Below are 53,340 nucleotides of genomic sequence, written 5' to 3' on the forward strand. Positions count from 1 at the left end.
GATGCACCCGTTCGCGTGACCGACGGTACGGACCGCGCGGCACATGCGCTAACCTGCCCTGCCCTTCTTCCGCTGCAGCCAGCCCATGCCTTCTTTCGATATCGTTTCCGAAGTCGACACCCACGAGCTCACCAACGCCGTCGACCAGGCCAACCGCGAACTGACCACCCGCTTCGACTTCAAGGGTGTGGACGCCAGCTTCGAGCGCAACGACAACGTCATCAGCCAGTCGGCGCCGAGCGAATTCCAGCTGCAGCAGATGACCGACATCCTGCGCGCACGGCTTGCGGCGCGGAAGATCGATGCGCGCTGCCTGGAATTCGGCGACGTCGAGACCAACCTGGCCGGCGCGCGCCAGAAGGTCACCGTGCGCCAGGGCATCGAGCGTGAGCTGGCGAAGAAAATCCAGGGCGCGCTCAAGGACGCCAAGCTCAAGGTCGACAGCCAGATCAACGGCGACAAGCTGCGCCTCACCGGCAAGAAGCGCGACGACCTGCAGGCGGCGATGGCGCTGCTGCGCGGCCAGGAATTCGAGCTGCCGCTGCAGTTCGACAATTTCCGCGACTGACCCCCCCTGGTAGGAGCGGCGGAAGCCGCGAGCTTCTGGGCTCCGGTGAGGAAAAGCTCGCGGCTTCCGCCGCTCCTACAAACGGATGTGAGACACCCCATTGCACGATCCCATCGAAGACACCCGCCGCTGGATCGAACGCGCCGTCATCGGCCTGAACCTGTGTCCCTTCGCCAAGGCGGTCGTCGCCAAGGCGCAGGTGCGCTACGTACTCAGCGACGCCGTCAGCCCTGAAGCGCTGCTGGAAACGCTCGGTGAGGAGCTGCTGCGCCTGCGCGACGCGCCGGCGGAGGAAATCGACACCACGCTGATCGTGCATCCGCAGGTCCTGGGCGATTTCCTCGACTACAACGATTTCCTCGAGGACGCCGACGCGCTGGTCGAGCAACTCGGGCTCGACGGCGAACTGCAGGTGGCCAGCTTCCATCCGCAGTACCAGTTCGCCGGCAGCGCACCCGACGACATCGCCAATGCCACCAATCGCTCACCCTGGCCCACCCTGCACCTGCTGCGCGAGGACAGCGTGGCGCGCGCGGTGGCGGCATTCCCGGATCCGGACGCGATCATCGATCGCAACATCGCCACGCTGGAGAAGCTGGGGCGCGAGGGTTGGGAAAACCTGATGTCGTGACCCGCGGTTGATCCCGTGGGAGCGGCTTCAGCCGCGAGCTCTCGGTTCTTCTTCATGTCGCCAGAAAAGCTCGCGGCTGAAGCCGCTCCCACATGTGCGGTGCTGGCGCGGCCTGCAGGGGCGCAGGCCGGCCTACGAGAACAATCGCTCCCGGTCTTCCGGCCCAAGCGCGCGCCACGCGCCCTCGGCCAGGCCGTCCAGCGCCAAACCGCCGATGCGGCTGCGGTGCAGCGTGTCGACGTGGTTCCCCACCGCGGCGAACATCCGTCGCACCTGGTGGTAGCGGCCCTCGTGCAGCGTGAGCCGTGCGCGCACCGGCGACAGCACTTCCAGTTCCGCCGGCAGCAACGGGGTCTTCTCGGACTCGAGCATCAGCGTGCCGCTGGCGAAGATCGCGCCTTCGTCGCCGCACAGCGGCTGCGCGAGCGTGGCCTCGTAGACTTTCGGCAGCCTGGATTTCGGCGAAATGATCCGGTGCAGCAGCGCGCCGTCGTCGGTCATCAGCAACAGGCCGCTCGTGTCGCGGTCCAGGCGCCCGATCGTGGACAGCTGCGGCGAGCGCCGCGCGAAACGCGGCGGCAACAAGTCGTGGACCAGGCGCCCGCGGTCCTTGGTCGAACACGTGGTGCCGACCGGCTTGTGCAGCATCAGCAGCAGGCCGGCGGGAGGATCCAGCGGCTCGCCATCGACACGCACGTCATCGTGGCGCGGCTCGTCGTCCGCGTACAGGATGTCGCCCTGCGCGTCGGTGACGCGGCCTTCGCGGATCAGGGCGGTGACGTCGCGGCGGCTGCCGTAGCCCAGGTTGGCGATGGTGCGGAGCAGCTTCATCGCGGCGCGCGCGCGGAAGCGCCCCCGGCCTTCACCGCTTCGACCACCTTGAACCCGTCGCGCTGCGCGACCAGGCGAGTGCCGCCGAAACTGGCGTCCAGCACTGCTTCGTACGGCAGGTGCCGGTTGGCGACCAGCCACAGGCGCCCGCCCGGCTTGAGCGCCTCGGCGGCCACGGCGATGAAGCGCCGGCCGATGTCCGGGCGCGCGGCGTTGCCCTGGGCGTGGAACGGGGGATTGCTGACGATCGCGTCGAAGCGCTGCGGCAGGCCGGTGGTCACGTCGTGCCAGTGGAATCCCAGCGCGGCGCGCTGCGCGAACGGCGCGAGGTTGACCCGCGCCAGTTCCAGCGCGCGCGCCTCGGCCTCGTACAGGTCGAGGGCGGTGATGCCGGGGCAGCGCTGCAGCAGTTCCGCCGCCAGGTAGCCCCAGCCGGCGCCGAGGTCGGCGGCATGGCCGCGCAGGTCGTCCGGCAAGTGTTCGGCCAGCAGCGCGGAGGCGGGATCGATGCGGTCCCAGGCGAAGACCCCGGGACGGCTGCGGAAACGACCGCCCGCGATGGGCCGCGGCGCATCCAGCGCGCGCCACTGCGCGGCGAGCGCAGCATCGCCGCCGGCCGCGCCCGGCCGGGTCCAGAACACCCGGCACTTGTGCTTGGATCGCGACACCAGCGGTCCGGCGATGCGCGCGAGATCGGCCTCGTGCGATTTCGCGCCGGCATCGTTGGCGGCACTGGCGATGATGGTCCCGCCCGGCTGCCGGCGCGCGAGCGCGGCGGCGAACAGCGCGCGCGCCTCGTCACGCTGGCGCGGCGGCAGCAGCAGCACCAGCGGGTACCTGGCGTCGTCGGGCGCGCGCGGTTCGAATCCGGAGCGCTGCAGCGCCTCGGCGTCGGGCCGGAAACCCTGTTCGCAGACCAGGCCGGGGAGCGCATGTTCGTGCAGCGGCCATCCGTCGCGGGCGCGCAGGAACAATGCCCCGCCGCCAGGCCAGGCCAGCGTGCCGTCGGCGAAGGGCAGCATCAGCGCCTGCAGGGCGGGATCGGCTTGCGTTGCGGTCATGGGGCGCGCACGGGCGGGAGCATGGGCGGAAGCGGGGACGCAATTCTAGTGCCTGCCGCCGGCGCGCACGGCGATGGCTGAATCCGAATGCCGGCTTCATCGACAACGAACGCGGCCGGCGGCACGATGGCCGCATCATCCCAAGGCACCGGAGACAGCGATGCGTGCACTTTTCGTCGGCGGCACCGTGGACAACAGCGAACTGGACATCGATGGCGACGAGGCGCCGCTGAACTATCCGCCCAGCACCGGCAGCGGCCAGTCGCGCTACCGCCTCCACCACGTCGGCAAGCACGGCGACCGGGCGGTGTACGCGGTCTACGGCGCGCCGGACCTGGCCGACGCGGAAGTTCGCCGCATCAGCGAAGAGCGCGACTACGCGCGCCGCTTCGATGCCGGGAGCGTCGATAACGTGACGTAACGCTCAATCGGCGATCAGGCCGGTCGCCTGTGGCGAGAGTCGTGGCCCGCAAGGGCCCGCAGCCGACCAAGCGACCAGGACAGGCCGAGGCATCCTGCCAGCAGCGCCACCCATTGCACGCCCTGCGCGCCAATGGCGGCCTGCAGTTGCGTGAACACGCGCGCGCCGTACACGAATCCCACCACCACCGCGCCGAGCACGAACGCGGCCACGAGAGCGCGCAGCAGTACGCGCTCGAGCAAGGGATCGGCTGCCGCGGCGGGGACTGCGGTCGGCGCTGGCGCCTGGGCCAGCGTCTCGGCCATGCGCGCCATGCGCACGGCGAAGTCGGGCGGCAGGTCCACGGGCGGCGGGCGGCGCAGCGCCTGCGCGATGCGCCGGTACGCATCGGCCGCAACGGCGTCCGCAGCGATCGATGGAGACGCCGCGGCGTCGATCCCGCTGGAAGCACCGCGGACGATCCCGGTGACCGCAGGCGCATTCCACGCGGCATCGGCATCGGCTGCCTGCCGTCGTCCGCGCTCCTGCACTTCCCATTCGTGCGCTTCCCGTTCGCCCCTGTCATGGTCCGGTCCGGGCATGCTCATGCGGTGACTCCGATGCTTGACTCCAGCAGCGCGCGCAGTCGCTTGCGGCTGCGGAACAGATGGCTCTTGATGGTGCCTTCGGCGATCCCGGTGATGCGTGAAATCTCGGGGATCGGGACTTCTTCGAGGTGATGCAGCGTCAGCAGCGTGCGCTGCAGCGGTGGCAGCGCTTCGATTGCCGCGTGCAGGTGGCGATTGACGTCGTCATCGGCGATCGCCGCCGCAAGATCGTGGTCGTCGCCCAACGTCTCGGCCAGCGCCAGGCCGTCGCCATCGATCGATTCGGCCAGCGGAATGCGCCTTCGTTCGAGGTGCCGCTTGGCGACGGAGTAAGCCACCTGCGCGATCCATGATTTCAGCGGTGCGTCGAAACGGTACTGGTGCAGGTAGCGATGCACCCGAAGAAACGTCTCCTGGCACAGCTCGCGGGTGTCTTCGGGGTGGCGAACCATGCGCTGCACAACGTGCCAGCACAGGCCCTGGTGCTCGCGCACCAGCTGTTCGAACGCGCCCGGGGCGCCGGCAAGCACGCCTTCGACCAGCGCGCGGGCTTCCGCCGCCGCTTCCGCGGCCGGGTCGATGGAGAGGGCTGCCTGCATGCCGATGGAGATACGCCGACCGTCACGATGGTTGCAAGCCCGGGTTCCGGCCGCCGAACTCCCGGCCAGGTGCAACCGCCTCCGGAATCGCCGTATCCAAGGTCCTCGCAAGCCCCGACCACAAACCTGGAACCCGACCCGCCATGAACCTCGAAATCCTCATCCCGATCACCCTGTTCGTCTGCGTCGCATACGCGATCAAGGCCGTCGTCGATGCCCGCGTGCGCCGGCAGATGGTCGAATCCAACGGCTCCGAGGCGCTGGTGCAGTCGATCCTCGAGGGCGACGAGTTGCGGCGCCGCCATGGCTCGCTGCGCTGGGGCATCGTGCTGCTGGCGCTGGCCGCCGGCTTCGGCATCGTCCAGGGCAGCGGCTGGACCGAGCCCAACGCGGGCGTGTTCGCGGTGCTGCTCGGAGCGGTGGGACTGGGCAACCTGGCTTATTACCTCGCCAGCCGCCGACTGAAGTAGCGGTCGGCGCGACGATCGCATGCCGGAGGCCGGTGAACCTCGCTGCAAGCGGCGCCGCGCCGCGCTGCAGCGGGGCTGGCGATCCGCGATGCCGATGCGCGAGGTTCCGCGCTGTGCGCGGAATGGCGGTCCGTTCGAGTGACCGCGCCGTGGGGTGACGGCGCTACCTGCCCGGAGGCGTCAGCCCTCAATCCCGCGCAGATTCTCCGACGGCGGCGCGTTGACGACGCGGCGCGTGGCGAACAGGCCTGCCGCAAGCGCCGCCGCGGTGCCCAGCGCGCCGCCGGCCGCGGCCATCACCCAGTTCGGCTTCCATGGCAGGTCGAACACCTCGCGCGCCACCACGCCCGACAGCACCGAGGCCGCGATCGCCGCGACCAGCCCGGCCAGCAGGCCGATCGCCGCGAACTCCGAGGCCTGCGCCAGCCGCAGCTGCAGGCGACTGGCGCCGAGCACGCGCATCACCCCGCCCTCCTGCAGGCGCTCGTCCTGGCTGGCGCCGATCGCGGCCAGCAGGACCAGCACGCCGGCGGCAAACGCGAACCAGAACACCACCTGCACCACGGTCGAAACCTGGTCGCCGATGCTGCGCACCTGCTTGAGCACCGCGTCGATGTCGATCACCGACAGGTTCGGGAAGCGCTGCACCAAGCCGGCGGTGAAGCGCGGCCTTGATGCCGGCACGCTGACCGCGGTGATGTAGCTCGCTGGATAGCCGTCCAGCGCACCGGGCGAGGCGAGCACGAAGAAGTTGGGCCGGAAGCTCTCCCAGTCGATGCTGCGCAGGCTGGTGATGCGACCTTCGAAGCGTTGGCCGGCGATGTCGAACGCAATGCGGTCGCCGAGCTTCCAGCCCAGCGACTGCGCGAAATTCTCCTCGACCGACAGTTCCGGCTGCGCCGGCGTCGCCTTGCCCCAGAACCTACCGGAGACGACCTTGTTGTCGTGGCCCAGCGCATCGGCGAACGACAGGTTGAATTCGCGCTCGGCGCGGCGCCTGGCCTGCTGCCCATCGCCACCCTCGTCCTCGACGCGATCGGCCACGGTCTCGCCGCGCACCGGCTTGCCGTTGCGTTCGAGCAGGCGCGCACGAACCATCGGTACGAGCGTCGGCGCGGCCAGCCCCTGCGCGGCGATGAACTCGCGCACCGGCTGCACCTGGTCGGACTGCACGTTGATGATGAAGCGGTTGGGCGCGTCCTGCGCCAGCGACAGCTGCCAGCGGTCGAGCAGGTCGGTGCGCACGAAGGTCAGCAGCAGCAATGCCATCAGCCCAAGGCCGAGCGCGGTGACCTGCGCGATGGAGGTGCCGGCGCGGCGGCTGACGTTCGCCAGCCCGTAACGCAGCGCGCCGCGCAGGCGCGAGCGCATCCGCCGCACCAGCGCGATCATCACCCAGGCCAGCAGCGCAAGCGCGGCGAACGCGGCGGCGATGCCGCCCAGCATCGCGCCGCCGAGCGTGGCCGAGCCGGCCTTCCACCACACCAGCGCGGCCAGCCCGATGAAGCCCGACAGCAGCACCGCCCACGCCGCGGGTTCGGCGCGGTCGAGGTCGCGTCGCAGCACGCGCAGCGCCGACACCCGGCGCAGCGCCAGGACCGGCGGCGCGGCGAACGCCAGCAGCACGGTCATGCCCACCGCCACTCCTTCCAGCGCCGGCAGCCATCCGGCGGGCGGGATCGACAGGCCGAGCGCCTGCTCAAGCCATGCGCCCACCGCCCACTGCAGCGCGAACGCGATCGCAACGCCCAGCGCGGAGGCCAGCAGGCCGAGCAGCGCCATCTCGCCGACGTGGATGCCCACCAGCGTGCGCTGGCTGGCGCCCAGGCAACGCATCACCGCCGCGCCGGAAAGATGGCGCTCGCCGTGGCGGCGCGCGGCCATCGCCACGGCGACGGCGGCCAGCACCACCGACACCAGCGCGGCCAGGCCGAGGAAGCGGCCGGCGCGGTCGAGTGCGGAGCGGATTTCGGGGCGCGCGTCGGCGATGGTTTCCAGCCGCTGCCCACGATCGAGCCCGGCCTTCGCGGTAGTGGTGAAGCGTTCGACCGCGGCCGCGTCGCCAGCCACCACCAGCCGGTAGCGCACGCGGCTGCCTTCCTGCACCAGGCCGGTCGCCGGCAGGTCGGCGAGATTGAGGAACACCTTCGGCGCGACGTTGAAATAGTCCATCGCCGCGTCGGGTTCCTGCACCACCAGCGCGGCGAGCGTCAGTCGCGACTGCCCGATCGATACCGCGTCGCCGATGTGCGCGCCGAGCAGGTCGGCGCCGGCGCGGCTCATCCACAGGGTGCCGGGCGCAGGAATGCCGTCGGCTTCGTGCTCGCCGCGCGGATCGTCGACCACGAAGCGGCCGCGCAGCGGGAAGCCCTCGCCCAGCGCACGCAGGTCGCCGAGACGCAGGTTGGCGTCGTCGCCTTCGCCGACGCGGACCATGCTGCTGAACTCCACCGTTTCGGCGTTCGCCAGCCCTAGCGCGTCCGCGGCCTCGCGCAGCGTCCGGGAGATCGGCTGGTCGCCGCGCACCACGGCGTCGCCGCCGAGCAGGCGATTGGCCTCGATCGCCAGCGCGCGCTCGGCGCGATCGGTGACGAAGCCGATCGCGGTCACCGCGACCACCGCCAGGGTCAGCGCGGCGATCAGGATGCGGATGTCGCCCGACGCCAGGTCACGGCGCAGCTGCCGCCACGCCAGCCGCAGCAGCTTCACGCGTCCACCAGCCGGCCGCCGTCGAGCCGCAGCACGCGGCTGCAGCGCGCGGCGAGGTGTTCGTCGTGCGTCACCAGCACCAGCGTGGTCCCGGCGTCGGTGTTCATCGCGAACAGCAGCTCGATCACCGCCTCGCCGGTGTGCGTGTCGAGGTTGCCGGTGGGCTCGTCGGCCAGCAGCAGCGAGGGGCCGGTGACGAAGGCGCGCGCCAGTGCCACGCGCTGCTGCTCGCCGCCGGAAAGCTGGCGCGGGTAGTGCGTCAGTCGTTCGGCCAGGCCGACCTTCGCCAGGGTCGCGCGCGCGGGGCCTTCGGCGTCGGCGTCGCCACGCAGTTCCAGCGGCAGCATCACGTTTTCCAGCGCGGTCAATGACGGCAGCAGCTGGAAGCTCTGGAACACGAAGCCGACTTTGTCCGCGCGCACCTTCGCGCGGCCGTCCTCGTCGAGCGCGGACATCGCCGCGCCGTCCAGCCGCACCTCGCCACTGCTGGGCACGTCCAGCCCGGCCATCAGCGACAGCAGCGTGCTCTTGCCCGAGCCCGACGCGCCGACGATGGCGACGCTGTCGCCAGCAGCGATGGCAAAGCCGATGTCGTCGAGGATGGTCAGCTCGCCCGAGGGCAGCGGCACGCGCTTGCCCAGGGCGGTGACTTCAAGGGCCGGGCGGGCGTTCGTATCGAGGGAAGCGGCGTCGGGCATTGGGAATCCAGTGGGAGAAAGTCGTACCGGCATCCTTGCCGCACCGCATTGTCGCCCGCCCGATCTTGAAACTGCGGCCATCCGGCGCCATCGATATCCTGCACGCGGTGTCCATGCCGCGCGTCGAGGCGCATGGAACTGCATCGTTGCCGAACCATGGATCCACATGGATCCAGCCACCAGGAATCGATCGATGAAGCATTCTTATGCAGGCCGCGGGCCGCGCTTTCAATGGGCCATTGGTTTGCTGGCCCTGCTCGCCGCGCTGCCCGTCCTTGCGCAGGACGCGCCCCGGCCAACGCCCGGCACGCCGCCGACGGTACTGGTGATGGGCGATTCGCTGTCCGCCGGCTACGGACTCTCCGCCGAACAGGGGTGGGTTGCGCTGCTTGCACGCAGGGTCGACTCCGACAAGCCCGGCTGGCGGGTGGTCAACGCCAGCATCAGCGGCGAGACCACCGCTGGCGGATCGTCGCGGATCGTGCGCGAGGTGCTGCGGGTGAAGCCCGCCGTGGTGGTCATCGAACTGGGCGCCAACGACGGCCTGCGGGGCCTGCCGCTGCGCGAGATGCGCCATAACCTGGCGCGCATGATCGGCGCCTCGCAGTACGTGGGCGCTAAGGTCCTGCTGGTCGGCATGCGCATCCCGCCCAACTATGGCGCCGACTATGCCAACGGCTTCGAACGGGTCTACCGCGACCTCGCCGCGCACTTCGACATCACGCTGCTGCCGTTCCTGCTCGAACCGATCGCCGCCGACCGCGGCAACTTCCAGGACGACAACCTGCATCCGGTCGCAGGCGCGCAGCCGGCGCTGCGCGACCACGTGTGGAAATCGCTGTCCCCGCTGCTGCAGAAGCCGCAATAAGATCCTACGCCACGCCGTGTGCGCGGCGAAGCCGCTAGCTCGGTCCAGCGCGCAGCGGCGAATCGCTCCGTTCGGCGATTCCGTACTGCCCCACTGGGAGCGGCTGCAGCCGCAGGCTCCCTCGGTTGCTCCTCGTGAGACGACAGGTTGGCTGCGAGGGACTTGCCGGCCTACCGGTGATTCGGCCGTCACCCTCCACACGCCGGGCAGCGTATCCGGTCCTCCAGCGCTGCTGCCTTGCGTTCCTCGGCGCACGATGGACGCGAGAACGCGCAGATGCGGGACAGAACGCGCGGCTGGACCGCTCCTGCAGACTCCCGAGTTCGGAAGGTTCGCTGTCTCAGCGTGCGCTTGCGCGCAGCAGCGGATACGGATTGATGGCGGTCCCCTCCCACCACCGCTTCTCCGGGCCCAGCAGGAAGATTGCGAAGTGCAGGTGCGGCGCGGAGGCATTCGCATTGCCGGTGCTGCCGACGTAGCCGATCACCTCGCCCCGCCGGATCCGCTGCGTCTCGTGCAATCCCGGGGCGTAGGACTGCAGGTGCGCGTAGTAGTACGCATAGCGGCCGCTGGGCTCGAACTGGTAGACCGTCAGGCCGCCACGGTCGCTGGTGAACAGCTTCTCGACCTGGCCGTCGGCGACCGCGAGCACCGGCGTCCCCGCCGGCGCCATGATGTCGATCGCATCGTGGCTGCGGCCCTCGCTGCGGGCGTCCGTGTAGGTGTCGACGAGCGCGTCCGCGGCGACGCCTCGGACCGGCATGATCAATCCAGCCGAATTCGAGGCGGCGGCGCCCACGGCGCCGACGGGCGCCGGCGACGAGTCAGGACGCGTGGACCGCGGCGTCTGCGCGCCCGATCCATGTTCGTGCGTCGGATTTGCCGCCACGCTTGCAGCGTCGCCGGGATCGACCCTGTCGCCCTTCGCCACGCGCTCCGCCGGCTCCGCGCGGGCGTCTCGCTGCATGCCGGCGTCCCGCGCCGAGCGGGTCATCGCGAAGTACACGACGTTCGCACCCACCAGCACGCCGATCAGCAGGATCAGCAGCGCGCGCAGCACGCAGCTACTCCTGCAACACGGCCGGCGTTCCCGGCGCCACCGAATCCGACAGCAGCTTCGCCGACCAGTTGGTCAGCCGGATGCAGCCGTGCGATTCGGTCTTGCCGATCTTCGACGGCTCGGGCGTGCCATGGATGCCGTAGTGCGGCTTGGACAGGTCGATCCAGACCACGCCGACCGGATTGTTCGGCCCCGCGGCCAGGGTGGCCTTCTCGTCCTTGGCTTCGGCGTCCCAGAACAGCTCCGGGTTGTAGTGGAACTTCGGGTCGCGCGCAACGCCCTGGATCTTCCACTCGCCGACCGGCAGCGGGTCGTGCTCGCTGCCGGTCGAAGCCGGGAACAGCGCCATCACCTTGCCCGCGGCGTCGAGCATCGCCACGCTGGAATCCGACTTGTCGACCACCACCTTGGCGGCCTTCCCCGGCGCCGCGACGCCGGCGACGTTCGGCACCACGATGGTCGTGCCCGCCTTGGCGAAGTCCGCGTCGGGATTGAGCCGCTGCAGGAGCTTCGGACTGGCGTGGAATTTCTCCCCGAGCAGTTCCAGCGCCGACTCGAAGCCCAGCGCCGGGAGGCCAGCCTTGGCGGCCGTGTCTTCGGGCAGCTTCGCGAACGGACCGGCGACGTCTTCGGCCGCGATCGTGTAGTCGATCAGCACGTCGGGCGCGCCTGCGTTGAGCGCCTGCCAGGTCGGCGCATCGAGCTCGCCGCTTGCATCGAGGTCGCGGCTGCGCTGGAAGGCGCGGATCGCGCGCGTGGTGTTGGAGCCGGCGCCGCCGTCGATTTCACCCGGCGAGAACAGCGCGCGATCCAGCAGCACCTGCGCGCGCAGGATGGCCGTGTCGCCCGCCGTGGCCTCCGCGGAGTTGACCGCCGCAGGCGTCAGCGCGTCGGCAGCGACGGACAGGCCGGGCAGCGCGCACAGCGCGACGACCAGGGGGGCGATGCGAAACATGTGTCGGCTCATCGAAGCGGTCCTGCATGACGGTGGACCGATGCTGCCCAGTCGGGCCGCACACGATGCGTGAAGGCGTCCTAGTGCGCGCCGCCGCGTTCAGGCTTGTCGCAATGCAGGTAACGCGAACCATTCAGCCACGCGGCGTCTTCGGCGTAGGCGAAGACCAGCTGCCCCTGCTTGAGGCTGTCGATCACGCCCTGCGCCACCGACTTGCGCACCGCCGGGCATCCCCAGCTGCGACCGAGCCGGCCCTGCCTGCGTGCCTGCGCCGGATCGACGTAGTCCGCCCCGTGCATCACCAGCAGGCGCTCGCGCGCGTTGTCGTTGATGCCTGGCTCCAGCCCGTCCAGCCGCAGCGAGTAGCCGTTTTCGCCCTGGTAGGTCTCGGCGGCGACGAACAGCCCGATGCTCGACTGGTAGCTGCCTTCGATGTTGGAAAAGCGCGTGGCCATGTTGCCGCCGCTGCCGCGTCCATGGGCCACGTGCTCCTCGTACAGCAGCGTGGCCTTGCGCAGATCGAAGATCCACAACCGCTTGTCCGTCGACGGCAGGGTGTAGTCGATGACCGCCAGTCGCTGGGGACGGTCCACCGCTGCGTCCGACATCGCGCAGTCGCGCGCTTCCAGCGCCAGCGCCAGCACTTTCGGATCGATGTCCGGCGCCGCCGCCAGCAGGCGCGGCAACAGGTCCTGCGCCAACGCCGGTGCGAACACGGACGGCAGCAGCAGGCAGGCGGTGATCAGGGCCAGGCGCATCGCACGAGCATATCGCGCGCGCGACGGTCGCAGGCGGCGCATCCGGTTCGCGCTCAGGCCCCGGCCGCGACCTGCCGCAGCGCGCGTTCGAAGACGTCGACCGGCTGGCCGCCCTGTACCAGATGGCGGTTGTTTAAGATCACAGAGGGCACCGCGCTGATGCCGCTGTCGGTGTAGTGGCGCTCGCGCTCGCGCACCGCGTCGGCGTATTTGTCCGAAGCAAGGATCGCCCGCGCACGCGCGCCGTCGAGCCCGGACGATTCGGCCAGCCGCGCCAGCGTGTCGTGGTCGGAGACGTTCTCGCCGTCGCCGAAGTAGGCGACCAGCAGCGCATGCTTGAGCGCACGCTGCTGCGCCTGCCCTTCCAGCCCGGCCCAGTGCAGCAGGCGGTGGGCATCGAAAGTGTTCCAGACGTGCCGTCGGCGATCCATATCAAAGCGGAAGCCGAGCTCGGCCCCGCGGGCGCGGATCGCCTCGCCATTCTGCCTGGCCTGCGCTTCGCTCATGCCGTACTTGGCGGTGAGGTGCCCGATCGCGTCCTCGCCCTCGGCGGGCATGTCCGGGTTGAGCTCGAAGGGTTGGAAGTGCAGTTCGACCGGGACGTCGCCGACGCGCGCGATCGCCTGTTCCAGCGCCTGCAGCCCGATCGCGCACCACGGACAGGACACGTCGGACACGAAATCGATGCGGATCGGGGGAGTGGCGGCGTCAGCCATGGCGGAATCCTCGGTCATCGGCTTCAGGAAATGCGCCTGAAGTGGCAGTAATCAAGCCATATCCGGATCCTAGGGTCGGCCCGCGCTGGGGCCGGCCCCGGGTTGTCGGGGCTCCATACGGCCGGGTATCTGTTCGCCTGTCATCTTCATGCCAGGGGAATGCCATGAACTTCCGCGTCGATGTCCCGACCAGCGACCTGTCCGCCCGCTATGGCGAAATGGGCACGCAGGAGCCTGCGCAGTCGGCAGCAGACGACCGTGGCAGGTCCGTCGAGACCCAGGCTGCTGCGTCGCCGACCCTCGATGGCGCGGCGCCCCGCCCGTTGCCAACGGCCGACAGCGCGATCGCCCGCCAGCAGTTCACCCATCGCCTGCAGGCGGACATTGCCGCCGGCACACAAACCCACGCGCAGGCCGCCTCCGCCCAGCCGCGGGTCGAGGTCGCCACCTCCGGCAGCACGACGCCGATGGTGTGGAATGACTACTCGGTCTTCGTCACCCATCAAGCGGCGCTGCGCCACGGCTCGCTGGACGTCGCGCAGTCGCAGCTGCACGGCGAGATCTCCACCCTGCTGATGCGCGCCGCGCCGGCGCCTGCATGCGGGCTGCTGACGTTCTCGCCGGCCGCTCTGGGCACGCTGGCCTCGGTGGCCGGCAACGTGGCCACGCTTCCGGCACCGCTGCTGGCCGGCGCCACCCGCTTCGTCAACACCGCGGTCGACGCCATCCAGCAGCAACATCGCCTCGCGCAGTCGCTGGACACGCTGCAGGCGATGTCCAGGCCGGAGCCGCCGCCGCTGACCGTGCAGGAGATGAAGGACCAGCTGTGGATGGAGCTGAAGATCCCGGAAAAGGCCTTCAAGAAGATGAGCGAGGCCGAGGTCCGCGCCAAGTACGACGAACTGATGGGCGCGATGGCAGGCCCGGCCGGCAGCCACAAGACCAAGGTGGGCAAGTACAAGGTCGAGTTCAGCGTCGATGGCAACGGCAACGTCACCGACTGCAAGGTCAAGAAGAAGGGGTTCTTCGGCAGCCTGTTTTCCGGCATCGGCAGCTTCTTCGGCAAGTTCGGCAAGACGCTGCTGGCGGTCTGCAGCTTCATCCCGATCCCGTGGATCGCGATCCCGGCGCGCATCATCAGCGGCGTGATCGCGGTGGTCGATGGGGTCAAGAACAAGAACTTCCTGCAGGCCGTGATCGGCGTGGCGGGCGCGGTCGCCGGCGGCGCCGGTGCGATCGCCGGCAAGGCGGTGTCCGGCGTCGCCGCGGGCGTGGCCAAGGTCGCCGGCATGGTCGGCAAGGCCGCGCAGGGGGTGCAGGCCGGGGTGCAGGCGATCAAGTCCGGCAACGTGATGGGCGTGGTCTCCGCGACCGCTTCGCTGGTGGGCTCGGCCGCAGGCGTCATCGGCGACGCCGCCGACGCGGTGGCCGACGTCGCCACCAGGGTCGGCCAGTGGTCGAACCGCGTGCTGGTCGGCGAGCAGGTCTACGTCAGCATCAAGAACGGCGAGTTGGTCAGCGCCGTGGACAAGGCCGCCGGCCTGGTCGCGGACGTGGCCGGCGACATCAAGGGCGGCGACAGGGTTGCCGACATCGCGCGTCGGGTACAGGCCAACGCCGGCCAGTTGGACCAGGTGGTGGACGTGGTCGACGACATCCGCCACGGCGACATCGCCGGCGCGCTGGCCGGCGGCGCGCGCGTCTACACCGCGCTCGACACTGCCTTCGGTACCGGTTCGGCCGAGGGGAAAACACCGGACGTGGCGCGCTACCTGCAGTACGCAGGCACGGCGGTGGAAGTCGGCACGCACGTGGCCCGCGGCCAGTACCAGGCAGCGTTCGAACAGGCCTCTGCCCTGGCTGGCACCGTCGCCACGCAAGAATTCGACGGCAGCGGCTTCGACCCCAACACCGGCTGGCCGGCCACCGTGCAGCAGTGGCTCGACAACGGCGCGAAGGTGGTGGGCATCGTCGAGGACATCCGCGCCGGCCGCATCGAGCAGGTGTTCGACGTCGCGCCGGGCGTGGTCAACGACATCGCCTGGGACTTCGCGAACTCCGGCCTGGTGCGCGCGCCCGCAGCGGGTTCGACCCACGATGACTGGGAAATCGGCCGCCAGATCGAGACCTGGAGCCGCCGTGGCGAGAACGCCTGGGAGATCGTCGGCCAGGTCCGCAACGGTGAGTATGTCGACGCCGCACGCCAGGCCGTGGCGCTGGGCGCGGACATCGCCGGCAATGCGGACGCCGGCTGGGCCACGACGGCGCAACGCGTCATCGACTACGCGGGCGAGGCGATGCAGGTCGGCCGCGACGTGGCCGGTGGCCGCATCGACACCGCGCTCGACGGCACCGCCGTGCTGGCCGCGCAGATCGCGTCCGAACTGGCGCCGCCGGATTCGAAGGCCGCGCGAGTGCTGCAGGACATCAGCGTGTGGAGCGGCCGCGGCGCCGACGCCTGGCGCATCAGCCGCGAAGTTGCCGCCGGCGACTACGAAGGCGCGGCGCTGGGCGGGCTGGAACTCGGGATCGACCTCGGCGGCGGCATCGGTGCCGGCTGGGGCGACGACGCGCGGCTGCACGGCGGCCGCCTGATCGAAACCGGCTTCGACTTCGGCCGCGCGCTCGACGGCCGCGACGTGCTTCGCATCCTGTCCAGCGCCGGAGAGTTCGGTGATGCGCTGCACGACGCGGTGCAGCGCCTGCAGCCGGACGACGACGCCCTGCCACGCGCGGCCTGATCCACCTGCCCCAAGGGCGGTAGCCGCCCGTGGGCAGCGCGCATGCGCCGACCCACCGGGTGACGGCTGCATGCAGTCGTGACCAGGTACGAGCAGCGTGACCACGCCGCCGATGCAGGGAGCCGAGCAGCGGGCTCACCACCGCGCAGGCATCGCGGCAGGCAAGGGGATTCCAGGCGGTCGGTTAAGATCGCGCCACGCCGCAACTCCATTGCGGGCTCGAATCCACGCCGCGATGAAACTGCAGTTTCCGTTCATGCAATTGCCGATCCAGCTCGACGCCGACGCGCTGGCGAGCGAGGTGCTGGCGCTCGATGCCTCGTGCTGGCGCGCCCGCATGGGGGGCGTCGCCGGGAACAGCGCGCTGCCGCTGATCACCACCGGGGGCGCGGTCGAGAGCGACGAACTCGGCGGCGACATGCGCCCGACGCCCTGGCTCCAGCGCTGCCCCTACATCATGCAGGTCATGGAGGCGCTCGGCGCGACCTGGGGACGCTCGCGCCTGATGCGCCTGTCCGGCCGTTCCCAGCTCGCTGCGCACGTCGACACGAATTACTACTGGCAGGAGCGCATGCGCGTCCACGTGCCGATCGTCACCACGCCCGCGGTGCGGTTCCACTGCGGCGATGCCGATGTGAACATGGGCGCCGGCGAGTGCTGGATCTTCGACACCTGGCGGCGCCATGGAGTGGTCAACACCGGCGACGTCGACCGCATCCACCTGGTGATGGACACCGTGGGCGGCGAAGGCTTCTGGAAGCAGGTCGCCGAGGGCGCGCGGCCGGTGGGCGTTGCCGGCCTGCCCGAACACCCGTGGAATCCGCGCTTCGTCGCCTACGACCGCAGCGCCGCGACGCCAGCGCTGGATTTCGAATCGTGCAACGTGCCGGTGGTGATGACGCCGTGGGAGGTGCGCGAGCACGTGTCCTTCCTGCTGCGCGAAGCCGTGCCCGATCCGCGCCTGGCGGCGATCCAGCGTGCGTTGTCGACATTCACCCGCCACTGGCAGGCGGCGTGGGCGTGCCATGGCGAGGATCACTCGGGTTGGCCGCGCTACCGCGCGCTGCTGCAATCGCTGCAGGCCGAACTGGTGGCGCTGGGCGTCGGCCAGATCGGGTTGCGCAACGAAACCGGCCTGCTGCACGCGCTGTCGGCCTGCCTGTTCGACGTAGCCCTGGCCGACGGCGCCAACGGCGAGGCGCGTCGCGACCACCATGGCGCGGCGAGCCAGGCGAATCCCACGCCGGCCACGCCGCGTGGAGAAGGCACGGAGCAGCCCGACTTCGCGCTCGACCGCCCGGTGTTCATCATCAGTCCGCCGCGCTCGGGTTCGACCCTGCTGTTTGAAACCCTGGCATCGGCGCCGGACGTATTCACCATCGGCGACGAAAGCCACGGCCTGTTCGAAGGCATCGCCGCGCTCGATCCCGCGCAGCGCGGCTTCGACTCCAACCGCCTGCTGGCAAGCGACGCCGACGACGGTGTGATCACGCAGCTGCGCCAGGGCTTCCGGGCCGCGCTGCGCGACCGCGAACGCCGCCGGCCGGCGTCGGACCCGGTCCGAATGCTGGAGAAGACGCCGAAGAACGCGCTGCGCATCCCGCTGTTGCGCCGGGTCTTCCCCGACGCTCGTTTCATCTACCTGCACCGCGACCCGCGCCAGACGCTGGGCAGCATGCTCGACGGCTGGCAGTCCGGCGGGTTCCGCACCTATCCGGCGCTGCCAGGCTGGCAGGGACCGCCCTGGTCGTTCCTGTTGGTGCCCGGCTGGCGCGAGCTGTCGGGCAAGCCGCTCGAAGCGATCGTCGCCGCGCAGTGGGCGCGGACCAGCCAGATCCTCCTCGACGACCTGGATGCTCTGCCGGCCGAGGACTGGATCGGCGTGGACTACGAGCGCTTCGTCAGCGATCCGCAGGCCGAAACCACCCGCCTCTGCCGGTGGGCCGGCTTCGGCTGGGACGTCACGCTGGGCGAACGCCTGCCGTTGTCGCGCTACACCCTGACGCCGCCGGACGCCGGCAAGTGGCGCCGCCACGCCGCCCTCATCGAACCCGCGCTCGCGGGCCTGCAGCCGCTGGTCGCGCGCGCGCGCGAGGCCTCGCGCCACCAGGCCGGCACGTCGGTGCCTTCGTAGCACGGCGCCGCTGCGATCGCGGCGGTTTGCATCGGCCGCGCGACGGGACGAAGATCGACTTTCGTTCCAGGAGGGACATCGCATGAACGCCACCATCCCGACCGCCTGGCTGCTCGCGAGCCTGCTCGCCGCCGGCAGCGCCGCGGCCAAGCTTTCCGACGTCACCGATCCCCAGGCGCCGCGCAGCCTGCCTGCCGATGGCCAGGTCGACGTGCAATGGACGGATCCGGCGCAGTTCTCCGAAATCCTCCACAGCGGCAACCGCTGGGAGGCGCGTCGCGGCGACTGGGTACAGGACCTGGCGCAATACCTGCGCGAGCGCGCCGCCAGGCAGTTGCCGGCCGGCCAAAGGCTCGATGTCACGATCACCGACATCGAGCGCGCCGGCGATTTCGAACCCGGGCGCGGCGCCCGCGCCGACTCGATCCGCTACATGCGCGACATCTACCCGCCGCGCATCGCGCTGGACTTCAGGCTGCTCGGCGCCGGCGGCGACGTGCTCGCGCAGGGCTCGCGCAAGCTGTCGGACCTGGGCTACCTGCAGCGCGGCCTGCGATCGACCGACACCGATCCGCTGCGCTACGAGAAGCAGCTGATCGACGACTGGCTGCGCGAGGAGTTCGGCAAGCCGCGAACCGCGGCCACCCCGGCTCCCTGAAGTCCTCTCCTTCGAGAAAACGGCTGGGTGGAAAGGCTTTGTGCTGCAGCCGACAAATCCGCGGTTGCCGCACCAATGACTGCCGCCGAAACCTGAGCGGCCGCGATTCGCTGCGCGCGACGCCATGTCGCCAGCGCGCGCAACGCGGTTTCGCTAGAGTATCGCCGTCCCTCTTCCCGCCATGGCGATGACCCGCGGCTCCGATCCCGCTTCCTCCCAGTCTCCCGCGCACTCGACGATCTACCGGCTCGCGCTGGGCAGCATCGGCATCGGCCTGCTGGTGCTGGGGCTCAAGTTCCTGGCCTGGAAGCTGACCGGCAGCGTGGCGCTGTATTCCGACGCGCTGGAAAGCATCATCAACGTCGCCACCGCCATTGCCGCGTTCATCGCGATCCGGGTGAGCGCGATGCCGGCCGACGACAACCATCCCTACGGCCACACCAAGGCGGAATATTTCTCCGCCGTGCTCGAGGGCGTGCTGATCATCCTAGCCGCGCTGGCGATCCTGCGCGAGGCGTGGCGCGGCTTCATCGCACCCGAGCCGATCGACGCTCCGCTGCTCGGCCTGGCGATCAGCAGCCTGGCGACGCTGATCAACCTGGGGTGGGGAATGCTGCTGATCCGACGCGGCCAGCGGCTGCGTTCGCCGGCGCTGGCGGCCGACGGCAAGCACCTGATGACCGACGTGTGGACTTCGGCGGGCGTGATCGTCGGCGTCGCCCTGGTCGCGGTGACAGGCTGGGCCCGGCTCGACCCGGCGATCGCCGCACTGGTGGCGCTCAACATCCTGTGGGCCGGGTGGAAGATCATGCAGGACAGCGTCGCCGGGCTGATGGATGCCGCGCTGCCGCCGGAGGCCGTCGCCCGCATCGAGGCGATCATCGCCGCCACCCGCGGGCCGACCAACGACGTCCACGACCTGCGCACGCGCCACGCCGGGCGCCTGACGTTCATCGACTTCAGCCTGCGCGTCCCCGGTACGATGAGCGTCGACGACTCGCACGCGGTGTGCGACGACCTCGAGGACGCGCTTCGTCGCGAGTTCCCGGAATCGTCGATCACCATCCACGTCGAGCCGCGCGGGCGCGCGCATTGAACGTCGTCCACGGCAGCGGCGGCCGCGCCGGCGCGCAGCGGCGATGACGGTCTACGTCGACGACGCGGTGACGCTATGGCGCGGGCAGCGCTGGGCGCACCTGATGGCCGACACGCTGGAGGAGTTGCACGCCTTCGCCGCGCGCCTGGGCATCCCGCGGCGCGCATTCCAGGACAAGACCAGCGGCGCGCACTACGACGTCACCGCGCCGCTGCGCGAACAGGCGATCGCGCTGGGCGCGATGGCGATCTCGCGCCACCGCGACCGGGCATTGATGCGCGAGGTGATCGCCCGGGCACGCGCGCAGGGGCGGCGCGAAGCGCACTGACCGCGGAAGCTCCGCACGCATCCGGAGCGGGATTGCGGACGCGGCCATGGCCGCGATTGCCCTGCAGCACGACATCGCAGCCGTTGCCGCTCCAGCATGGCAACCTTCCGGTCAGGCGCAGCGGAAGATCGGATCGACGTGGCCGTCGACGTAATGCAGTTCGCTGCCGTAGCCGCTGCTGTTGCCGTAGCCGATGCCGAAATCGCGCTCACGGTGCAAGTGGCGCGGCGGTTGCCCGGTCGGCTCGCGCGGGGATTCGGGGCGTGTCGTACGGTCTTGGGGGACGGGGTTTTCGGAAATCGGAATGCGGGCGTTCATGGTGGGGGAACTCCATGGAGGAGGAGCGTGTCCAGCCTGCGCCAACCTCGCCGATCCGGCGCGTGCCAGGCGTCATGTCACGATCGTCATGGGTCCGGCGAGCGCGCACATCGCAGATCGCATGCGCGCTCGCGGCGATCCTTCCGCACACGTGTTCAGGCAACGCAGCCAGCGAACTTGGTGGCGGCGCAGGCCGCGACGGATCGGTGGCCGCCATCGCCGCTCGCTGGGAGGAAGCAGGAGCTGCGTTTATCCTTCCCGCATCGCGGCGCACCCGCCGCACGGAGACCCCGCCATGAGCGACACCCCGCCCGACCGCCTGTCCAGCGACCCGCGCAGCCGCTTCCACGACGCCGCCGCGCTCGAACGCGGCATCGGGGTGCGCTTCAACGGCGAGGAAAAGACCAACGTCGAGGAATACTGCGTCAGCGAGGGCTGGGTGCGGCTGCCGTTCGGCAAGACGCTGGACCGTCGAGGCAATCCGATGACGGTCAAGGTCAAGGGCGTTGTCGAGCCCTGGTTCAAGGACGCCGGCTAAGACGCAGCCACCGCCGCGATCGTCACTGACGCTCGAGCAGCACCCGCAACACCGTGAGCGTCGTCACCGCGTCGATGCTCCGGAACCCGACGATGCGCTCGCGCAGGTCGGCCAGCTGCGACGCGGTCTGCGTGCGTACCAGCACCATCAGGTCGGTTTCGCCCGCCACGCTGTAGCAGCTCTGCACCTGCGGAAGGCCGGCCAGCAGCGGCATCACGTCGTCGCAGCTGAAGCCCTCGGCGTGGCGCAGCAGCAGCCAGGCCTGCAGGGCTTCCTCCCTGCCCAGGCGCACGGTGTATTGGGCGATCGCGCCGGAGGACTCCAGGCGGTGCAGCCGCTCCTGCACCGTGCTGCGCGAAAGCCCGACCGCCTTGGCCAGCGCCACCACCGGCAGGCGCGCGTTGTCCTGGAGCATGGCGATCAGCCGATGGTCGATGTCGTCGAGTTGCTTCATGCGATCACCATGCCGGCCCGGTCCGGCATTCTGCCGGGTTGAGACCGGCACGAGCCAGCGCGACAGTGGCCGCCCGCCAGATGAGGCCCCCGCGATGACGCCCGATCTCCGCTCCCTGCGCCTGGACGCCACGACCGTGTTGCTGCCGATCGATATCCAGCGCGGCTTCGACTACCCGCCGTGGGGTCCGCGCGACAACCCCGACATGGACGACAATGGTCGCCGCCTGCTCGCTGCCTGGCGCGCCAGCGGTCGTCCGCTGATCCATGTCCGCCACGATTCGGTGCACGCAGGTTTGTCGCTGCACCCCGCGCATCCGGGCAATGCGTTCCGCGACGGCTTCGATCCGCTGCCGGGCGAAGCGGTGCTGCCCAAGTCGGTCAATGCCGCCTTCATCGGCACCGACCTCGACCTGCGCCTGCGCCGGCTCGAGGTGCGCAGCGTGGTCCTGTTCGGCATCAGCACCGACATGTGCGTCTCGACCACGGCGCGCGTCGCCGCGAACCTGGGCTACCGCACGATCGTGGTCGGTGACGCCTGCCAGTGCTTCGACCTGCCCGACGGCAACGGCAAACCCATTCCCGCCGCCGAGATCGCCCGCGCCCACCTGGCGACGCTGCGCGCGGAGTTCGCCGAGGTCGTCGACACCGATGCCGTGGTCGCGGCGCTGCAGCGCCACGACGCCTAGCTCTTGAGCTTCCAGCCGGTGCGGAAGATCCACCACACCGCGACCAGGCACAGCGCGAGGAAGGCCAGGATCGCCACCGCGCTGATCGCCACGTTGACGTCCGACACGCCGTAGAAGCTCCAGCGGAAGCCGCTGATCAGGTACACGACCGGGTTGAACAGCGTGATCTTCTGCCACACCGGCGGCAGCATCGAGATCGAATAGAACGCGCCGCCGAGGAACGTCAGCGGCGTGACCACCATCAGCGGCACCACCTGCAGCTTCTGGAAGTCGTCGGCCCACAGCCCGATGATGAAGCCGAACAGGCTGAAGCTGACCGCGGTGAGCACGAGGAAGGCCACCATCCACACCGGATGCGCGATCTCGTACGGCACGAACAGGCGCGCGGTGACGAGGATCAGCAGCCCCAGGATCACCGACTTGGTGCTCGCCGCGCCGACGTAGCCGATGACCACCTCGACAAACGACACCGGCGCCGACAGCAGTTCGTAGATCGTGCCGGACCACTTGGGCATGTAGATGCCGAACGAGGCGTTGGAGATGCTCTCGTTGAGCAGCGACAGCATGATCAGGCCGGGGATGATGAAGGCGCCATAGCCCACGCCGTCGATGTCGCCCATGCGCGAGCCGATCGCCGCGCCGAACACCACGAAGTACAGCGAGGTCGACAGCACCGGCGAGGCGATCGACTGGGTGATGGTGCGGAAGGTGCGCGCCATCTCGAACTTGTAGATCGCGCGGATGGCGTACCAGTTCAGGCTCATTGCCCGTCTCCCCGCCGGCTTTCGTCGCTCTCGGGCGAAGATCCGTCCTGCCCCGCTGGAAGCCCATTGCTGGCCCCGGAAGCGGCGGGCTTCAGCGCGGGGGCGTTGGCGGGGTTCCCGTGCACCAGGCTGACGAAGATCTCTTCCAGCGAACTCTCGCTCGAATGCAGGTCCTTGAAGTCGATGCCGTGCGCGGCCAGCTGCCGCAGCAGCGCGGCGATGCCGGTCTCGTCGGTCTGGGTGTCGAAGGTGTAGACCAGCGACTGCCGGTCTTCGGACAACTCCAGCGGCAGCGCGGACAGCTCGCCGGGGATGCGTTCCAGCGGCGCCTGCAGGGTCAGCGTCAGCTGCTTCTTGCCGAGCTTGCGCATCAGCACATCCTTGTCCTCCACCACCACCAGTTCGCCCTTGTTGATCACCCCGATGCGGTCGGCCATGTCCTCGGCCTCCTCGATGTAATGCGTGGTCAGGATCACGGTGACGCCGCGCTCGCGCAGGCCGCGCACCATCTGCCACATGTCGTGGCGCAGCTCGACGTCGACGCCCGCGGTGGGCTCGTCGAGGAACAGGATCGACGGTTCGTGCGACAGCGCCTTGGCGATCAGCACGCGCCGCTTCATGCCGCCGGACAGGGCGAGGATCTTGCTGTCTCGCTTGTCCCACAGCGACAGGTCGCGCAGGAGCTTTTCCAGGTACGCGTCGTCGCGCGGCTTGCCGAACAGCCCGCGCGAGAAGCGCACCGTCGCCCACACGCTCTCGAATGCGTCGGTGGACAGCTCCTGCGGCACCAGCCCGATCTTCGCGCGCGCGGCGCGGTAATCGCGGACGATGTCGTGGCCGTCGGCGACCACCCGCCCGCTGCTGGGGTTGACGATCCCGCAGACGATGCTGATCAGCGTGGTCTTGCCGGCGCCGTTGGGCCCGAGCAGGGCGAAGATCTCGCCGCGGCGGATCTCCAGGTCGATCGACTTGAGCGCCTGGAAACCCGAGGCGTAGGTCTTGCCGAGCTGCTCGATCGAGATGATGGGCTGCATGCGGGAACCGGCGGGCGGGGGGACACGAATCCTACCCGAGCGGGCGTGCGACCACTGTCCCACCTGCGGGAAAATCCTGTCCATCCCGCGCGCCCGCCAGCGGGCGCCCATAATGCGGCTCCCCCCATCGCGGAGCGCAGCATGCAGTTCCTGGCCCTGGTCTACATCGACAACGAACTCATCGAAGCGCTGCCCGCCGGCGAGCCCGACGCGATGATGCGTACCTGCCTCGGGCATGCCGACGAGCTCAAGGCCGACGGCAAGCTGGTCGACTTCCAGCAGCTCGAGGACGCGTCGACCGCGAAGTCGGTCCGCATCCGCAGCGGACGCACCAGCGTCGTCGACGGCCCGTTCGCCGAGACCAAGGAGATCCTTGGCGGTTTCAACCTGATCGAGGCCGACAGCATGGACGAGGCGGTGCAGATCGCATCCCAGTTCCCCTGGGCACGCGTGGGCTGCCTGGAAGTGCGCGCCGTGCGCGACGTTGACGCGGTGCGCCGCCGCGTGGGTGCCTGACGCCCCAAACTGCATCCGGCAGCGCGCCACACCGCACGCCATCGACACCGCGCCTGAACGCGGTAGCCGGCTCCTCAGCCGAGCCTTCGGGCCGAGTCGTGTCGGCTCGCCGCTTGGCTCGACGCTGAGCCCGCATCACGTTCCCTTTCCTTGCCCGGTTCTAGTCTGCAGGGCGCTTTCGTCTTGCCCTCTCCCACCCGCCAAGGCCCGGAGGACTCCATGAAGACCCGACACGTGTTCGTGACCGATACGGTCGCCGACGCCATCGCCGCCGTCGCTGCCGCCCGGCGCAGCGGCATCGGCGAGAACGACATTTCCCTGATCGCCGACTCTGCGATCGAGATGCAGGAGGTACCCGACGAGCTGCGCAACGCGGAGAGCGACTTCATGCCCGCTGCCGCGCGCGGCGCGATGGCGGGCGGTTCGGTCGGCTTGCTCGGCGGACTGGTCGGCGTGGTCGTGCCGCCGATCGGCTTGACCATCGTCGGCGTCGCCGCGACCACGCTGATCGGCGCGGCGGTCGGCAGCTGGGTGACCTCGCTGATCGGATCGATGGTGCCCGACGAAGTCCATCGGCGATTCGAGTCGGAGATCCGCGCCGGGCGCATCCTGCTGGTCGTCGACGAGACCCCTGAGGCGATGGCGGCGGCCGAGGCCGCGCTGCGCGAAGCAGGTGCCGAACAGCTTCCCTACGAGGCGACCAGCGCACTGCAGCGCTGACACGGCGCCGGCGCAGGCAACGCGCGGGCGAGGGTAGTCGCCATGCGCCAGCCGGAAGATTTACACGAAAAAGCGCGACAGGCACTGGCCTGCCGCGCTTCGATGTCATGCCCGCGACGTGGCGGTGCGGTCAGTCCTTTTCCTTGCCCATGACCTCACCGCTGGTCGGATCGATCTTCAGTTCGACGTCCTTGCCCGCCGGATCGTCCGCTTCGGCGTTCCAGATGCCGTCCTCGTAGTCGACGTCATGGACATTGGTGTAGCCAGCAGTCGCCAACTTGGCGCGCACGTCGGCTTCGGTCAGGTTGGCGACCAGCTCGTCCGGGCGGATCGTGCCGGTCTTGGCGTCGATCCGCACGTCGACCCGGTTACCGTCGGCGCTGCGGGCGTCTGCCTTCCACACGCCGTCCTCGAACTTGACGTCGTTGACCTTGGTGTATCCCTGGGACTCGAGCTTGGCCCTGACCTGGGCTTCGGTCATGCCGTCCTGCGCGAGCGCGAAACCGGTGGCGAATACCAGCGCAATGCCGAGTAGCGATGCATGCTTCATGTCGTTGGCTCCTGTGGGGGATTGCAGTCTTGGCGGCGTTGCGGCAACCGCAGGTGAAGCGCCGTCGCCGCGGTCACGTGGCGTTCCGCGTCGTGGACACGGGATGAAGGCAGGTCGGATTTCCCCGACCCGCGCTGGCGCAGGTTCGGTTGTCCAAAGCCGCCACCGACCGACTGCGCGCCGTCGCTCGAGGGCCTAGCGTGGTGTTCCGCACCAGATGACCAGATCCAGGGAACTCCATGCGCCTGCTTTGCCTGCTGTTGCTCGTGCTGCCGTGGCTTGCGCCCTCGCCGCTGCCGGCTGCCCCGCCCGCGCCGCCGGCGCTGATGCTGGCGACCCCGTACGAATCGGGCATCGACACCCGCGACTACTACGTCAGCGAAAAGCTCGACGGCGTGCGCGGGCGCTGGGATGGCCACGCGCTGTGGACCCGCGGCGGCCAGCGCGTGCACGCCCCGGCTTGGTTCACCCGGGGCTGGCCAGCGCAGGCCATGGACGGGGAACTGTGGATCGGGCGCGGACGCTTCGAAGACGCCAGCGGCATCGTGCGCGCCGCGCGCCCCGACGACCGCGACTGGCGGCGGATGCGCTTCATGGTCTTCGACCTGCCGGACGATCCCGGCCGCTTCGAATCGCGCGTCGCGCACATGCGCCGCGTGCTCGGCGCGGCGGGCATCGCATGGCTGCGGCCGGTGGCGCAATCCCGCGGCCATGACCCCACCGCGCTCGACGCGCGACTGGCGGCGGTGGTCGCCGGCGGCGGCGAAGGCCTGGTGCTGCACCACCGCGACGCGCACTACCGGGCCGGCCGCAGCGACGACCTGCTCAAGTACAAGCCCTACGATGATGCCGAGGCGCGGGTGGTCGCGCACACGCCCGGCAAGGGCAAGTACCGCGGCATGCTGGGCGCGCTGGTGGTCGAGCGGGAGGACGGGCTGCGCTTCCGCATCGGCTCGGGCTTCAGCGACGCCCAGCGCGCCGCGCCGCCGCCGGTCGGCAGCTTCGTAACCTATCGCTACAACGGCCTGTCGGCCAGGGGCGTGCCGCGCTTTGCGCGCTTCCTGCACGTGCGCCACGAGATGCCGCCACCCGATCCGCGCTGAACACCGGACCGGGAGATGCCGGCCACGCGAATGCCGCTGTCGCAGCGGTCACGGCCGCGACTTCCGTCGGTCTCGGCCATGGGTGATGCCCGCCGATTGCCTGCCACGCCCACACCGGATGGGCGGCGCGCGCGCTTTCGCACGCGCGCGCGGGATACGCGATCATGGCGCCATCCCCCGCTTCCGATGTCCATGACGATCGCACGCTATCGCTTCGGCGACTACGTCCTCGACCTGCCCAAGCATGAGCTGCGCCGCGATGGCGTTGCCGTTGCGCTGCCGGCGCGCGTGTTCGAGTGCCTGTGCTGCCTGATCGAACACCGCGATCGCGCGGTGAGCCGCGACGAGCTGGTGCAGTCGGTGTTCGGCCGGCTCAACGTGTCCGACGCACAGCTGGCGCAGGTGGTGCTGCGCAGCCGGCGTGCGATCGGCGACGACGGCCAGGAACAGCATTCGATCCGCACGGTGCCGCGCTTCGGATTTCGCTGGCTGCCGCCGGTCGTGATCGAAAGCGACGAGGGGCCAGCCAGCGAGCCCCTGTCCGAACCAATCCGCCGCGACGATCCCGGAACCGACCGGCTGCCCTCGCCGCCCTCGCTGCCCGCGGTGCTCTCCGAAATGGCCGGGAGCCCGCCCGGGCAAGCGCTGTCGCCGGCCAGCCAGGCGCATGCGACGGACGCGATGGATGCAGCGCGTGCACCGCCACCAGGCGCCAGCCTCGCGGCGACGGCCGCCGTCGTCGCGCCGCGCAGGCGCCCGTCGCGCCGCGCCGGCTGGATCGCGGCGGCCTGCGCCTGCCTGGCGATCACGGCGGCCGCGTGGCTGCTGCACGAGCCGGCCCAGTCGCGCGCGGTCGTCGCCAGGGCCGACGTTGCGGCGACGCCGCCCGCGATCATGGTGCTGCCCACCGAACTGCACGACCCGGGCGATGCGAGCTGGGCGCGCCTGGGCCTGATGGATTTCATCGGCGACCGCCTGCACCGCGGCGGCCTGCCTGTGTTGCCCAGCGAGACGACGCTGGGCGTGCTGCACCAGCGGCCTGGTAGCGATCCGCCCCAGTTGCGTCGCGCGACGCGGGCGAAGTGGATCGTCAGCAGCCACGTCGCCCGCGAGGCCGGCGGCTGGGAAGTGCGGCTGCAGGCCAGCGACGGGACCGGCACCGGACACAACGCCACTGCCCGCGACGGCGACTTGCTGGAGGCCGCGCGCCAGGCGTCCGGTCGCCTCGTCGCCGCGCTGGGCGGCCACGCGATCGCCGGCGACGGCGAGGACCCGCCCGCCCTGGCCGAGCGCCTGCAGCGTGCGCGGGCGGCGATGCTCGCCAACCAGATCGAGACCGCGCGCGAGATCCTGCTCGCCGCGCCCGAGCTGCAGCGCACCCGGCCGCGCCTGCGCTATCAGCTGGCGCGCGTGGATTTCCGCGCCGGCCAGTACCAGCGCGGACTGGCCACGCTCGACGCGCTGCTGTCGGGCGATGACGCCAACCGCGACCCGCGTTTCCGCGTGCAGCTGCTCAACGCCCGCGGCGCGATGCTGATCCGGCTCGATCGCCCCGACGACGCGCGGCGCAGCTACGACGCGGCCATCGCCGCCATCGGCGACCGCGCGCAGCCGACCGAGCTGGGGGTCGCCCTGAGCGGTCGCGCCGTGGCCCATGCGCTGCAGCAGCGCTTCGACCGGGCGCTGTCGGACTTCGGCCTGGCGCGCATGCAGCTGGCCAGCGCCGGCGACACCCTGGCCGTGGCCCGGGTGGACGCCAACCTCGGCGTGCTCGAGGTCGACCGCGGGCACCCGGCGCAGGCGCTGCCGTACCTGGACCGCGCGGCGCGCGACTTCGACGCGATGGGCGCGATCAACGAACTGTCCACGTTTCGCAACATGCGCGTGGTCGCGCTGCTGCAGCTGCTGCGGCGCGACGAGGCGATGGCCGAGAGCGACCGCGCCTGGGCGCTGCTGCCGAAACTGCGTGCCCCCAGCCAGCGCGCGGACGTGGTGCTGACCCGCGCCGAAGCGCTGATCGGGGCGGGCCGCCTGCTCGAGGCCGGCCGCCTGCTGGCGATGCCGGAAGCCGCGCAGGCCCAACCCGGCGAACGCGGCCGGCGCGAGCTGCTGCTGGTCGAACTGGCCCTGCAGGGCGGCGCCCCCGCGCGCGCCGTGGCCGTGGCCGATGCGGCGCTGCGCGCCTGGCCAGCCCAGGACGGGCCCGCGCGGAACGCACCGGTCCCCGGCGATCCACGTCGCCGGGCCTGGCTGCGGCTGCGCCGCGAACAGGCCGCGCTGGCGGCGGACCTGCCGGTCTCGGCGTCCGCCGATGCCGTGCTCGGCGACACCCTGCCCGACCTGCTGGTCCGCGCCATCGCCCGGCGCGCGGCGGGCGACGGAACCGCGGCCGATGCCGGCTATCGCGCCGCGCTGGGGCTGGCCGAGCAGCGCGGCATCCCGGCCGAGATCGCCGCCGTGGTGGTCGCGCACGGCGGCTGGCTGCTCGAGCGCGGCCGCAGCGACGAGGCCAGCGCGCTGGTCGGCCGCGCCGCCCCCTGGGCGGGGCAGGACTTCGACCTCGCCGCGCTGCAGGCGCACCTGTTGCGCCACCTGGACCAGGGCCCGCAGTCGCAGGCGGCCGAAGCGCGGGCCAGGACACTGGCCGGCGAACGCGACCTGCCTGCCGACCCGGGAACCGCGACCCGGTTCGCACCCGCGCCGCGGCGATAGCGCCGATCCTGGCTTACCGGCTCCCGCCATGCCGTCGTTCCGGGCCCGGTCATGCGTTCGTCAAGCAATCGTCACCCCCTTGGAATGACCGCGGACGCGCGTCCGCCCAAGTTCCGGAAGCTGCGCGAACGCCATGCAGGCGGCCGCGCCGCGGGGAGTCCGCTCCCGCACTCGCATCCCGGCGTCCCCCGCCCCCGGGATGCGCCCGCCCTTCCACCGCCGTGATGCCCTTCGTCGCGGCACGTCCCCCTGCTTCAAGGAGCAAACGCACCATGGCCATCAAGCTGCTCGCCAGCGCCCTCGCCGCCGCCATCGCCCTGACCGCCCCTCCTGCCGCGACGGCCGCCGACCAGGCACCGCTGTCGCTGTCCCTGCTGCGCGGCGGCAGCGTGGCCGCCGATCCGGCCGTTTCCGGCGACCGCGTCTACATCCCCACCGGCCGCGTGATCGCGACCTGGAGCTATGCCGATCCGGACGCCCCGATCCGCGTCGCCACCAGCGCCCCGGCCGACGGGCCGATCAACGGCCTGGCCCGCCGCGGCGACTATCTCTACGCCAGCTGGCGCGGCTATGACGGCAGCGCCGGCGTGGCGACCTGGTCGCTGGCCGATCCCGACCATCCGGAACTGATCGACCAGACCGAGGACTACCTCGACGCCGAGGACAAGATGCTGCAGGGCCTGGCGATCGCCAACGACCACTTGTACCTGTTCGACAACAACTACGGCGTGTTCGTCTCCGACCTGGCCGATCCGGCCGCACCGGCGTTCGCCGCTACCACCATCACCAGCGCCGGGCAGTACAGCAAGATCACCGGCAGCGGCAACTCGATCTTCGCCACGGGCCGCAACTGGTTCGGCAACACCGTGCTCGACGTCTTCGACGCCAGCGCACCCGAGCTGCCGGTGCTGGCGGCCAGCAACGCGGTCGACGGACTGGACAACTTCAGCCTCACCGCGGAGCCGGGCTTCGTGCTCGGCGCCGGCAACCAGCTCACCCTGTACGACCTCAATGCCACCGGCCAGCTGACCAAGCGCGGCTGGCTCGACATCCCGGCTGCCTTCATCGGCGTGCACGCCGGCGACTACGCCTATACGTTCGGTTACGGCCAGGGGCTGGACGTGTGGAACATCGCCGACATCGACGCACCCACGGCATCGGGCCACGTCGAGCTCGACGTGTTTTCCGCGCGCCGCGCCGTGCGGGCGGGCAACACCCTGCTGGTGCCGACCGAAACCGACCTGCTGCAGGCCATCGACGTCTCGGCGCCGCAGCAGCCGCAGCGCGTCTCGACCTCGTGGCTTCCCGGCGGCGGCGCGAAGGACATCGCGATCCACGGCGGTCGCGTAGTGCTGCTGCAGCCCAACTACGGCCTGACGGTCAACGACGCGCAAACGCTGGCGCCCACCGCCCGCTTCGAAGCCAACCTGCCCAAGAGCCTGGAGCAGCGCAGCTTCGAGGAGGTCGCGATGTCGGGCGACATCGCCTGGCTCGCCGCCTGGGGCTACGGCCTGATCGGGGTGGACCTGTCCGACCCGGCCGCGCCCACGCAGGTCGGCAGCGTGGAGTTCCCGTTCGCCGCCGTGCTCGACGTCGCCGGCCAGTACGCCTACGTGGCCAAGTGGACCAACGGCGGCCTGCTCGGCGTCGCCGACATCTCCGACCCGGCCGCGCCGACGCTGGTGTGGCAGGGCGGACTGTCGAACCAGCCCTACGCGCTGAAGGTCGACGGCAGCCACGCCTACATCGCCGAAAGCAGCGAATCGGGCACCGCCGGCGACGGCGGCCTGCGGGTGTACGACCTCGCCAACCCAGCCGCGCCGATCGAGGTCGCGCACCTCAACGACGACTGTGGCAACGGCTACGACCTGGCGATCGACGGCGGCGTTTCTCTGCTGTACCTCGCCTGCGGCAGCGGCGTGCAGGTGATCGATATCGCCGATCCGGACGCCCCGGCGGTGGTCGGCCGCTACGACACCGGCGACGACGACCAGTACACCCACGTCGCCCTGCGCGGCGACCGCGCCTGGTTCGCCGACACCGAAGGCCTGCACGAACTCGACATCGCCGACCCGACCCAGCCGACGCGGGTGAAGCTCACGCCGACCGGCCACCAGGGCGTGCAGCGCCTGGCGGCGCTCGACGACGGCCGTCTGTTCGCGCTCGGCGGCAACACGGGCGTGCACGTGTTCGCTCCCGGCGACGACACTGGCCCGGACGCGACGGAGCTGGAGAACAAGGTCCCGGTCGGCGGCCTGTCCGGCAACGCCGGCGAGGAGTTGCTGTTCTCGATCGAGGTGCCGGCGGGCGCCGCGATGCTCAACATCCTGTCCTACGGCGGCAGCGGCGACGTCAGCCTGCTGGCCAAGCGCGGCGGCGTGCCGACGCCGGGCGATGCCGACGCGCGCTCCAACCGCACCGGCAACAGCGAAACCATCCGCATCGCCCACCCGGCCGCGGGCACGTACTACATCAAGGTCACCGGGGTGAAGGCGTTCAGCAGGCTGATGCTGCAGGCGCGGTACTGAGTCGACGGCGCCGGGCGGCATAGCCGCCGCCCGGCGCAATCGCCGCTGCTACCATCGGCGACAGCCGAACGGGCTGTTGCCACGGGTATGCCATGACACGCTTTGCCGCCTCGCTGCTTTCGCTCTCGATCACGCTGGCGCTGTCGCCGGCCCTCGCCGCGTCGCCGGCCGACGCACCGACGTTCGATCCGCAGCGCATCTCGGACATGGTCAAGACCCTGTCTTCGGACGCGTTCGAAGGCCGTGGCCCGGCCACCGCCGGCGAGCAGAAGACCATCGAGTATGTGGTTGCGCAGATGCAGGTCGCGGGGCTGCAGCCCGGCGGCGACCTCGCCGACGGCAAGCGCGCCTGGACCCAGGCCGTACCGTTGCTGCGCGCGCAGATCAGCGGCGAACCGACGCTGTCGGTGGACACCGGTGGCAAGTCGCAGCCGCTGGCGCAGGGCGAGCAGGTCGCGATTCGCGCGGCGATGGACGGCTCGAAGTCGGTGGAGATCACCGACGCGCCGATCGTGTTCGTCGGCTACGGCGTCACCGCGCCGGAACGCGACTGGGACGACTTCAAGGGCGTCGACCTGAAGGGCAAGATCGCGCTGGTCCTGGTCAACGATCCGGACTTTGAAACCGGCGATGGCGATTTCGGCGGCAAGGCGATGACCTACTACGGCCGCTGGACCTACAAGTACGAGGAAGCCGCGCGCCAGGGCGCGACCGGCATGCTGGTGATCCACGAGACCGAGCCGGCGTCGTACGGCTGGGCGACGGTGAAGAATTCCAACACCAACACCATGTTCGACGTGGTGCGCGAGACCCCGTCGGACACGCACCCGCAAATGGAAGGCTGGATCCAGCGCGACTTCGCGGCGCAGCTGTTCAAGGACGCGGGGCTGGATTTCGAAACGCTGAAGAAGCAGGCGCAGTCGCGCGACTTCAAGCCGGTCGAACTCAAGGGCGAGACGTTCTCGGCGAAGTATGCGGTCGACTCGAAGGTCATCACTTCCTACAACATCGTCGGCCGCCTCGAGGGCAGCGAACGACCCGACGAAACCGTGGTCTACAGCGCGCACTGGGACCACCTGGGCGTCGGCGAGCCTGACGCGAAGGGCGACCGCATCTACAACGGCGCGGTCGACAACGCCACCGGCACCGCGGCGCTGATCGAAATGGGACGCGCCTTCGCCCAGGCAGATCGCAAGCCGGAACGCTCGCTGGTGTTCCTCAACGTCACCGCCGAGGAAAAGGGCCTGCTCGGCTCCGAGTATTACGCATCCAGGCCGCTGTACCCGCTGGGCAAGACGGTCGCGGTGATCAACATGGACGCACTCGACCCGCACGGCCCGGCGCGCGACTTCTCCACCTCGGGCAGCGCGAAGCAGGACCTGCTCGACGAGCTGGTCGAGACCGCGAAGCAATGGGACCTGCGCTACGCCACCGACTCCAAGCCCGAGGCGGGCTACTTCTTCCGCTCCGACCATTTCCCGTTCGCCAAGCGCGGCGTGCCGGCGGTCTCGTTCGGTTCGGGCGAGGACCTGGTCGACGGCGGCGTGGCCGCGGGCCGGGCCGCCGCCGAGGAATACACCGCCAACCGCTATCACCAGCCCGCGGATCAATGGGAAGCGGGCTGGACTTTCACCGGCATGGCGCGCGACCTGCAGCTGCTCTACACGGTGGGCAGCGAACTGGCCAACTCCGATCGCTGGCCGAACTGGGATCAGGCGTCCGAGTTCCGCGCCGCGCGCGATGCCACGGCGGGCGATCGCAAGTAGGGCTCCTCGCCGCGTGCCTGGATCTGCCCCTGCCTGCAAAGGCAGGGGCAATCTCGGCGGTCCGCGCACGCCGTCCTAGCGCGCACCTTTCGTCGGCATGAGCAGGGCCTGCAGCCGTGCGGCGTCGGCGATCGAGTGTCCGTGCGCGGTGTTGTCGAACATGATCCAAGGCGTCGTGCGCGGCGGCGCGCAGGCACGCACCGTCGCGGCCAGCCGGGCCAGCGCCGCATCGTCGTAGGCGCTGTAGTACATGCGCGGCGCACCGTGCCACCGCCAGTAGCGCCATGGACCGGATCCTGCGGCGGTGCCGGCGCCCGGCACCGGGGCCGGGTCGGCTGCCACGCGCGCGATCCGATGGCGCGTCCACAGCTTGTCCGCAGCCGCGCCGAACCAGCTCGCATGGCGCGGCTCGCACGCCAACGGCGCCGCGAAACGCCGCCGCAGCATGCCGAAGAACGTCGCCGCGACGCGCGCGTCGAATACCAGGCTCGGTGGCAGCTGCACCAGCACGCCGCCTAGCTTGTTGCCCAGGCCGGCGACCTCGTCGGCGAATCGATCGAGCAGCGCGCCGCTGCCCTGCAGGCGGGCATCGTGTGTGATCGCCTTGGGCAGCTTGACCGAGAAGCGAAAGCCCAACGGCACGCTCGCCGACCAGCGGGCATACGTCGCCTGCCGGTGCGGACGATAGAACGAGGAGTTGATCTCGACCGCGTCGAAACGCGTGGCATAGCGCGCAAGCGCGCTGTCGCCCTCGCCGAACAGGCGCGCATGCGCGGAGGGGATCGACCAGCCGGCGCAGCCGATGCGCGGCGTGTGCGGGGAACGGGTGGGAGGGGGCATCGGCGCGGTGACGGGGCGGGACCGGAGTGTCGCCGGCCCATGCACGGGCGGGCGTGAAGGATCCCCCCGTGCCGCCCATCCGGCAAGCCGCTCCGGCCCCTACGCCGCGGTGCTGAATACGCGCGTGTTAGTGCCCGTTCACGGGCCCGTGCGCATGCGCTAACGCGCGTCGCCGTAGCTTGGTGACACTTCCATCGAGGATCTTTCCATGGCCACCAACAAGCACGCGCGCGACCGCGTCGAGACCGGCCACACCAGGCCCCCGCCCGGCAACGACCGCGTGACCGACGAGAGCCACGCACTGCGTGCGGGCAAGGACGGCCCCAGCCAGCGCAAGCAGGTCGTGCACCGCGAACAGCCGACGCGCGACGCGGGTAGCGATGATCGGCGCAGCGGCAGCGAGAGCGGCAAACCCTGAATGCTTCAGTTGCATCCGCCGGATCCCCACGGCGCGCTCGCAACTTCGGACGTCGCCTTCGCATGGCCGTGACGCCGCGCGCACGCGGCTTGAACGTCGACGCTGCCAAGGTGGCCTCCCCCACCAACGAGGAGTAACAAGATGACCAGCGAAGACCGTGACATGAACCGCGACCCGATCAGCGACGCGCCGGGATCGCATCCGGTGGGTGTTGGCATCGGCGGCGTGGGCGGCGCTGCGGCCGGCGCTGCGGTCGGTGCATTGTTCGGACCGATCGGCATGCTGGTCGGGGGCGCCGCTGGCACCCTCGCCGGCGCGGCAGCCGGCAAGGGCGTGGCCGAACGCGTCGATCCCACCGGTGAAACCGAATACTGGCGCAGCGAATACAAGAACCGCCCGTATGTCGACCAGCAGTACGGCTACGACGACTACGCGCCTGCCTATGCCTATGGCGACACCGTGCGTTCGCAATACGCCGGCCGCAGCTGGGATGATTCGCTGGAGAGCGACGTTCGCCAGGGCTGGGAAAGCGCGAAGGCCAAGTCGCGGCTGACGTGGGAGCAGGCCAAGGACGCGGTGCGCGACGCGTTCGATCGCACCGACCGCACGTATCGCACCTACGAGGCGACCGACACCTACTACCGCGACCAGCATCGCAACGCCGACTACTACAAGGCGGACTACGATTACGACAAGGACTACCGCCCCGCCTATCGCTATGGCACGTACGCGCGCGGCGCCTACGCTGGACGCGAGTGGGACGACAGCCTCGAGGCGGATCTCGGTCGTCGCTGGGAAAGCTCGAAGGGCGAATCGCGCATGGCCTGGGACGATGCCAAGCACGCCGTCCGCGATGCCTGGCACAACGTCGAGCGTGCGATGCCCGGCGATGCGGACCGCGACGGGCGCTGATCGCGCACCGCTGCATCAGGTTTGATTCGAGACCCCGCTCCGGCGGGGTTTCGCTTGTATCACCCTGGCACCTGTCGTCGCGCGCGCTGGCGACATCGACGGTTGTGTCACATGCCTGACGGCATCATCACCTCGATGCACGCTTCAGCCCCCGTTCCCGACTGGCCGCTGGTGTTCGAAATCGCCTGGCCCCTGCTCGTCGCGCTGCTGCTCGGCTGGCTGCTGCGACGCGGCCTGCTCGCCGTGACGCGGCGTGCGCGATTGCGCGAGCACGAATCGCTGCGCGCGCGGATCGTCCAGGTCATCTCCATCCCGGCGTCGATCGCGCTGCCGCTGCTGTTCCTGGACGCTGCAGTAGCGACCACGCCCCTGCCGCAGCGCTGGATTGATGGCATCCAGCACGCGATCGCCGTTGCCCTGCTGCTTTGCCTGGCGTGGCTGGGCGTGCGCGCGGTGCGCGCCATCCAGCTGCGCGTGATCCGCGACCATCCGGTCGACGTGGCCGACAACCTGGCGGCGCGGCGCGTGCAGACCCAGACCCGCGTGATCGGCGGCGTCGTGCAGGGTGCGATCGTGCTGGTCGGAGTGGCGCTGGCGCTGATGACCTTCCCCTCGATCCGCCAGCTGGGCGCCACCCTGCTCGCCTCGGCGGGCGTGCTGGGCCTGGTCGCGGGCATCGCCGCCAAGCCGGTGTTCGGCAACCTCATCGCCGGCCTGCAGATCGCGCTGGCGCAGCCGATCCGGCTCGACGACGTGGTCATCGTGCAGGGCGAGTGGGGACGCATCGAGGAGATCACCGCCACCTACGTCGTGGTCCGCATCTGGGACGAGCGGCGCATGGTGGTGCCGCTGCAGTGGTTCATCGAAAACCCGTTCGAGAACTGGACCCGCACCAGCGCGCAGCTGCTCGGCACCACCTTCCTGTGGCTGGACTACCGCACGCCGCTGGCACAGGTGCGCGAGGCGCTGCAGGGCATCTGCAACACCGACGAGCGCTGGGATGGCCGCGTCTGCGTGGCGCAGGTCACCGACACCAGCGAATCGACCGTGCAGGTGCGCCTGCTGGTCAGCGCGCGCAATTCCGGCGACCTGTTCGACCTGCGCTGCGCGGTGCGCGAGCGGATGATCGACTACCTCAACCGGGCCCACCCGGAGTCGCTGCCGCGGATGCGCATGAGCCTGGACCGCACCGCGCTGCACGATGGCGATGCGCTCCCGCAGCATCGTGCGCTGGACGCGCTGCACGCGGGATCGGCGCAGGTCACCGAGCAGACCGTATCGCCGGGCGCGGAAGACGTGAACGACGCGGACGCGGCCGCCGGGCAGGCCCCGTCGCCCGCGCCTCCGCCGACCTAGCGAACGCATGTCCGCGCCCGCACGCGCAGCCGCCCCCGCGCCGGTCACGCCCGACGGCCGCTACTTCGTGGTCCGCGGGCGCCTGTGGCGCTGCGGCGATCCCGCGCTGCCCGAAGCGACGCGTGCGCGCCTGATGTCCGAACTGATGCAAGCGCGGTCCGCGGTGCGCCGCGCGCTCGCCAATGCCGACCGCGATGCCGAACGCGCCGCCCGGCGCAGGGTCCATGCGGCCAAGCTCGCACTCGGCGAGCGCGGGCGGCCGTGGTGGAGCGACGGGGCGCCGGACTACAACCGCCACCTGGCACGCAACACGCCGTATCGCGACTGGCATGCGTCGCTGCCAGCGTAAGACCGCTGCGTGCCTCAGCCCTCCGCCACCTGCACTTCGGCGCTCCGCGCATCCCGACGCGCCCACGCATAGATCAGCAATCCGGCGATCGCGGTGCCCGCGCCGACGTAGCCGGTCGAGGTCCAGCCGAAGCCGGCGGTGATCGCCATGCCGCCCAGCCACGGCCCCAGCGCATTGGCGGCGTTGAACGCCGAATGGTTGGACGCTGCCGCCAGCGTCTGCGCACGCGCGGCGACCGCCATCAGGTGCGCCTGGAGGATCGTGGCCAACGCGCCCATGGTGCCGACCGCCACCACCACCACCAGCAACGACCACGTCGCGTGCGCGGCCAGCGGGAACGCCAGCAGCACCACCGCCGACCACGCCAGCAGCAACGCCGCAGCGCGGAACTGCAGGCGGTCGTACAGCCAGCCGCCGCCCAGCGTGCCGATGATGCCGCCCGCGCCGAACGCCACCAGGCCGAACGGGATCCACGATTCGGGCAATCCGGTCACTTGGGTCATGGTCGGGGCGAGGTAGCTGAAGACGCAGAACATGCCGGAGAAGCCGATCGCCCCGATCGCCAGCGCCAGCCACACCGGCTTGCGATTGAAATCGCGCAGTTCGCGGACCGGATCCTGGTGCGGCTCGTCGGGATCGGGCGGCAGCGTGCGCGCCACCATCGCCACCGTCAGCAGCGCGATCAGCGCGACCACGCCGAACGCGTAGCGCCACTCCAGCACCTGCCCCAGCCAGGTCGCCAGCGGGTTTCCAACCAGCAGCGCGATCGACAGGCCAAGCATTATCCGGCCCACCGCCTTGCCGCGCTGGTCCGGCCGGCTGATCGACGCCGCCACCAGCGCCGCCACGCCGAAGAAGGCGCCATGCGGCAGTCCGGCGATGAAGCGGAACAGCAGCATCGCCTGGTAGTTCGGCGACAGCGCGCTGGCGATGTTGCCCAGCGCATAGAACGCCATCAGCGCCAGCAGCAGCGCGCGCCGCGACAGGCGCGCGCCGACGATCGCCAGCAGCGGCGCACCCACCACGACGCCCAACGCGTAGGCGCTGATCACGTGCCCGACCTGCGGCTCGGTGACCTCCAGGCCGCGCGCGATCTCCGGCATCAATCCCATGACCGCGAACTCGCTGGTGCCGATCGCGAACCCGCCCGTGCCCAGCGCGAACAGGATCAGCTTGACCGTGCGCGGCGGCAGCTGGCGCGCGGCGGCGGAAGGATTGGGCAACGTCATGGCGCGCATTGTGCATCGCAGCACACGGCGACACCATGACGCGCCTCCCACCCTGGATGACGTGGAGGGCGTGTTTCCTCGCCTTGCCGCGCGCATCGCTCGGCAAGCAAGGACACGCGAAGACAACGCGCTCGGCGGCATGGTGGACGCCTGTCCACGCGGGAGATCGCCATGCCGCTGCGCGCTTTCGGGCTCAATTGCACCCTCAAACCCGGCCCCGAACCTTCATCGACGCAGACGCTGCTCGACCAGGTGCTGCAGGCGCTGGGCAAGCACGGCGTGGAGTCGTCGCACGCGCGCGTCGCCGACTTCGACGTCAAGCCGGGGGTCAAGGCCGACGAAGGCGATGGCGACCAGTGGCCGTCGCTGCGCCAGCGGGTCATGGACGCGCAGATCCTCGTGTTGGCCACGCCGATCTGGATGGGACAACCCTCGAGCATCGCCAAGCGCGTGCTCGAACGCATGGATGCGTTCCTCGGCGAGATCGACGACCAGGGCCGCTATCCGACGTTCGGCAAGGTCGCGGTGGCGGCCGTGGTCGGCAACGAGGACGGGGCGCACCACGTCTGCGCCGAGCTCTACCAGGCGTTGACGGACGTCGGCTTCACCGTGCCGGGCGGCACCCCGCCGTACTGGGTCGGCGAAGCGATGGACAGCACCAACTACATCGACCTCGACCGCACGCCGGACAAGGTCGCCAGCACGATCCGCACGATCGCCAGCCAGGCCGCGCATCTGGCCGGGCTGCTGCACGAGCGGCCGTACCCGGCGCCCGGTCAATGAAGCTCTTGTAGGAGCGGCGGAAGCCGCGAGCTTTTCAATACACGCGCCCGGGGCTCAAAAGCTCGCGGTCAGGGCTGCGCCGCCTCCGCCTCCACGGCCAGCGGCCGCACGATGTCGAGCAGGCTCACCAGCATCTTCCCCGGCTCTTCCCACGGGATCATGTGCGCCGAGCGCTCGAACCACACGCCGCGCTTGTACGGCGCCTGCACGCGCGCCAGCCACTGCGCCGTGGGCTCCGACGGCGTGGTGTAGTCGTGGCGGCCCATGAACATGACCACCGGGATCGGGAATTCACGCACGTCCTTGTAGTCGACCTCGAGGAACTCCGGCAGGATCCGCCCGAGCGTGAACACGTTGCCGTCGTCGATCGCCCTCGCATCCGCGGCGTCGTATTCGGGCGACAGCCGCGCGGCGCCGAAGAAGTATTTCGCCGACCCGTCGCGCCAGGCGCTCATCCCGCCGTAGAACTGCGCCCACTTGCGGGCGATGATGATCCGCTCGCGGGTGATCGGCTGATCGCCCGGATACGGCGCGATCGATTCGAGTTCGGCCACCGCCTCGGCGTTGCCGTGCTCGCGCGCCTGGGCCTGCGCGTATTCGAAGCTGATCCGCTCGTTGTCGCGCACGTTGATCACCTGGCCGATGCCGACGTAGGCGTGGAACAGGTCCGGACGCTCGAGCGCGGCGCCCATGCCGACCACCGTGCCCCAGCTGTGCCCCATCAGGACCACCTTGTCCTTGTGGTAGCGCTTGCGCACGTATTGCGCGACGTCGATCGCATCGTCGATGTAGCGATCGATGTGCAGGGTATCGGCGACCGCGGCCGGATCGTTGGCGAGGAAGGTCTTGCCGGCGCCGCGCTGGTCGTAGTTGACGACCGTGAAGTACTCCTCCAGCGGGCGCTGGAACTCCCAGATCGTCGGCATCAGCGGCGACGCCGGCCCGCCATGGACGAACAGGATCACGGGATTGTCGCGGTCCTGCCCGCGGACGTTGATCCACTGGTCGATGCCACCGATGCGCGCCTTGTACGTCTCCTGGATTCCGTCCGGCGCCACGATCCGCCCGAGGTCGCGCACGACGTCCCGGGCCTTGGCATACGCGTCGTCGCTCAGGGGCTCCTGCGCATGGACGGCCGGGCACAGCGCGGCAAGCAACAGCAGGACAATGGCGGTGATCTTCATGCGAATGGCTCTGTCGATGGGATGCGGGCCGCGCGGACAACGCGCATCGACCCTGTTCACTAACCTAGCAGCCTGCGTCGGGGCGGCACGTGCCATTCGTCCCGCCAACACGTACGCCGCGATGCGTCGCAGGTGGCGGCTGCCGATCGCGTGGCCTTGCGCCACCCGGCGGTGATGGCGTGCAGGCGCGGATGACGCGGCACGCGGTTGCCGGATTCCCTGCCTGGCAGACCGGGCATCCGGGACGATTAATGGTTCAGCCCGCGGGCGCCGGCGGGGCGGTTCTTCGCGTGGACCAAACAGGCGCTCCGCCACACTCGCCTGGACGGCCAGCCCCCGCCGCCGTCCACATCCCGGAGCATCCCATGGCGTCGTCCCCTCTTTCGTTCGATCACCTGCCCTTCGCCACCCCGGCCGAGCGCCAGCACTACGCCACCCACCCGATCCAGGCGCAGATCTGTCGCAACGGACAGATGAAATACATGCGCACGCGCGTGAGCGACCCGAGCGTGGAGTTCGTGATGCCCGATGGCGAGATCGTCGCGCACGATGCCTCCGACGAAACGCGCGCCGGGGCGCCAGCGGGATCGCGCCAGACCCGCTTCTGACGGCGCTTCCCAGTCGAATGGTGTGGGCCGGTGAACAACCACCTCCGCCCGCCCGCTCCGCATCAATCCACGAAGGCCGCCAGCGTGCGTTTGCCGCGCGCGGTCACGGCCAGCGCTCGCGAGCGCTGCTGGCGCAGCAGCCAGCCGTGTTCGAGGTAGTGCGCAAGCAGCGCTGCGCCCAGGGCGCCGGCGAGGTGATGCCTGCGTTCACTCCAGTCCAGGCAGGCGCGGCACAGCGGCCGGCGTGACCGCGCCAGCGCATCGAGGTCGATGCCGACACCTTCGAGGAAGCCGATACCGGCGGCGGTGAGCTGCAGCGCATCGGGTTCGAGCCGGAGGTAGCCGCGGCGCACGAAGCTGTCATGAATGCGCACGCCCCATTCGCCCGCCAGGTGGTCGTAGCAGGCGCGCGCCTGGCGCAGCGCGGGATCGACCGGCCCGGTCCGCACCGGCGCATTGGCGATGCGATGGGCCACGCCCATCAGGCCTTCCAGCATGCCCGCGACGTCTTCGTTGGCGAGGTGGAAGTAGCGATGCCGGCCCTGCTTTTCCACTTCGAGCAGGCCGGCGCCGGTCAGGGCCGCCAGGTGCGCGCTCGCGGTCGGCCGCGCGATGCCGGCGTGGTCGGCAAGTTCGGTGGCCGTCAGCGCACGCCCGGCCATCAGCGCGGCGAGCATGTCGACGCGCGCGCGGTCGCCGATCAGCGCCGCGATGCGATTGAAGCTTGCGGTGGTGTCCATGGCGCGATCCTGCACGTCCGCCGGTACGCGATGCTTCGATCCTGACCGAAGCATCGGCCGCGGGCAAACGCGAACATGGCGTCGTGGTTCCGCTGCGCTCCCTTCCGACGGTATCGTTCGCGCCCACCGGACGCGGACGCTGTCGATCCGCGGGCGCCGGCCGTTCCGTTCGCGCGCACCGGCTGCCGGTGCGACCGCTTCGCCCAATCCACAGGAGACCGGAACGCTATGCGCATCGCCTGCCTGATCCGCTACCGGATCGACCCGTTCCAACGCGACGCCTTCGCGACCTATGCCGTCAACTGGGGCCGGATCATCCCGCGCTGCGGCGGCGATCTGGTCGGCTACTTCCTGCCGCACGAAGGCAGCAACGACCTCGCCTGGGGCCTGGTGGCATTCGACGACCTCACCGCGTACGAGGCCTATCGGAGGCGACTGAAGACCGACCCCGACGGCCGCGACAACCTGCGCTTCGCGCGCGAGCAACGCTTCATCCTGCGCGAGCGGCGCAGCTGGCTGGAGATCGTCGACGACGCATTCCGCCTGCAGGCACACGCCGGGAGGCAGCCATGATCCTGGTCCTGTTCGAACTGACCCTGCAGCCGGGGCGCCAGGCCGACTACCTGGGCACCGCCGAACGCCTGCGGCCGCTGCTGGACGGCGCCGACGGATTCCTTTCGATCGAACGCTTCGAAAGCCTGGGCGAATCCGGCAGGCTGCTGTCGCTGTCGTGCTGGCGCGACGAGGAGGCCGTGCGGCAATGGCGCATCGCCGAAGCGCACCGGCAGGCGCAGGATGCCGGCCGACGCGTGATCTTCGCCGACTACCGACTGCGCGTGGCCCAGGTGCTGCGCGACTACGGCATGCACGATCGCGAGCAGGCACCGCCGGACGCGCGGCGCGCGGTCGAGGCCTGACGCTCTTGGGGCGTTGCGCGCGGTCGCGTTCGCTGGCGACACACACTGTTCTTCCGACTCGGCAGCCGCTGCGCGCCCGGCGCAGGTGCGAAGTCCTAGAATGCGCGACCGCCTCCGCTCCCGGTGCGCAATGCCGCTTCGCCTGCTCAAGCTGTTCCTGGGACTGATCGCCTACGGCGTGTCGATGGTGATGATGCTGCAGTCCGACCTCGGACTGATGCCGTGGGACGTGCTGCACCAGGGGCTGTCGCTGCAGGGTGGCTGGCCGATGGGCCGCGTCACCATCGCGGTCAGCTTCGCGGTGCTGCTGATGTGGATTCCCATCCGGCAGAAGCCCGGCTTTGGCACCCTGTGCAACGCGGTGGTGATCGGGCTGGTGTTCGACCTCGTCAACGGCTGGATCGGCGACCGGCTGCTCGACGCGCCCCTCGCAGCGCGCGCGGCGCTGCTGGCCGGCGGCATCGTGCTCAATGGCGCGGCGACCGCCGCGTACCTGGGCGCGCATTTCGGACCCGGCCCGCGCGACGGACTGATGACCGGCCTGGTGCGTCGCACCGGGCGCTCGGTGCGCCTGGTCCGCACGCTGATCGAGGGCAGCGTGCTGGTGTCCGGCTTCCTGCTCGGCGGCACGCTGGGACTGGGGACGGTCGCCTACATGCTGCTGATCGGTCCGCTGATCCAGGCGATGCTGCCGTGGTTCGATTCGCGCGCCCGCGCCGCCGCGGACGTCGCACCGCTGGTGGACCGGTCTTCGTAACCATCGTCCGGGTGTCGCGCGCCGCGGGCATGGCCTCGGCAGCCGACGGGGCGCACCGCCGCGATGGGCCCGCTGCGGTGTTCGCTACACTCGCGCCATGCCCACATTCGCCGCCGATCGCGTCGCGATCCTGACCCCCGATCCTGCCGACAGCACCTACGCGGGCGCCTGGCCGGCCGTGCTCGAACGGCTCGCCGCGGCGCTCGAGCGCGCCGGCGTGACCGCCACCCCGACGCCCTGGACCGCGCACGTCGACGACTGCGCGCGGCTGGTGGAATTCCCGCTCGTGCTGCCGCTGCTCGCATGGGGCTACCACCTCGACCACGCGCGCTGGCTGCGCGCCTGCCGGTCGTGGCGCGACGCGGGCGTGCCGATGGCCAACCCGGCCGCGGTGCTGGCGTGGAACTCCGACAAGCGCTATCTCCAGGCGCTGGGCGAGCGGGGAATCGCGATCCCGCCGACGACGTGGAGCGAGCGTGTTACGCGTGCGCAGGTCGACGCCATGTTCGACGCCACCGGCGCCGCGCAGCTGATCGTCAAGCCCACCGTGTCCGGCGGCGCATGGAAGACCGTGCGCCTGCGCCGCGGCGACGCGCTCGCGGGCATCCCCGACGGCGACGCGATGATCCAGCCCTACCTGCCGACGATCGAAACCGAGGGCGAAACCTCGCTGCTGTTCTTCGGCGGCCGCCTGAGCCACGTGGTCAACAAGCGGCCCGTCGCTGGCGACTTCCGCATCCAGGTGCAGTACGGCGGCCTCTACACCCCGCTGCCGGAGCCGCCCGCCGGCGCGTTGGCGCTGGCCGAACGTACTCTGGCCGCCATCGACACTCCGCTGCTGTACGCACGCATCGACGTCGTGCCCGACGCCGACGGCCGCTGGCTGCTGATGGAAGCCGAGTTGATCGAGCCGGACTTCTACCTCGACCACGATCCCAGTGTTGGCGCCGGCTTCGCGCAAACCGTGCAGGCCCAGCTCGCGGCATCCCCGCATCGCCCGTAGGGCGGGCGGGGCGAAGCGGCACCCATCGCGTCGTGCGAAACGATGCGGCGCCGAAGACTAGGCCTCGGCGCGGCGCGGCAGCTTCCAGTCCGGGCGCACGTAGTGGCAGGTGTAGCCCGTTGGGAAATGCTGCAGGTAGTCCTGGTGCTCGGGTTCGGCTTCCCAGAAATCGCCTGCCGGTGCGACCTCGGTCACCGCCTTCCCGGGCCACAGGCCGGAGGCATCGACATCGGCGATCGTGTCCCTCGCGACGCGCTCCTGTTCGGGCGTGGTGAAGAAGATCGCCGAGCGATACGACGTGCCGCGGTCGTTGCCCTGGCGATCCTTCGTCGAAGGATCATGGATCTGGAAAAAGAATTCCAGCAGCGTGCGATAGCTGGTCTTCTCCGGGTCGAACACGATCTCCACCGCCTCGGCATGCGTGCCGTGGTTGCGGTAGGTCGCGTTGGCCACGTCGCCGCCGCTGTAACCCACGCGGGTGGACACCACGCCGTCCATCCTGCGCAGCAGTTCCTGCACGCCCCAGAAGCAGCCGCCTGCGAGGAGCGCCCGTTCGGTCGCCATCACGCACCTCCGGTGTGCGTGACGGCCCCGGGCGCGGGCTTCCCGCCGGGCACCTCCACCTGGTCGATGTACTCGCCGTAGCCGGCGGCCTCCATCCCGGCGAGCGGCACGAACCGCAGCGACGCCGAGTTGATGCAGTAGCGCAGCCCGCCGCGGTCGCGCGGGCCATCGTCGAACACGTGGCCGAGGTGGCTGTCGCCGTGCGTCGAACGCACCTCGGTGCGGATCATGCCGTGCGACGTGTCGCGCAGCTCGTTGATGTGGGCCGCCGCGATCGGCTTGCTGAAACTCGGCCAGCCGCAGCCGGACTCGAACTTCTCCGACGAGGCGAACAGCGGCTCGCCAGAGACGATGTCGACATAGATGCCCGGCTCGCTGTTGTGCAGGTACTCGCCGCTGCCCGGGCGCTCGGTGGCGCCTTCCTGGGTGACCCGGTACTGCTCGGGGGTGAGGCCGGCGACGGCTTCGGGGGTCTTGCGATAGGAGGTCATGGCGCGTCTCCGCTGGGGGTGGCTCCGATATGGGGATGCCGGGGGCAATACGAAAGCGGGTCCGGCGGGAATATACGGATTCTGCGGAGGCAGACGGGAGGAGCGGATCCGTGGTGACCGATCTTGTGGGAGCGGCTTCAGCCGCGAGCTTTCGGCATGCAAACCATGTCGGCAAAAATGTCGCGGCTGAAGCCGCTCCCACAAGGACGCATCAGGGAGGTGTCAGTGGCAACGGGCGCCGTGTCAGGGCCCTGCAACGTACAGTTCGATGATGTCCTCGATCGCATCCCGACATACCGAGCAGAACGCGTCCGCGCGGGTGAACATCAGGCATTGCATCTGCGGGCGGTAATAGCCGGTGGCGGCGTAGTTGGCGCCCTCGAAGGCACCGACCGCGTCGCGGTACTTCGCGTCGGCGAACAGCGCGCCCACGTGCGCCTGTTCCTCGCGGAACAGCGCGCTCATCTCCGACTCCGGGCGCCGCTCCGCGCGCAATGCCTTGCGGCGCGCCTGCACGTCGCGCTCGTACGCCTCGAACTCCGTCTTGGGCCACGGCGTCGGCAGCGGCGCCACCGGGCTGCGCCGCGCGGCCCACTTCAACCGCGCCGGATCGAGCAGCGCGCTGACGTTGGGTTCCCACGGCTCGACCCGGTGCGCGTCCGGCGCGGCGTAGGCGACGTCGGAGGTGTAGTACTCGTCGGCCAGCCCGGCGAAGTGGTGGCCGAACTCGTGCACGAACACGTAGTCGGCCCAGTCGTTGTCGGCCGCCACCGTGCTGAACTGGCCGAAGATGCCGCCGCCGCCATACGTGTCGCCGTTGACCATGATCTCCACGAACTCGTACGGCGCGTGCTGCGCCAGGTCGCGGAACGCGCGGTTGTCGAGCGTGAGGATGTAGCGCTCGCTGCCGAAGATGTCGTAGCGCGCGCCGGTGGCGCTGGCATGGTGGAGGCCGGTCGACGGGCGGCTGATCCCGGATTCGGGCACCGGCACCGCCAGCGCCCAGACGTTGAAGTCGGACGCGCGCTCCTTGAACGGCGAAACGCTGAACAGACGATCGGACAACCGCCGCGCGTCGGCCTGGAACTTGTCCATCTGCGCGGCGGTGTAGCCGTCGCCGAGCAGCAGCAGGTCCACCTTGCCCGCGGGATCGCCGTTGTGGCGGATCGCGATCGGCCGTGCCGGGGCCGGCATCGCCGCGCGCTCCACGTCCAGCGCGCCCGGATCGACCGGCAGCGACCATGCCAGCGCGAACCCGTTGCGGACATCGCGCCCGTATACCTTCACCAGCACCGGTCGGTCCGGCATCGGGAATCGCAGCGACTCCTGGAAGCTGCGCTGCAGCGCCTTGGCCTCGTCGGTCGTGCGCCACTCGCCGAACACCGTGCTGTAGCCGCGCGCATACAGCACCTGGCCGGTGCCAAGGTCGACCACCTCGAACTTCTGGCTGCCGCGGTTGGTGTCGTCCAGGGGACGCGCGGGATTGCCTGGCCAGGGCAAGGGCTCGACCACCACGCGTTCGAGCGCGTAATGCTCGACGCCGGCGTCGCCCGAATGCTGGATGTCGACGCGCAGGGTGCGCGGCGCGACGTCGTCGGTTACGGCCGCGGACGCCGCCGTTGCGGCCGCAGCGGCGGTGCCGGCCAACAGCAACAGCAAGGAGCAAGGAAGGACGCGCTGGCGCATCGGCATCTCCCGGGAGCCCGGCGCCATGATCGGGCAGCGCCCGGCGAAAGGGAATCCACGCGGGCGCAGGAGTCGGAGCGTGCGCGCTTGAATCAGCGCAGCGCGGCCACGCGGGTTCGCACGATCAGCTGTCCGGCACGTTGTCGTGGTTGGCGTAGCCGGGCTCTTCGCCCGAGGGTTCTTCGCGCTTGATCTGCTTGCCGACGCGATGGTCGCGCTCGCTGATGCGGTCTTCGGGCCTGGCCACGTCGCCATCGTCGCGGTTGTGCTTCTGGCCGGCCTCGGCGTCATCGGGTTCGTTGCGGCGATTCATGCGTGCATCCTCGGCGTCTCGGACCTGCACGCTAGGCGTGGGGCCGTGAACTGGCGGTCAAGCGCCGTCAGGCGAACGTGAACGACACGCTACAAGGCCCGTCCATCGGCCGTGCTAGTCTCGCCGTCGAAGGGGAGTAGCTCCCAATTGCCGCCACCGTCATTACGAGCCTCGGCTCCGGTGCGGCAGCAGGTCGACCAGGCCTGTGAGCGAGACCTTCGCCGATCACGGCGAAGGTGCATCAATCCCGATGCAATCCGGCCGTGGCGCCGAGCTTCCGCAATCCCGATCCATCCGATGCACCCGGTGCGCGAGCGCCTGGTCGACCGCATCGCGGGATGCAGCGGCTCTTCCACTTTCCACGGAGATTTCCATGCTGTGCCCCACCTGCGACAACGTGAACCTGGCCATGGCCGACCGCCAGGGCATCGAGATCGACTACTGCCCGCAGTGCCGCGGCATCTGGCTCGACCGCGGCGAGCTCGACCGCCTCATCGAACGCACCGAACAGGCCAGCGCACCGGCGCTGCCGAGCGCGCCGCCGCCCTATCGCGATGCCCACGCGCGCGACGACCGCCCACGCCATTCCGGCGACCGCCGCCACGACGGCAAGCACGGCCACTACGCCAGGCAGCCCAAGTCCCTGCTCGGGGAACTGTTCGACTTCTGACCGTCGTCATCGCGCCCGGTCTCCAGGCGCCTGACGCCCGCCCATCCCCGCCGACCAACTCCCCGGAACCCTCCGCATGGAACAGCTCGCGAACCCTGAAATCTGGATCGCCCTCGCCACCCTCACCGCGCTCGAACTGGTGCTGGGCATCGACAACATCATCTTCATCTCGATCCTCGCCGCAAAGCTGCCGGCGGCGCAGCGCAACAAGGCCCGCAAGGTCGGCATCCTGCTGGCCGCGGTCACGCGCCTCGCGCTGCTGATGGCCATCGCCTGGATCGTCGGCCTGACCGCGCCGCTGTTCTCGCTGTTCGGGCAGGCGTTCTCCTGGCGCGACCTGATCCTGATCGGCGGCGGTCTGTTCCTGATCGGCAAGGCCACCCACGAGATCCACCAGAAGCTCGAGGGCGCCACCGAAACGGTGAGCTCCGGCGTGGGCGCGGCAACGGCGACGTTCGGCGCGGTGATCGCGCAGATCATGCTGCTCGACATCGTGTTCTCGCTGGACTCGATCATCACCGCGGTCGGCATGGTCGACGAACGCTGGGTGATGGTCACCGCGATCCTCGCTTCGATCGGCTTCATGCTGGCGTTCGCACGGCCGATCGGCGACTTCGTCGAACGCCATCCGACGGTCAAGGTGCTCGCGCTCAGCTTCCTGATCATGATTGGCCTGGTGCTGGTCGCCGACGGCTTCGGGCAGCACATCCCGAAGGGCTACATCTACGCGGCGATGGCCTTCTCGGTGTTCGTCGAGATGATCAACCTGTGGATCCGCCGGCGCGCCGAGCGCAAGCAGCCGCCGGTGAAGCTGCACGAGAAGTACGCAGGCGACGAACAGGCACCCGGCTAGAGCTCGCGGCGCGCCCGGATGCCGGGCGCGCCTCACCGCGCTTCGCCGGGCCGACCGTGGCGGCCTCCGGATGGAGTTCGCCACCCCGCCTTCTGGCATTGATGGCGGCGCCGGCGGGCGCAGGACCGCGCGGAAAAACATTTCACCGAACGGTTGACAATCCCACGGACCGGTATATATTCAACCTTATGGTTGACTATAAATCCGATGTCCCTGGCGGCCCGCTCCTGGACGGTGTGTTCCAGGCACTGTCCGACCCGACGCGACGCGCCATGCTGCAGGCCCTCGCCGGGCAGCCGCGCACGGTCGGCGAGCTGGCCGCGCCGTTCGACATCTCGCTCGCTGGCGCCTCCAAGCACATCCAGGTGCTCGAGCGCGCCGGGCTGATCCACCGTGAAGTCGAGGGCCGCGTGCACACCTGCCACCTCGATGCGCGACCCCTGCATGCCGGCGCGGAATGGATCAGCCACTACGAACGCTTCTGGAACGGGAAGCTCGACGTCCTCGAGGCCCTGCTCCGCACCGCCGATGCCGGCCCCGGCACCGACAAGCCTGCCCCCGCACCCCGCAAGAGGAAGAAGACATGAACGCGAACGCCCGCCCCATCGAAGACGCCTACGCCACCTTCAGCGACACCGACACCGTGCGCCTGCAGCGCACGTTGCCAGGACCGATCGAACGCGTCTGGGAGCACCTCACCGACGCCAGTCTTCGCCGCCAGTGGCTGGCCGGCGGCGACGACGTACAGCCCCGCGCCGGCACCTCGTTCGAACTGGTCTGGCGCAATGACCAGCTCACCGATCCGCCGGGCGCGCGTCCGGAAGGCTTCGGCGACGAACACCGGATGCAGAGCCGCGTCATCGAATGCGATCCGCCGCATCGCCTCGCCTTCACCTGGGACGGCGACAGCGACGTGGCAATCGATCTCGAACCGCGCGGCGACGAGGTCCTGCTCACCCTCGTCCATCGCCATCTCGGCAACCGCAACCGCGTCCTCATGCACAGCGCCGGCTGGCATGTGCACCTGGACCTGCTTGTCGACCGGGCAAGCGGGCGGCAGCCCGAGCCGTTCTGGGACGGATGGGCCGTCGCCAAGGCCGCCTACGACGCGCGTCTGCCCGCGTGAAGGAGATCGCCATGGACGCCCACGACTTCACCATCGGCTTCACCGTGGACCAGACGCCCGATGCCGTCTTCGCCGCCATCTGCGACGTTCGCCGATGGTGGTCGGCCGACATCACCGGCCGCGCCGAACGGGTGGGCGATCGATTCATCCACCGCGTGCGCGAGCTGCACCGCTGCGAGATCGAGGTCAAGCAGATGGTTCCGGGCAGCAGGATCGTGTGGACCGTCCTCGACAACCATTTCAGTTTCACGAGTGACGCCACCGAGTGGACCGGGACGGACATCGTGTTCGAGATCACGAAGTCGGGCGACGAAACCCGATTGCGCTTCACGCACCTGGGGCTGGTGCCTGCGTACGAGTGCTACACGGTTTGCAGCGATGGCTGGAACACGTACATCGCCAGCTTGCGCGACCTCGTCGCGAACGGCGAGGGGCGGCCCTATGTCGGGGAGGCGAGGACGGCCAGCGAACAGGCGCTGATGGCACCGGCGCAAGACCCGCGCTGAAAGGCGGTCCGCAGCGCGTCCCGATGCCTTCGCCGGGCAAGTGGGCAAGGCCTCGCGGCCGACGCGCTGCCATGGGAGCGCGAATGGCAGCGCGCAATGCGGGCGCATTCATGTGGCGCCCGACGCAACTGAATACGGACTCGTTCGCGAATCCTTGATCGTGAAGCGGGGAGAGTGGACGGCATCGAGCGCCACGGGCGCGCGAAACGCCCCGTCCGACATCCCCAACGCAAGGCCCCCCCATGTTCGCCCACAACAAGCGCCTGCAGTATTCCGTGCACGTTTCCGAGTGCAATCCCGCCCTGGCCAACCTGATGCTCGAGCAGTTCGGCGGGCCGCAGGGCGAGCTCGCCGCCGCGATGCGCTACTTCACCCAGGCGCTGGCTGAGGACGACCCGGGGCGCAAGGACATGCTGCTCGACATCGCGACCGAGGAGCTCAGCCATCTCGAGGTGATCGGCACGATCGTCGCCATGCTCAACAAGGGCGCCAAGGGGCGGCTGGCCGAAGCGGTTGAAGAAGAAGCCGAACTGTTTCGCTCGCTGCAGGGCGCCGGCAATGACTCGCATGTCACCCAGGTGCTGTTCGGCGGCGGCCCGGCGCTGATCAACTCCGGCGGACAGCTGTGGACGGCCGGCTACATCGACAGCATCGGCGATCCCAGCTGCGACCTGCGCTCCAACATCGCCGCGGAGTCGCGCGCCAAGATCGTCTACGAGCGGCTGATCAACGTCACCGCCGATCCCGGCGTCAAGGACGCGCTGACCTTCCTGATGACGCGCGAGATGTCGCACCAGAAGTCGTTCGAGAAGGCGCTGTACGCCATCGAACCGAACTTTCCGCCGGGCAAGCTGCCGGGCATGCCGGAGTTCGCCGAGGCCTACGTCAACACCTCGCAGGGCACCGGCGACATGCGCGGCTCGTGGAACAGTGGCGAGAACTTCGACTACATCACCGATCCCGAAGCATTCCTGGCGATGGACGGCGGCGATGGCCTGTCGTCGGTGAAGCTCAGCCGGACCGAGAAGTCCGCATTGCTGGCCATGGCCAAGCGCACGCGCTCGGATCCCGAGTTCGATCCGGTGACCGGCGTCGGCCTGGGCAAGGATCCCGCCACGATGCCCAAAACGCCGAAGGCCAGGAAGGAAGCCGGCGCTACGCGCAAGCGTGCGAAGTAGCGCCGGCCGGAGTACGCAATCAATCCGCTCCCGCTCCGTGGGAGCGGCTTCAGCCGCGATCCTTCGCGGCAAAACCCGCTCCTACGGCCCCGGCAGGCACCACGCGCGGCAATTGGTTTGCGCAACGTGTTGCCTGTAGGAGCGGCGGAAGCCGCGACCGCTTTCGCTCCGTTCTGGAACGAATACGCCTCATCGCGGCTCCCCGTTTCAGCAAGAGCCCCCAAAGCAAGGGCACCGCGGCTTCCGCTCCCGTAGGGACACCCTCCTGCGTCAGGCCATCGCATCCCTTGCAGCCTGCGCGAGCCACTGCATCGCGCCGAGGTACGGACCCGGGCCGTGGCTGATGCGCGCGACGCCGAGTTCGGCGAGCCGCGCACACGGCGGCGTCGCCGGCATGACCATGACGTTGACCGGCAGCGGCGAGGCCTCGACGAGTCGCGCAATCAGGTCTTCGGATACCACGCCCGGCACGAACAAGCCGCTCGCGCCCGCATCGGCATAGGCGCGCGCGCGTTCGAGCGCGGCGTCGACCATCGCCATGTCGTGCGCATCGGCCGGTGCCTGGAAGAAGACGTCGGTGCGCGCGTTGACGAACAGCGCCACGCCGGCACGCTCGGCCACAGCGCTCACCGCGGCCAGGCGCGCGGCCTGGTCGGCGATGGTGCGCAGCGAACCGTCGGCGGGGACACTGTCCTCCAGGTTGCAGCCGACGGCGCCGGCCTCCAGTGCCGCAGTCACGGTGGCGGCGACGGCGTCCGGCGCCTCCCCGTAGCCACTCTCCAGGTCCACCGTCACCGGCAGGTCCACGGCCGCGACCATGCGGCGCAGGTTGTCGATCGCCAGCGCCAACGGCAGCCGCTCGCCGTCGCCGAAACCGTTGGCGGCCGCCACCGACCAGCTGCCGGTGGCGATCGCCTTCGCGCCCGCCTCGGCCACGGCACGTGCGCTGCCGGCGTCCCAGGCGTTGAACAGCACCAGCGGTGCGCCGGCCACGTGCAGCGACGCGAACAACGCAGCTTTGCCCTGTCGCACGCTCACGCGCGCGCTGCCGCCTGCTGCGACGCGGTCGCCGAGGCGTGCGCCTCGCGCAGCTTGGTCGCACAGTCCTCGCAGCACACTTCGACGGTCTGGCCGCCGACGCGAACTTCGATGGCGTTCTCGTCCAGCGGGTAGTCGCAGGCAGCGCAGGTTTTCTCGCTCATGGTCTTGCTCCGGTGATGCCCGGGATCGGGCAGGCACATTCAAGCGCGCGCAGGCCACCGGCGCTGTCGAAAACT

The 53,340-nt window shown here is 70.1% G+C and carries 58 protein-coding genes and 1 pseudogene; 34 read left to right on the forward strand and 25 right to left on the reverse strand.

From position 1 onward, the window contains the following. Positions 1-85 precede the first annotated feature (85 nt). Together ACFOM9_RS08680 and ACFOM9_RS08685 are read left to right on the forward strand one after the other, a co-directional pair. On the forward strand, positions 86-568 hold the full coding sequence (locus tag ACFOM9_RS08680; RefSeq protein WP_386709055.1) for a YajQ family cyclic di-GMP-binding protein: 483 nt from the start codon (positions 86-88) through the stop codon (positions 566-568). 100 nt (positions 569-668) lie between these two features. After that, positions 669-1,199 (forward strand): DUF1415 domain-containing protein, encoded by a 531-nt coding sequence (locus tag ACFOM9_RS08685; RefSeq protein WP_386709058.1) that lies wholly within the window; start codon positions 669-671, stop codon positions 1,197-1,199. A 132-nt stretch (positions 1,200-1,331) separates the two neighbouring features. Here the strand turns inward: ACFOM9_RS08685 and ACFOM9_RS08690 are convergent, their stop codons facing one another. Together ACFOM9_RS08690 and ACFOM9_RS08695 are read right to left on the reverse strand one after the other, a co-directional pair. Then, positions 1,332-2,030 (reverse strand): pseudouridine synthase, encoded by a 699-nt coding sequence (locus ACFOM9_RS08690; protein ID WP_386709061.1) that lies wholly within the window; start codon positions 2,028-2,030, stop codon positions 1,332-1,334. Then, complete coding sequence (locus ACFOM9_RS08695) at positions 2,027-3,091, reverse strand: class I SAM-dependent methyltransferase (protein WP_386709064.1); 1,065 nt, start codon at positions 3,089-3,091, stop codon at positions 2,027-2,029. Before ACFOM9_RS08695 ends, ACFOM9_RS08690 begins: the two co-directional genes overlap by 4 nt. 160 nt (positions 3,092-3,251) lie before the next feature. Here ACFOM9_RS08695 and ACFOM9_RS08700 point away from each other — a divergent pair, with 160 nt between their 5' ends. Then, positions 3,252-3,512 (forward strand): hypothetical protein, encoded by a 261-nt coding sequence (locus ACFOM9_RS08700; protein WP_386709067.1) that lies wholly within the window; start codon positions 3,252-3,254, stop codon positions 3,510-3,512. Positions 3,513-3,526: 14 nt separating this feature from the next. Here the strand turns inward: ACFOM9_RS08700 and ACFOM9_RS08705 are convergent, their stop codons facing one another. Together ACFOM9_RS08705 and ACFOM9_RS08710 are read right to left on the reverse strand one after the other, a co-directional pair. Then, a complete protein-coding gene (locus ACFOM9_RS08705) occupies positions 3,527-4,099 on the reverse strand; it encodes a hypothetical protein (protein WP_386709070.1) in 573 nt (190 codons plus the stop codon). Next, positions 4,096-4,698: an RNA polymerase sigma factor gene (locus ACFOM9_RS08710; RefSeq protein WP_386709073.1), complete on the reverse strand. Its 603-nt coding sequence runs from the start codon at positions 4,696-4,698 to the stop codon at positions 4,096-4,098. The genes ACFOM9_RS08705 and ACFOM9_RS08710 overlap by 4 nt, the downstream gene beginning before the upstream one ends. Before the next feature lie 143 nt (positions 4,699-4,841). On the opposite strand from ACFOM9_RS08710, the gene ACFOM9_RS08715 reads away from it, so the two are divergent. After that, positions 4,842-5,168, forward strand: coding sequence for a hypothetical protein (locus tag ACFOM9_RS08715; RefSeq protein ID WP_386709076.1), 327 nt, complete (start codon positions 4,842-4,844; stop codon positions 5,166-5,168). A gap of 180 nt (positions 5,169-5,348) precedes the next feature. Here the strand turns inward: ACFOM9_RS08715 and ACFOM9_RS08720 are convergent, their stop codons facing one another. Both ACFOM9_RS08720 and ACFOM9_RS08725 read right to left on the reverse strand, forming a co-directional pair. Continuing rightward, positions 5,349-7,877 carry an ABC transporter permease gene (locus tag ACFOM9_RS08720; protein WP_386709079.1) on the reverse strand — a complete coding sequence of 843 codons (2,529 nt, stop codon included), beginning with the start codon at positions 7,875-7,877 and terminating at the stop codon, positions 5,349-5,351. Beyond that, entirely contained in the window at positions 7,874-8,575 is a 702-nt protein-coding gene (locus ACFOM9_RS08725) for an ABC transporter ATP-binding protein (RefSeq protein WP_386709081.1), read from the reverse strand. The genes ACFOM9_RS08720 and ACFOM9_RS08725 overlap by 4 nt, the downstream gene beginning before the upstream one ends. Positions 8,576-8,768: 193 nt before the next feature. Here ACFOM9_RS08725 and ACFOM9_RS08730 point away from each other — a divergent pair, with 193 nt between their 5' ends. Beyond that, entirely contained in the window at positions 8,769-9,443 is a 675-nt protein-coding gene (locus tag ACFOM9_RS08730) for an arylesterase (protein ID WP_386709085.1), read from the forward strand. Between the two features lie 340 nt (positions 9,444-9,783). On the opposite strand, the gene ACFOM9_RS08735 is transcribed toward ACFOM9_RS08730, so the two are convergent. The 4 genes from ACFOM9_RS08735 to ACFOM9_RS08750 form a co-directional block, all read right to left on the reverse strand. After that, positions 9,784-10,500: a M23 family metallopeptidase gene (locus ACFOM9_RS08735; protein ID WP_386710954.1), complete on the reverse strand. Its 717-nt coding sequence runs from the start codon at positions 10,498-10,500 to the stop codon at positions 9,784-9,786. Between the two features lie 7 nt (positions 10,501-10,507). After that, positions 10,508-11,470 (reverse strand): L,D-transpeptidase family protein, encoded by a 963-nt coding sequence (locus ACFOM9_RS08740; RefSeq protein ID WP_386709088.1) that lies wholly within the window; start codon positions 11,468-11,470, stop codon positions 10,508-10,510. A gap of 68 nt (positions 11,471-11,538) precedes the next feature. After that, positions 11,539-12,216: a murein L,D-transpeptidase catalytic domain family protein gene (locus ACFOM9_RS08745; protein WP_386709091.1), complete on the reverse strand. Its 678-nt coding sequence runs from the start codon at positions 12,214-12,216 to the stop codon at positions 11,539-11,541. A gap of 53 nt (positions 12,217-12,269) precedes the next feature. Then, positions 12,270-12,932, reverse strand: coding sequence for a DsbA family oxidoreductase (locus tag ACFOM9_RS08750; protein ID WP_386709094.1), 663 nt, complete (start codon positions 12,930-12,932; stop codon positions 12,270-12,272). 164 nt (positions 12,933-13,096) lie between these two features. On the opposite strand from ACFOM9_RS08750, the gene ACFOM9_RS08755 reads away from it, so the two are divergent. From ACFOM9_RS08755 to ACFOM9_RS08775, 5 genes are all read left to right on the forward strand, one after another. Beyond that, positions 13,097-15,673, forward strand: a complete 2,577-nt coding sequence (locus ACFOM9_RS08755) for a hypothetical protein (RefSeq protein ID WP_386709097.1) — start codon at positions 13,097-13,099, stop codon at positions 15,671-15,673. Positions 15,674-15,908: 235 nt separating this feature from the next. Beyond that, positions 15,909-17,807 (forward strand): sulfotransferase, encoded by a 1,899-nt coding sequence (locus tag ACFOM9_RS08760; RefSeq protein ID WP_386709100.1) that lies wholly within the window; start codon positions 15,909-15,911, stop codon positions 17,805-17,807. Between the two features lie 82 nt (positions 17,808-17,889). Next, positions 17,890-18,465: a DUF3016 domain-containing protein gene (locus tag ACFOM9_RS08765; protein WP_386709103.1), complete on the forward strand. Its 576-nt coding sequence runs from the start codon at positions 17,890-17,892 to the stop codon at positions 18,463-18,465. Between the two features lie 181 nt (positions 18,466-18,646). Then, a complete protein-coding gene (locus ACFOM9_RS08770; RefSeq protein ID WP_386709106.1) occupies positions 18,647-19,561 on the forward strand; it encodes a cation diffusion facilitator family transporter in 915 nt (304 codons plus the stop codon). Positions 19,562-19,604: 43 nt separating this feature from the next. Continuing rightward, positions 19,605-19,889, forward strand: a complete 285-nt coding sequence (locus tag ACFOM9_RS08775) for a DUF4031 domain-containing protein (RefSeq protein ID WP_386709109.1) — start codon at positions 19,605-19,607, stop codon at positions 19,887-19,889. A 111-nt stretch (positions 19,890-20,000) separates the two neighbouring features. On the opposite strand, the gene ACFOM9_RS08780 is transcribed toward ACFOM9_RS08775, so the two are convergent. Next, complete coding sequence (locus ACFOM9_RS08780; protein ID WP_386709112.1) at positions 20,001-20,207, reverse strand: hypothetical protein; 207 nt, start codon at positions 20,205-20,207, stop codon at positions 20,001-20,003. 295 nt (positions 20,208-20,502) lie between these two features. On the opposite strand from ACFOM9_RS08780, the gene ACFOM9_RS08785 reads away from it, so the two are divergent. Then, complete coding sequence (locus ACFOM9_RS08785; RefSeq protein WP_386709115.1) at positions 20,503-20,745, forward strand: DUF3297 family protein; 243 nt, start codon at positions 20,503-20,505, stop codon at positions 20,743-20,745. Positions 20,746-20,767: 22 nt separating this feature from the next. On the opposite strand, the gene ACFOM9_RS08790 is transcribed toward ACFOM9_RS08785, so the two are convergent. Beyond that, entirely contained in the window at positions 20,768-21,199 is a 432-nt protein-coding gene (locus ACFOM9_RS08790; protein WP_386709118.1) for an Lrp/AsnC family transcriptional regulator, read from the reverse strand. A 94-nt stretch (positions 21,200-21,293) separates the two neighbouring features. Here ACFOM9_RS08790 and ACFOM9_RS08795 point away from each other — a divergent pair, with 94 nt between their 5' ends. Beyond that, positions 21,294-21,887, forward strand: a complete 594-nt coding sequence (locus tag ACFOM9_RS08795; protein ID WP_386709121.1) for a cysteine hydrolase family protein — start codon at positions 21,294-21,296, stop codon at positions 21,885-21,887. On the opposite strand, the gene ACFOM9_RS08800 is transcribed toward ACFOM9_RS08795, so the two are convergent. Then, positions 21,884-22,645 carry an ABC transporter permease gene (locus tag ACFOM9_RS08800; protein WP_386710957.1) on the reverse strand — a complete coding sequence of 254 codons (762 nt, stop codon included), beginning with the start codon at positions 22,643-22,645 and terminating at the stop codon, positions 21,884-21,886. The two genes, ACFOM9_RS08795 and ACFOM9_RS08800, sit on opposite strands and share 4 nt — an antisense overlap. Positions 22,646-22,767: 122 nt before the next feature. Beyond that, positions 22,768-23,685 (reverse strand): annotated as a pseudogene (locus ACFOM9_RS08805) (ABC transporter ATP-binding protein); the annotation flags it as partial. A 141-nt stretch (positions 23,686-23,826) separates the two neighbouring features. Between ACFOM9_RS08805 and ACFOM9_RS08810 the strand changes: the two are divergent. Together ACFOM9_RS08810 and ACFOM9_RS08815 are read left to right on the forward strand one after the other, a co-directional pair. Next, the gene (locus ACFOM9_RS08810; RefSeq protein WP_386709124.1) at positions 23,827-24,201 is read left to right on the forward strand and encodes a YciI family protein; all 375 of its coding nucleotides are present in this window, start codon (positions 23,827-23,829) and stop codon (positions 24,199-24,201) included. A 219-nt stretch (positions 24,202-24,420) separates the two neighbouring features. After that, a complete protein-coding gene (locus ACFOM9_RS08815) occupies positions 24,421-24,921 on the forward strand; it encodes a hypothetical protein (protein WP_386709127.1) in 501 nt (166 codons plus the stop codon). Between the two features lie 130 nt (positions 24,922-25,051). On the opposite strand, the gene ACFOM9_RS08820 is transcribed toward ACFOM9_RS08815, so the two are convergent. Further along, entirely contained in the window at positions 25,052-25,471 is a 420-nt protein-coding gene (locus ACFOM9_RS08820) for a PepSY domain-containing protein (RefSeq protein WP_386709130.1), read from the reverse strand. A gap of 239 nt (positions 25,472-25,710) precedes the next feature. Between ACFOM9_RS08820 and ACFOM9_RS08825 the strand changes: the two genes are divergently transcribed. The 4 genes from ACFOM9_RS08825 to ACFOM9_RS08840 all read left to right on the forward strand — a co-directional run bounded on the left by ACFOM9_RS08825 (position 25,711) and on the right by ACFOM9_RS08840 (position 33,580). Then, the gene (locus tag ACFOM9_RS08825; protein WP_386709133.1) at positions 25,711-26,574 is read left to right on the forward strand and encodes a DNA ligase; all 864 of its coding nucleotides are present in this window, start codon (positions 25,711-25,713) and stop codon (positions 26,572-26,574) included. 192 nt (positions 26,575-26,766) lie between these two features. Then, complete coding sequence (locus tag ACFOM9_RS08830; protein WP_386709136.1) at positions 26,767-29,286, forward strand: winged helix-turn-helix domain-containing protein; 2,520 nt, start codon at positions 26,767-26,769, stop codon at positions 29,284-29,286. 272 nt (positions 29,287-29,558) lie between these two features. Next, complete coding sequence (locus ACFOM9_RS08835) at positions 29,559-31,814, forward strand: pre-peptidase C-terminal domain-containing protein (protein WP_386709139.1); 2,256 nt, start codon at positions 29,559-29,561, stop codon at positions 31,812-31,814. Positions 31,815-31,906: 92 nt separating this feature from the next. Then, positions 31,907-33,580, forward strand: coding sequence for a M28 family metallopeptidase (locus ACFOM9_RS08840; protein ID WP_386709142.1), 1,674 nt, complete (start codon positions 31,907-31,909; stop codon positions 33,578-33,580). Between the two features lie 75 nt (positions 33,581-33,655). On the opposite strand, the gene ACFOM9_RS08845 is transcribed toward ACFOM9_RS08840, so the two are convergent. Further along, positions 33,656-34,420 carry a DUF72 domain-containing protein gene (locus tag ACFOM9_RS08845; protein WP_386709145.1) on the reverse strand — a complete coding sequence of 255 codons (765 nt, stop codon included), beginning with the start codon at positions 34,418-34,420 and terminating at the stop codon, positions 33,656-33,658. 208 nt (positions 34,421-34,628) lie between these two features. Between ACFOM9_RS08845 and ACFOM9_RS08850 the strand changes: the two genes are divergently transcribed. From ACFOM9_RS08850 to ACFOM9_RS08865, 4 genes are all read left to right on the forward strand, one after another. After that, a complete protein-coding gene (locus ACFOM9_RS08850) occupies positions 34,629-34,838 on the forward strand; it encodes a hypothetical protein (RefSeq protein WP_386709148.1) in 210 nt (69 codons plus the stop codon). A gap of 141 nt (positions 34,839-34,979) precedes the next feature. After that, on the forward strand, positions 34,980-35,750 hold the full coding sequence (locus tag ACFOM9_RS08855; protein ID WP_386709151.1) for a hypothetical protein: 771 nt from the start codon (positions 34,980-34,982) through the stop codon (positions 35,748-35,750). Positions 35,751-35,861: 111 nt separating this feature from the next. Next, on the forward strand, positions 35,862-37,106 hold the full coding sequence (locus ACFOM9_RS08860; protein ID WP_386709154.1) for a mechanosensitive ion channel family protein: 1,245 nt from the start codon (positions 35,862-35,864) through the stop codon (positions 37,104-37,106). Positions 37,107-37,113: 7 nt separating this feature from the next. Beyond that, the gene (locus ACFOM9_RS08865) at positions 37,114-37,455 is read left to right on the forward strand and encodes a hypothetical protein (protein ID WP_386709157.1); all 342 of its coding nucleotides are present in this window, start codon (positions 37,114-37,116) and stop codon (positions 37,453-37,455) included. 14 nt (positions 37,456-37,469) lie between these two features. Here the strand turns inward: ACFOM9_RS08865 and ACFOM9_RS08870 are convergent, their stop codons facing one another. Then, the gene (locus tag ACFOM9_RS08870; RefSeq protein WP_386709160.1) at positions 37,470-38,684 is read right to left on the reverse strand and encodes an MFS transporter; all 1,215 of its coding nucleotides are present in this window, start codon (positions 38,682-38,684) and stop codon (positions 37,470-37,472) included. Positions 38,685-38,855: 171 nt separating this feature from the next. On the opposite strand from ACFOM9_RS08870, the gene ACFOM9_RS08875 reads away from it, so the two are divergent. Beyond that, positions 38,856-39,467 carry a flavodoxin family protein gene (locus tag ACFOM9_RS08875; RefSeq protein WP_386709163.1) on the forward strand — a complete coding sequence of 204 codons (612 nt, stop codon included), beginning with the start codon at positions 38,856-38,858 and terminating at the stop codon, positions 39,465-39,467. A 68-nt stretch (positions 39,468-39,535) separates the two neighbouring features. Here ACFOM9_RS08875 and ACFOM9_RS08880 read toward each other — a convergent pair whose 3' ends face one another. Continuing rightward, positions 39,536-40,651 (reverse strand): alpha/beta hydrolase, encoded by a 1,116-nt coding sequence (locus tag ACFOM9_RS08880; protein WP_386709166.1) that lies wholly within the window; start codon positions 40,649-40,651, stop codon positions 39,536-39,538. 365 nt (positions 40,652-41,016) lie between these two features. Here ACFOM9_RS08880 and ACFOM9_RS08885 point away from each other — a divergent pair, with 365 nt between their 5' ends. Beyond that, a complete protein-coding gene (locus ACFOM9_RS08885) occupies positions 41,017-41,259 on the forward strand; it encodes a hypothetical protein (RefSeq protein ID WP_386709169.1) in 243 nt (80 codons plus the stop codon). 62 nt (positions 41,260-41,321) lie between these two features. On the opposite strand, the gene ACFOM9_RS08890 is transcribed toward ACFOM9_RS08885, so the two are convergent. Continuing rightward, the gene (locus tag ACFOM9_RS08890) at positions 41,322-41,999 is read right to left on the reverse strand and encodes an ArsR/SmtB family transcription factor (protein WP_386709172.1); all 678 of its coding nucleotides are present in this window, start codon (positions 41,997-41,999) and stop codon (positions 41,322-41,324) included. A gap of 228 nt (positions 42,000-42,227) precedes the next feature. Here ACFOM9_RS08890 and ACFOM9_RS08895 point away from each other — a divergent pair, with 228 nt between their 5' ends. From ACFOM9_RS08895 to ACFOM9_RS08910, 4 genes are all read left to right on the forward strand, one after another. After that, positions 42,228-42,572, forward strand: coding sequence for an NIPSNAP family protein (locus tag ACFOM9_RS08895; RefSeq protein ID WP_386709175.1), 345 nt, complete (start codon positions 42,228-42,230; stop codon positions 42,570-42,572). Beyond that, positions 42,569-42,916, forward strand: coding sequence for an antibiotic biosynthesis monooxygenase family protein (locus ACFOM9_RS08900; protein ID WP_386709178.1), 348 nt, complete (start codon positions 42,569-42,571; stop codon positions 42,914-42,916). Before ACFOM9_RS08895 ends, ACFOM9_RS08900 begins: the two co-directional genes overlap by 4 nt. 130 nt (positions 42,917-43,046) lie before the next feature. Continuing rightward, on the forward strand, positions 43,047-43,673 hold the full coding sequence (gene yczE, locus ACFOM9_RS08905) for a membrane protein YczE (protein WP_386709181.1): 627 nt from the start codon (positions 43,047-43,049) through the stop codon (positions 43,671-43,673). A 97-nt stretch (positions 43,674-43,770) separates the two neighbouring features. Then, a complete protein-coding gene (locus tag ACFOM9_RS08910; protein WP_386709184.1) occupies positions 43,771-44,676 on the forward strand; it encodes an ATP-grasp domain-containing protein in 906 nt (301 codons plus the stop codon). 57 nt (positions 44,677-44,733) lie between these two features. Here ACFOM9_RS08910 and msrA read toward each other — a convergent pair whose 3' ends face one another. From msrA to ACFOM9_RS08930, 4 genes are all read right to left on the reverse strand, one after another. Next, positions 44,734-45,240, reverse strand: a complete 507-nt coding sequence (gene msrA / locus ACFOM9_RS08915) for a peptide-methionine (S)-S-oxide reductase MsrA (RefSeq protein ID WP_386709187.1) — start codon at positions 45,238-45,240, stop codon at positions 44,734-44,736. Beyond that, positions 45,240-45,731 carry a peptide-methionine (R)-S-oxide reductase MsrB gene (msrB, locus tag ACFOM9_RS08920; protein ID WP_386709190.1) on the reverse strand — a complete coding sequence of 164 codons (492 nt, stop codon included), beginning with the start codon at positions 45,729-45,731 and terminating at the stop codon, positions 45,240-45,242. The genes msrA and msrB overlap by 1 nt, the downstream gene beginning before the upstream one ends. Before the next feature lie 243 nt (positions 45,732-45,974). Beyond that, entirely contained in the window at positions 45,975-47,417 is a 1,443-nt protein-coding gene (locus ACFOM9_RS08925; protein ID WP_386709193.1) for an IgA Peptidase M64, read from the reverse strand. Between the two features lie 124 nt (positions 47,418-47,541). Then, a complete protein-coding gene (locus tag ACFOM9_RS08930; protein WP_386709196.1) occupies positions 47,542-47,730 on the reverse strand; it encodes a hypothetical protein in 189 nt (62 codons plus the stop codon). A 373-nt stretch (positions 47,731-48,103) separates the two neighbouring features. Here ACFOM9_RS08930 and ACFOM9_RS08935 point away from each other — a divergent pair, with 373 nt between their 5' ends. The 6 genes from ACFOM9_RS08935 (at position 48,104) to ACFOM9_RS08960 (ending at position 52,063) form a co-directional block, all read left to right on the forward strand. Continuing rightward, on the forward strand, positions 48,104-48,400 hold the full coding sequence (locus tag ACFOM9_RS08935) for a TFIIB-type zinc ribbon-containing protein (RefSeq protein ID WP_386709199.1): 297 nt from the start codon (positions 48,104-48,106) through the stop codon (positions 48,398-48,400). 76 nt (positions 48,401-48,476) lie between these two features. Further along, positions 48,477-49,253, forward strand: coding sequence for a TerC family protein (locus ACFOM9_RS08940; protein WP_386709202.1), 777 nt, complete (start codon positions 48,477-48,479; stop codon positions 49,251-49,253). A gap of 188 nt (positions 49,254-49,441) precedes the next feature. Beyond that, a complete protein-coding gene (locus ACFOM9_RS08945; RefSeq protein ID WP_386709205.1) occupies positions 49,442-49,840 on the forward strand; it encodes an ArsR/SmtB family transcription factor in 399 nt (132 codons plus the stop codon). Further along, the gene (locus tag ACFOM9_RS08950; protein WP_386709208.1) at positions 49,837-50,379 is read left to right on the forward strand and encodes an SRPBCC family protein; all 543 of its coding nucleotides are present in this window, start codon (positions 49,837-49,839) and stop codon (positions 50,377-50,379) included. Before ACFOM9_RS08945 ends, ACFOM9_RS08950 begins: the two co-directional genes overlap by 4 nt. Positions 50,380-50,390: 11 nt before the next feature. Next, on the forward strand, positions 50,391-50,885 hold the full coding sequence (locus ACFOM9_RS08955; protein WP_386709211.1) for an SRPBCC family protein: 495 nt from the start codon (positions 50,391-50,393) through the stop codon (positions 50,883-50,885). 242 nt (positions 50,886-51,127) lie between these two features. After that, positions 51,128-52,063, forward strand: coding sequence for a manganese catalase family protein (locus ACFOM9_RS08960; protein WP_386709214.1), 936 nt, complete (start codon positions 51,128-51,130; stop codon positions 52,061-52,063). 270 nt (positions 52,064-52,333) lie between these two features. Here ACFOM9_RS08960 and ACFOM9_RS08965 read toward each other — a convergent pair whose 3' ends face one another. Continuing rightward, the gene (locus tag ACFOM9_RS08965) at positions 52,334-53,101 is read right to left on the reverse strand and encodes an isocitrate lyase/PEP mutase family protein (protein WP_386709217.1); all 768 of its coding nucleotides are present in this window, start codon (positions 53,099-53,101) and stop codon (positions 52,334-52,336) included. Further along, positions 53,098-53,265, reverse strand: a complete 168-nt coding sequence (locus ACFOM9_RS08970) for a hypothetical protein (RefSeq protein WP_386709220.1) — start codon at positions 53,263-53,265, stop codon at positions 53,098-53,100. Before ACFOM9_RS08970 ends, ACFOM9_RS08965 begins: the two co-directional genes overlap by 4 nt. Positions 53,266-53,340: the final 75 nt, after the last annotated feature.

It is taken from the genome of Luteimonas notoginsengisoli (assembly GCF_042648885.1).
Taxonomy (GTDB): Bacteria; Pseudomonadota; Gammaproteobacteria; order Xanthomonadales; family Xanthomonadaceae; genus Luteimonas; species Luteimonas notoginsengisoli.

Coding starts and splice junctions, on each gene's coding strand:
- ACFOM9_RS08890 (WP_386709172.1), bottom strand. CDS start 41,999: ATGGACACCACCGCAAGCTTCAATCGCATCGCGGCGCTGATCGGCGAC.
- ACFOM9_RS08830 (WP_386709136.1), top strand. CDS start 26,767: ATGACGATCGCACGCTATCGCTTCGGCGACTACGTCCTCGACCTGCCC.
- ACFOM9_RS08815 (WP_386709127.1), top strand. CDS start 24,421: ATGAAGACCCGACACGTGTTCGTGACCGATACGGTCGCCGACGCCATC.
- ACFOM9_RS08740 (WP_386709088.1), bottom strand. CDS start 11,470: ATGAGCCGACACATGTTTCGCATCGCCCCCCTGGTCGTCGCGCTGTGC.
- ACFOM9_RS08870 (WP_386709160.1), bottom strand. CDS start 38,684: ATGACGTTGCCCAATCCTTCCGCCGCCGCGCGCCAGCTGCCGCCGCGC.
- ACFOM9_RS08695 (WP_386709064.1), bottom strand. CDS start 3,091: ATGACCGCAACGCAAGCCGATCCCGCCCTGCAGGCGCTGATGCTGCCC.
- ACFOM9_RS08755 (WP_386709097.1), top strand. CDS start 13,097: ATGAACTTCCGCGTCGATGTCCCGACCAGCGACCTGTCCGCCCGCTAT.
- ACFOM9_RS08795 (WP_386709121.1), top strand. CDS start 21,294: ATGACGCCCGATCTCCGCTCCCTGCGCCTGGACGCCACGACCGTGTTG.
- ACFOM9_RS08705 (WP_386709070.1), bottom strand. CDS start 4,099: ATGAGCATGCCCGGACCGGACCATGACAGGGGCGAACGGGAAGCGCAC.
- ACFOM9_RS08840 (WP_386709142.1), top strand. CDS start 31,907: ATGACACGCTTTGCCGCCTCGCTGCTTTCGCTCTCGATCACGCTGGCG.
- ACFOM9_RS08780 (WP_386709112.1), bottom strand. CDS start 20,207: ATGAACGCCCGCATTCCGATTTCCGAAAACCCCGTCCCCCAAGACCGT.
- ACFOM9_RS08835 (WP_386709139.1), top strand. CDS start 29,559: ATGGCCATCAAGCTGCTCGCCAGCGCCCTCGCCGCCGCCATCGCCCTG.
- ACFOM9_RS08760 (WP_386709100.1), top strand. CDS start 15,909: ATGAAACTGCAGTTTCCGTTCATGCAATTGCCGATCCAGCTCGACGCC.
- msrB (WP_386709190.1), bottom strand. CDS start 45,731: ATGACCTCCTATCGCAAGACCCCCGAAGCCGTCGCCGGCCTCACCCCC.
- ACFOM9_RS08970 (WP_386709220.1), bottom strand. CDS start 53,265: ATGAGCGAGAAAACCTGCGCTGCCTGCGACTACCCGCTGGACGAGAAC.
- ACFOM9_RS08910 (WP_386709184.1), top strand. CDS start 43,771: ATGCCCACATTCGCCGCCGATCGCGTCGCGATCCTGACCCCCGATCCT.
- ACFOM9_RS08925 (WP_386709193.1), bottom strand. CDS start 47,417: ATGCGCCAGCGCGTCCTTCCTTGCTCCTTGCTGTTGCTGTTGGCCGGC.
- ACFOM9_RS08710 (WP_386709073.1), bottom strand. CDS start 4,698: ATGCAGGCAGCCCTCTCCATCGACCCGGCCGCGGAAGCGGCGGCGGAA.
- ACFOM9_RS08745 (WP_386709091.1), bottom strand. CDS start 12,216: ATGCGCCTGGCCCTGATCACCGCCTGCCTGCTGCTGCCGTCCGTGTTC.
- ACFOM9_RS08885 (WP_386709169.1), top strand. CDS start 41,017: ATGGCGTCGTCCCCTCTTTCGTTCGATCACCTGCCCTTCGCCACCCCG.
- msrA (WP_386709187.1), bottom strand. CDS start 45,240: ATGGCGACCGAACGGGCGCTCCTCGCAGGCGGCTGCTTCTGGGGCGTG.
- ACFOM9_RS08790 (WP_386709118.1), bottom strand. CDS start 21,199: ATGAAGCAACTCGACGACATCGACCATCGGCTGATCGCCATGCTCCAG.
- ACFOM9_RS08680 (WP_386709055.1), top strand. CDS start 86: ATGCCTTCTTTCGATATCGTTTCCGAAGTCGACACCCACGAGCTCACC.
- ACFOM9_RS08770 (WP_386709106.1), top strand. CDS start 18,647: ATGGCGATGACCCGCGGCTCCGATCCCGCTTCCTCCCAGTCTCCCGCG.
- ACFOM9_RS08845 (WP_386709145.1), bottom strand. CDS start 34,420: ATGCCCCCTCCCACCCGTTCCCCGCACACGCCGCGCATCGGCTGCGCC.
- ACFOM9_RS08935 (WP_386709199.1), top strand. CDS start 48,104: ATGCTGTGCCCCACCTGCGACAACGTGAACCTGGCCATGGCCGACCGC.
- ACFOM9_RS08700 (WP_386709067.1), top strand. CDS start 3,252: ATGCGTGCACTTTTCGTCGGCGGCACCGTGGACAACAGCGAACTGGAC.
- ACFOM9_RS08820 (WP_386709130.1), bottom strand. CDS start 25,471: ATGAAGCATGCATCGCTACTCGGCATTGCGCTGGTATTCGCCACCGGT.
- ACFOM9_RS08730 (WP_386709085.1), top strand. CDS start 8,769: ATGAAGCATTCTTATGCAGGCCGCGGGCCGCGCTTTCAATGGGCCATT.
- ACFOM9_RS08765 (WP_386709103.1), top strand. CDS start 17,890: ATGAACGCCACCATCCCGACCGCCTGGCTGCTCGCGAGCCTGCTCGCC.
- ACFOM9_RS08930 (WP_386709196.1), bottom strand. CDS start 47,730: ATGAATCGCCGCAACGAACCCGATGACGCCGAGGCCGGCCAGAAGCAC.
- ACFOM9_RS08750 (WP_386709094.1), bottom strand. CDS start 12,932: ATGGCTGACGCCGCCACTCCCCCGATCCGCATCGATTTCGTGTCCGAC.
- ACFOM9_RS08810 (WP_386709124.1), top strand. CDS start 23,827: ATGCAGTTCCTGGCCCTGGTCTACATCGACAACGAACTCATCGAAGCG.
- ACFOM9_RS08895 (WP_386709175.1), top strand. CDS start 42,228: ATGCGCATCGCCTGCCTGATCCGCTACCGGATCGACCCGTTCCAACGC.
- ACFOM9_RS08875 (WP_386709163.1), top strand. CDS start 38,856: ATGCCGCTGCGCGCTTTCGGGCTCAATTGCACCCTCAAACCCGGCCCC.
- ACFOM9_RS08850 (WP_386709148.1), top strand. CDS start 34,629: ATGGCCACCAACAAGCACGCGCGCGACCGCGTCGAGACCGGCCACACC.
- ACFOM9_RS08880 (WP_386709166.1), bottom strand. CDS start 40,651: ATGAAGATCACCGCCATTGTCCTGCTGTTGCTTGCCGCGCTGTGCCCG.
- ACFOM9_RS08900 (WP_386709178.1), top strand. CDS start 42,569: ATGATCCTGGTCCTGTTCGAACTGACCCTGCAGCCGGGGCGCCAGGCC.
- ACFOM9_RS08955 (WP_386709211.1), top strand. CDS start 50,391: ATGGACGCCCACGACTTCACCATCGGCTTCACCGTGGACCAGACGCCC.
- yczE (WP_386709181.1), top strand. CDS start 43,047: ATGCCGCTTCGCCTGCTCAAGCTGTTCCTGGGACTGATCGCCTACGGC.
- ACFOM9_RS08715 (WP_386709076.1), top strand. CDS start 4,842: ATGAACCTCGAAATCCTCATCCCGATCACCCTGTTCGTCTGCGTCGCA.
- ACFOM9_RS08865 (WP_386709157.1), top strand. CDS start 37,114: ATGTCCGCGCCCGCACGCGCAGCCGCCCCCGCGCCGGTCACGCCCGAC.
- ACFOM9_RS08945 (WP_386709205.1), top strand. CDS start 49,442: ATGGTTGACTATAAATCCGATGTCCCTGGCGGCCCGCTCCTGGACGGT.
- ACFOM9_RS08825 (WP_386709133.1), top strand. CDS start 25,711: ATGCGCCTGCTTTGCCTGCTGTTGCTCGTGCTGCCGTGGCTTGCGCCC.
- ACFOM9_RS08785 (WP_386709115.1), top strand. CDS start 20,503: ATGAGCGACACCCCGCCCGACCGCCTGTCCAGCGACCCGCGCAGCCGC.
- ACFOM9_RS08950 (WP_386709208.1), top strand. CDS start 49,837: ATGAACGCGAACGCCCGCCCCATCGAAGACGCCTACGCCACCTTCAGC.
- ACFOM9_RS08690 (WP_386709061.1), bottom strand. CDS start 2,030: ATGAAGCTGCTCCGCACCATCGCCAACCTGGGCTACGGCAGCCGCCGC.
- ACFOM9_RS08775 (WP_386709109.1), top strand. CDS start 19,605: ATGACGGTCTACGTCGACGACGCGGTGACGCTATGGCGCGGGCAGCGC.
- ACFOM9_RS08960 (WP_386709214.1), top strand. CDS start 51,128: ATGTTCGCCCACAACAAGCGCCTGCAGTATTCCGTGCACGTTTCCGAG.
- ACFOM9_RS08855 (WP_386709151.1), top strand. CDS start 34,980: ATGACCAGCGAAGACCGTGACATGAACCGCGACCCGATCAGCGACGCG.
- ACFOM9_RS08725 (WP_386709081.1), bottom strand. CDS start 8,575: ATGCCCGACGCCGCTTCCCTCGATACGAACGCCCGCCCGGCCCTTGAA.
- ACFOM9_RS08940 (WP_386709202.1), top strand. CDS start 48,477: ATGGAACAGCTCGCGAACCCTGAAATCTGGATCGCCCTCGCCACCCTC.
- ACFOM9_RS08860 (WP_386709154.1), top strand. CDS start 35,862: ATGCCTGACGGCATCATCACCTCGATGCACGCTTCAGCCCCCGTTCCC.